This is a genomic window from Flavobacterium sinopsychrotolerans, from assembly GCF_900110375.1.
In the GTDB taxonomy this organism is placed as follows: domain Bacteria; phylum Bacteroidota; class Bacteroidia; order Flavobacteriales; family Flavobacteriaceae; genus Flavobacterium; species Flavobacterium sinopsychrotolerans.
Genome location: NZ_FODN01000012.1, coordinates 1 through 40,372, shown reverse-complemented (window position 1 = coordinate 40,372; position 40,372 = coordinate 1). Strand labels below are relative to the sequence as shown.

At 32.7% G+C, this 40,372-nt stretch carries 35 protein-coding genes; 2 read left to right on the top strand and 33 right to left on the bottom strand.

Annotated elements, in window-relative coordinates; translation table 11 throughout:
• Positions 1 to 945 precede the first annotated feature (945 nt).
• On the bottom strand, positions 946 to 1,806 hold the full coding sequence (locus tag BMX64_RS15210; protein ID WP_091174303.1) for a glycoside hydrolase family 25 protein: 861 nt from the start codon (positions 1,804 to 1,806) through the stop codon (positions 946 to 948).
• Positions 1,807 to 1,814: 8 nt separating this feature from the next.
• Positions 1,815 to 2,531 (bottom strand): CDP-alcohol phosphatidyltransferase family protein, encoded by a 717-nt coding sequence (locus BMX64_RS15205; protein ID WP_091174299.1) that lies wholly within the window; start codon positions 2,529 to 2,531, stop codon positions 1,815 to 1,817.
• Between the two features lie 365 nt (positions 2,532 to 2,896).
• Between BMX64_RS15205 and BMX64_RS15200 the strand changes: the two genes are divergently transcribed.
• Positions 2,897 to 3,967 carry a putative type IX sorting system protein PorV2 gene (locus BMX64_RS15200; RefSeq protein WP_449528459.1) on the top strand — a complete coding sequence of 357 codons (1,071 nt, stop codon included), beginning with the start codon at positions 2,897 to 2,899 and terminating at the stop codon, positions 3,965 to 3,967.
• Positions 3,968 to 4,193: 226 nt separating this feature from the next.
• Positions 4,194 to 5,333 (top strand): lipoprotein N-acyltransferase Lnb domain-containing protein, encoded by a 1,140-nt coding sequence (locus BMX64_RS15195; RefSeq protein WP_091174297.1) that lies wholly within the window; start codon positions 4,194 to 4,196, stop codon positions 5,331 to 5,333.
• Between the two features lie 238 nt (positions 5,334 to 5,571).
• Here the strand turns inward: BMX64_RS15195 and BMX64_RS15190 are convergent, their stop codons facing one another.
• From BMX64_RS15190 to BMX64_RS15040, 31 genes are all read right to left on the bottom strand, one after another.
• On the bottom strand, positions 5,572 to 6,966 hold the full coding sequence (locus BMX64_RS15190) for an exopolysaccharide biosynthesis polyprenyl glycosylphosphotransferase (protein WP_091174312.1): 1,395 nt from the start codon (positions 6,964 to 6,966) through the stop codon (positions 5,572 to 5,574).
• A 367-nt stretch (positions 6,967 to 7,333) separates the two neighbouring features.
• The gene (locus BMX64_RS15185) at positions 7,334 to 8,674 is read right to left on the bottom strand and encodes an O-antigen ligase family protein (RefSeq protein WP_091174293.1); all 1,341 of its coding nucleotides are present in this window, start codon (positions 8,672 to 8,674) and stop codon (positions 7,334 to 7,336) included.
• 1 nt (position 8,675) lies between these two features.
• Positions 8,676 to 9,749: a glycosyltransferase gene (locus tag BMX64_RS15180; RefSeq protein WP_091174288.1), complete on the bottom strand. Its 1,074-nt coding sequence runs from the start codon at positions 9,747 to 9,749 to the stop codon at positions 8,676 to 8,678.
• 2 nt (positions 9,750 to 9,751) lie between these two features.
• Positions 9,752 to 10,864: a glycosyltransferase family 4 protein gene (locus BMX64_RS15175; protein ID WP_091174285.1), complete on the bottom strand. Its 1,113-nt coding sequence runs from the start codon at positions 10,862 to 10,864 to the stop codon at positions 9,752 to 9,754.
• Positions 10,865 to 10,867: 3 nt separating this feature from the next.
• Entirely contained in the window at positions 10,868 to 11,878 is a 1,011-nt protein-coding gene (locus tag BMX64_RS15170) for a hypothetical protein (RefSeq protein WP_091174283.1), read from the bottom strand.
• Entirely contained in the window at positions 11,875 to 12,888 is a 1,014-nt protein-coding gene (locus BMX64_RS15165) for a glycosyltransferase family 2 protein (protein WP_091174278.1), read from the bottom strand. Before BMX64_RS15165 ends, BMX64_RS15170 begins: the two co-directional genes overlap by 4 nt.
• A gap of 6 nt (positions 12,889 to 12,894) precedes the next feature.
• Complete coding sequence (locus tag BMX64_RS15160) at positions 12,895 to 13,638, bottom strand: class I SAM-dependent methyltransferase (protein ID WP_091174274.1); 744 nt, start codon at positions 13,636 to 13,638, stop codon at positions 12,895 to 12,897.
• A complete protein-coding gene (locus BMX64_RS15155; protein WP_091174270.1) occupies positions 13,635 to 14,714 on the bottom strand; it encodes a lipid II:glycine glycyltransferase FemX in 1,080 nt (359 codons plus the stop codon). The genes BMX64_RS15160 and BMX64_RS15155 overlap by 4 nt, the downstream gene beginning before the upstream one ends.
• A complete protein-coding gene (locus BMX64_RS15150) occupies positions 14,714 to 16,258 on the bottom strand; it encodes a hypothetical protein (protein ID WP_091174267.1) in 1,545 nt (514 codons plus the stop codon). Before BMX64_RS15150 ends, BMX64_RS15155 begins: the two co-directional genes overlap by 1 nt.
• An 85-nt stretch (positions 16,259 to 16,343) precedes the next feature.
• Positions 16,344 to 17,885 carry a glycosyltransferase family 2 protein gene (locus BMX64_RS15145; protein WP_091174263.1) on the bottom strand — a complete coding sequence of 514 codons (1,542 nt, stop codon included), beginning with the start codon at positions 17,883 to 17,885 and terminating at the stop codon, positions 16,344 to 16,346.
• Positions 17,878 to 19,029 (bottom strand): glycosyltransferase family 4 protein, encoded by a 1,152-nt coding sequence (locus BMX64_RS15140; protein ID WP_091174260.1) that lies wholly within the window; start codon positions 19,027 to 19,029, stop codon positions 17,878 to 17,880. The genes BMX64_RS15145 and BMX64_RS15140 overlap by 8 nt, the downstream gene beginning before the upstream one ends.
• A gap of 7 nt (positions 19,030 to 19,036) precedes the next feature.
• Complete coding sequence (locus tag BMX64_RS15135) at positions 19,037 to 20,389, bottom strand: alpha-1,2-fucosyltransferase (RefSeq protein ID WP_091174253.1); 1,353 nt, start codon at positions 20,387 to 20,389, stop codon at positions 19,037 to 19,039.
• Positions 20,390 to 20,412: 23 nt separating this feature from the next.
• On the bottom strand, positions 20,413 to 21,288 hold the full coding sequence (locus BMX64_RS15130) for a hypothetical protein (protein WP_091174250.1): 876 nt from the start codon (positions 21,286 to 21,288) through the stop codon (positions 20,413 to 20,415).
• Between the two features lie 188 nt (positions 21,289 to 21,476).
• On the bottom strand, positions 21,477 to 21,815 hold the full coding sequence (locus tag BMX64_RS15125) for a GIY-YIG nuclease family protein (protein ID WP_091174245.1): 339 nt from the start codon (positions 21,813 to 21,815) through the stop codon (positions 21,477 to 21,479).
• Positions 21,816 to 22,030: 215 nt separating this feature from the next.
• The gene (locus BMX64_RS15120; RefSeq protein ID WP_091174242.1) at positions 22,031 to 23,464 is read right to left on the bottom strand and encodes an MBOAT family O-acyltransferase; all 1,434 of its coding nucleotides are present in this window, start codon (positions 23,462 to 23,464) and stop codon (positions 22,031 to 22,033) included.
• Positions 23,465 to 23,501: 37 nt separating this feature from the next.
• The gene (locus BMX64_RS15115; RefSeq protein WP_091174237.1) at positions 23,502 to 24,578 is read right to left on the bottom strand and encodes a glycosyltransferase family 4 protein; all 1,077 of its coding nucleotides are present in this window, start codon (positions 24,576 to 24,578) and stop codon (positions 23,502 to 23,504) included.
• On the bottom strand, positions 24,571 to 25,968 hold the full coding sequence (locus BMX64_RS15110) for a hypothetical protein (protein WP_091174233.1): 1,398 nt from the start codon (positions 25,966 to 25,968) through the stop codon (positions 24,571 to 24,573). The genes BMX64_RS15115 and BMX64_RS15110 overlap by 8 nt, the downstream gene beginning before the upstream one ends.
• A complete protein-coding gene (locus tag BMX64_RS15105; RefSeq protein WP_091174231.1) occupies positions 25,965 to 26,882 on the bottom strand; it encodes an alpha-1,2-fucosyltransferase in 918 nt (305 codons plus the stop codon). The genes BMX64_RS15110 and BMX64_RS15105 overlap by 4 nt, the downstream gene beginning before the upstream one ends.
• Positions 26,882 to 28,006, bottom strand: a complete 1,125-nt coding sequence (gene neuC, locus BMX64_RS15100) for a UDP-N-acetylglucosamine 2-epimerase (protein ID WP_091174227.1) — start codon at positions 28,004 to 28,006, stop codon at positions 26,882 to 26,884. Before neuC ends, BMX64_RS15105 begins: the two co-directional genes overlap by 1 nt.
• A gap of 222 nt (positions 28,007 to 28,228) precedes the next feature.
• Positions 28,229 to 29,269, bottom strand: coding sequence for an N-acetylneuraminate synthase family protein (locus BMX64_RS15095; protein WP_091174224.1), 1,041 nt, complete (start codon positions 29,267 to 29,269; stop codon positions 28,229 to 28,231).
• A gap of 141 nt (positions 29,270 to 29,410) precedes the next feature.
• Positions 29,411 to 30,088, bottom strand: coding sequence for an acylneuraminate cytidylyltransferase family protein (locus tag BMX64_RS15090; RefSeq protein ID WP_091174221.1), 678 nt, complete (start codon positions 30,086 to 30,088; stop codon positions 29,411 to 29,413).
• 19 nt (positions 30,089 to 30,107) lie between these two features.
• Positions 30,108 to 31,034 (bottom strand): glycosyltransferase family 2 protein, encoded by a 927-nt coding sequence (locus BMX64_RS15085; RefSeq protein ID WP_091174218.1) that lies wholly within the window; start codon positions 31,032 to 31,034, stop codon positions 30,108 to 30,110.
• Positions 31,035 to 31,037: 3 nt separating this feature from the next.
• The gene (locus BMX64_RS15080) at positions 31,038 to 32,045 is read right to left on the bottom strand and encodes a glycosyltransferase family A protein (protein ID WP_091174215.1); all 1,008 of its coding nucleotides are present in this window, start codon (positions 32,043 to 32,045) and stop codon (positions 31,038 to 31,040) included.
• A 3-nt stretch (positions 32,046 to 32,048) separates the two neighbouring features.
• Positions 32,049 to 32,831, bottom strand: coding sequence for a glycosyltransferase family 2 protein (locus BMX64_RS15075; protein WP_091174212.1), 783 nt, complete (start codon positions 32,829 to 32,831; stop codon positions 32,049 to 32,051).
• Positions 32,832 to 32,841: 10 nt separating this feature from the next.
• The gene (locus BMX64_RS15070) at positions 32,842 to 33,705 is read right to left on the bottom strand and encodes a glycosyltransferase family 2 protein (protein WP_091174210.1); all 864 of its coding nucleotides are present in this window, start codon (positions 33,703 to 33,705) and stop codon (positions 32,842 to 32,844) included.
• Between the two features lie 81 nt (positions 33,706 to 33,786).
• A complete protein-coding gene (locus BMX64_RS15065; RefSeq protein WP_091174207.1) occupies positions 33,787 to 34,695 on the bottom strand; it encodes a glycosyltransferase family 2 protein in 909 nt (302 codons plus the stop codon).
• Positions 34,696 to 35,583, bottom strand: a complete 888-nt coding sequence (locus BMX64_RS15060; protein WP_091174306.1) for a glycosyltransferase family 2 protein — start codon at positions 35,581 to 35,583, stop codon at positions 34,696 to 34,698. It abuts the gene before it with no gap.
• On the bottom strand, positions 35,576 to 36,634 hold the full coding sequence (locus BMX64_RS15055; RefSeq protein WP_091174203.1) for a glycosyltransferase family 4 protein: 1,059 nt from the start codon (positions 36,632 to 36,634) through the stop codon (positions 35,576 to 35,578). The genes BMX64_RS15060 and BMX64_RS15055 overlap by 8 nt, the downstream gene beginning before the upstream one ends.
• Positions 36,615 to 37,238 carry a class I SAM-dependent methyltransferase gene (locus tag BMX64_RS15050; RefSeq protein WP_091174198.1) on the bottom strand — a complete coding sequence of 208 codons (624 nt, stop codon included), beginning with the start codon at positions 37,236 to 37,238 and terminating at the stop codon, positions 36,615 to 36,617. The genes BMX64_RS15055 and BMX64_RS15050 overlap by 20 nt, the downstream gene beginning before the upstream one ends.
• Positions 37,239 to 37,246: 8 nt before the next feature.
• Positions 37,247 to 38,473: an ABC transporter ATP-binding protein gene (locus BMX64_RS15045; protein ID WP_091174194.1), complete on the bottom strand. Its 1,227-nt coding sequence runs from the start codon at positions 38,471 to 38,473 to the stop codon at positions 37,247 to 37,249.
• Positions 38,474 to 38,734: 261 nt separating this feature from the next.
• The gene (locus tag BMX64_RS15040) at positions 38,735 to 39,604 is read right to left on the bottom strand and encodes an ABC transporter permease (protein WP_091174192.1); all 870 of its coding nucleotides are present in this window, start codon (positions 39,602 to 39,604) and stop codon (positions 38,735 to 38,737) included.
• Between the last annotated feature and the right edge of the window lie 768 nt (positions 39,605 to 40,372).

The window sequence follows — 40,372 nt, the reverse complement described above, 5'->3', positions numbered from 1 at the left end:
CTTTGCGCGTTTTGCGGGGTGCAAATGTAACATCCGTTTTCTAATCTCACAAGCTTTTTTAATCTTTTTTTGAAAATAAATTTTCTACTTTGATTAACTTTACTTGCCAGTATTTAAAAGAACTTCTGCGTCATTGCGGGTGCAAAACTAGCACCTTTATTGCGTTATTCAAGCTTTTTTAAACCTTTTTTTTACCCTTTTCTTAACTTTTACTTTAACTCGCTGAAACCGTGAATTTTGAAAGTAAAAGTTTTTTACACAAAACAGCAGCCCAATTGCCGATAAACATCATTTCAATCCAAAATTACCTATTTCAATACCTTTGCACAACTTTAAAATACCCCTCTTTATTGACTAAAGCTTTCAAAATTCAATCTTTATTGATGTTTTAGCAGCTCTTCACTAAGCTCTACTCCTTCAAAATAGCCTAACTTGCCTGTATTCAAACAAAAAAACTACTCTGGATCAATAAAATGGTTTTATGTTATACCTTATATAGTAATAAACATCCCTTTTTCATTCTCTACCATATATAAGGTAACAAATAGGTCCTGACCTAAAAAAAAACGACACGGTATTAAAGCTTCAATTGATAGAATAAACAGTTGTTTCATTGATAAACGAACAATTCTTTTAATAAAGAAAAAAATGGTGAGAAAGAGAGTAAGTATAACCGAATCTAGGAATCATTGGAGAAGCTATAATTAATAGAATATTAAAGCGACCGTTCTTATATGTCAAATTACGGATGCAACTACAATAATTGGATTGCGAAACCAGGTTATTCACGCCTACGATAACATATCTAATGAAACCAGTTGAGCTATACTTAGTAAAAATATAAATAGATACAGTATCGATAGGCCACAAAAGCATTAAATACTACCATTTCTCAATTTGAATATTGAAACTCAAAAACTAAATACTAATACTGTTCGCTGAAAACTACTCCACAGTAATAAACCGCAACTGCTGCAAATCTCCATTATAAATATTCACATCGACATTTCCTTTAATACCAGGAATTGACGCCTTTTCGGTAAACTGCCAAAACAACCAATCTTCAGCTATTTCTTCCCTGTACAAATTATAATTGGCAATCCAAAAAAGATAATCGCTAAATTCTTCCTTTAAAAAATCATTATAATAGTGCTCACCGGTATAGATAATAGGTTTCACACCGTAATGGGATTCTACCGCCTGCAACCATCGTTTTAATCCTAATTTAAGATTGGCAATAGACTGATTTTTAGGAAGTTTTTCGATATCCAAAACGGGTGGTAAATCTCCTTTTTGAAGAGAAACGGTTTTAATAAAAAGTTCAGCTTGTTCCAATGAGTTTTCGTTCGGACGGTAATAATGATAGGCACCTCGAATCATTTCATTTTCTTTGGCGCCAAGCCAATTCCTTTTAAACTGATAATCTTTCCTATCCTTACCCACCGTAGCACGGATAAAAACATAATGTAAAGGGTATTTTTTTTCTAATGTATCAACATAAGACCAATTGATCTTACCTTGATATTCTGAAACATCGATGCCAATACTTTTTCCCTCATGTTTTTCTAAAACCTGAAAATTCCGAACATCTGAAATGCGTTTGGCATCTCGTTCTGCTCTGATAATTTTATCCGATTTAAAACCAAAATAATACGCTAAACCATTTCTATAATGCAAACCTACTGCAACTAGCAATACAATAAAAAAAGTAACAATCGAATAGCGTAAGAACTTCCCAGAGAAAACCGTTGCTTTCTTTTTAGGCTTACGAACTGCTGTTTTTCTTCGAACGGTTTGTTTTCTCATTCAAAAAACTACTTTTTAAGTACTTTATTATTCAGAACCGATAGTAAAACATACAACAGTATCAACAAAGGAATTCCTAAATAGTGAAAGAAAACCAACAACAAAAGGGAACAAATCAAAAAGACAACTTGAAGTGTATTTTCTTTGAAACTAAACTTCTTGATTTTCAAAGAGAATAATGGAATTTCAGCATTCAGCATGTAAGCGCTCAATAGCGTTACAGCCAATAAAAACCATGTATTAGTCAACAATTCAATTAGCATTAAAGAGTCGGTGTACTTCAAAACTAAGGGCAGACTTAAAATAAACAGCGCATTGGCTGGTGTTGGCAAACCAATGAAAGAATCCGTTTGGCGAGTATCAATATTAAAATTAGCCAAGCGGTAACAAGAACCCAAGGCAATGATAAAACCCAAATACGGGAAGAACTGCAAATGACCGGCCGCTGCGGTAGAGGAATGACTAATCATCATTTGAAACATCACTAAACCCGGAACCACACCGCTTGTTATCATATCTGCTAAAGAATCCAACTGCAATCCCAGTGGGCTGGAAACATTAAATAATCGGGCAAAAAAACCATCAAAAAAATCCAAAAATATACCCAGACAAACAAAATAAAAGGCCATTTCAAAATCTTCGTTAAAAGCAAATACCAACGCGATACAACCGCAAAAAAGATTAAGTAAAGTAATGAAATTCGGGATATGCTTTTTAATAGTCATCATAATAAAGTTTTAAGGAATCAAAGATGGCAAATTTAGCATTATAAGTCAATGAAAAATACGTTTTTAATAGCGATTTACAATAGAAACAGTCAACATCACCCGTTTTGACGGTACTTTTTCTATTCTCAAATTTATTATGTTGAATAAACTACGACAGTAAAGCATTCTATATGCAAAAAAAACAGCGAAAATCCGCTTCATTCGTATCATCCGCGTGCTATTTTAAACTTATAGTAAGAATCCATTAAAGCTAAACCGCACTACCAACACACTAAATTCAACAGTAAAATGAAATAACCTCAGTAAAAAATTATATTTTTGATAAAAATTAAACAGACGTTCCGTTTGTAAAAATGACTCCCTTGAAAAAAAGCTTTTTAATAGCAACACTTTTGGTAAGCACCTTGACATACAGTCAGGCCGTTAGGAAATATTCGAATGAGTTTATGAATATCGGCGTGGATGCGGCAGCATTGGGTATGTCAAATACTGTCGTGGCTTCCACCAATGATGTCAATTCAGGATATTGGAATCCTGCCGGTCTCATTCGTCTGGAAGACCATCAGGTCTCTTTTATGCATGCCAATTATTTTGCGAATATTGCCCAATACGATTATTTGGCCTATGCCAGTCCTATCGATGACCGCAGCGCTTGGGGAATTTCATTAATCCGTTTTGGGGTAGATGACATTTTGAATACTACAGAACTAATCGACAGCCAAGGCAATATTGACTACAACCGAATCAGTTTATTCTCAACTGCTGATTACGGTTTCACTTTCTCTTATGCGCGAAAATTACCGGTTCCTGGATTTCAATATGGCGTAAACGCAAAAATCATCCGACGCATTATTGGAAAATTTGCCAACTCTTGGGGATTTGGTTTTGATGCCGGAATCCAATTCGAAAAAAACAACTGGCAGTTTGGATTAATGCTCCGCGACATCACCACGACCTATAATGTGTGGAATATTGACGAGGACGAGTATCAAAAAATTGCGAATGCGATACCCGGAGAAAATCAGGAATTACCAGAAAGCACCGAAATTACAGCTCCAAAAGTACAACTTGGAATCGCCAAAAAGTTTATTATCCGGTATGATTACAGCATTCAGGCTGCAGTCAATGTAAACATGCGGTTTGCCAGAACCAATGATATAATTGCAACTGATTTTGTCAGTATCGATCCGGCTTTGGGTTTGGAATTTGGATATACTGATTTGGTTTTCGTTCGTGCCGGAGTGGGAAATTTTCAGAATGTACAGCAACTGGACAGTACAGAAAAAGTAGGTTTCCAACCCAATATTGGCTTGGGATTCAAATACAAAGGCATTCAGATTGATTATGCGTTGACCGATTTAGGCAATCAAAGTGCCGCTTTATACTCGAATATTTTTTCGATAAAAGTAGATTTGGGAATGTTTAGAAATTAATTTCGAAGAATATTCAGAATCAAATAGCGACATTGAATCTTTGGCAGTTTTTCCGAAGTTCATACCCAGTTGCAATAACCCGTTTCAATAACAACCCTTTCTGGTTTAACAAAAAACTATGTGCGTCTTTTTTCTTTGAGTATCTTTGTCAGACAAATTCAATCAATGGGATCGTGAATCAGTTCAATCTGTGTCATCCGTGTTCCATATTCTAACATTCTCTTAAATGCATACAGCTTCTTTTAAAAAAATAGCGCTACTACTATTCTTATTTCTAACGCTACACTTAAGTTTCGGACAAAACATCCAATTATCAAAAAATACTCACGTCAGCGTAATCACTTGTGGAACGGGCAATGAATCCTATTCGCTTTTTGGTCACACGGCCATTCGAGTGCAGGATACAGCCAGCGCCATTGATGTAGTCTATAATTATGGTGCTTTTGACTTCAATACTCCTAATTTTGTGATGAAATTCATAAAAGGAGACTTGCAATATTTTGCTGTAGCACACTCCTATCCTGATTTTATCAATCAATATCAATATGAAAAAAGATCCGTTTATGAGCAGGAACTGAATATTCCGGTCGATTTAAAACAGAAACTGTTTGACAACCTGAATACCTCTTTGGCTTCCGCTGACAGTCATTACACCTATAAATTCATTGACAAAAATTGCACCTCAATGGTGGTTGACATTATCAATAAAACACTCGACACGGTTGCCATTGTAAAAAATACCGATACTGATATCACCTATAGAACCATATTATACCCGTATTTTGACGGTCATTTTTATGAAAAATTAGGTACCAGCATTATCTTCGGTAAAAAAGTAGATCAATTGGGAACCAAAATATTTCTTCCGTTTGAATTGCAGAAAAGCCTAAAAAAAGTTTCTTTTCAAAACCAACCATTGGCACAGGAAAACAAAACCATAATAGAATTCAAAAATGAAGCTCCTTTCTCTTGGTGGAATAATCCCTACACGTACTTTATACTGCTTAGTTTCATCGTTTTTATAAACAAGAAAAGCATCGATTTGTTTTACCTCAGCATCATTGGTATACTTGGAATATTCTTTGCGTTTGTTGGGCTTTATTCCTCACATCTGGAATTAGGATACAACTACAACATACTACTTTTCAACCCCACTTTATTAGGATTACTCTATTTTTATTGGACAAAAAATAAAAAAGGAATTTACAATGTAGCGGTATTGAATATACTATCGGTAGTTATTTATTTCTTTTTAATAATCAACAAAGCGCATTTGGTGTTAGTACTACCATTAATAGTAACCAGTGGATTTATTTTAGTGAGACTGGCTATTCAAAACAAGAAACGCATTCCTATCATTATCTAAGGAACCGTTCTAATACTTTTATTAGAATTACTTTTGACAAGCAGTATTTTAACCGCTGATTCCCAATTTTTTTAAAGCATGAATTCGTGTAATTTGTCGCTAAAATAATTATTTCTTATTAGGCAGAAATAGTCCTAAAAATAGAAAGTCATTTTAAATTTAATCTGTGCAAATCTGGCAAAAAAGCAACAACACTGCTTTCCACAATAAATAATAATAATAATAATAATAATAATAGCTACTGTCCCCTATAAAACAATACGGTCGTTATCGTTTTGAAAGCAATGTTCAAATCCAGATAAATACTGCGGTGCTTGATGTAATACAAGTCATATTGCAGCTTGATTAAACTGTCATCAATCGTTTCCCCGTATGAATAATTGACTTGTGCCCAACCGGTAAGACCCGGTTTAATGATGTGCCTAGTTTCATAAAAAGGCATTATTTCAGCAATTTCTTTTACAAAAAAAGGACGTTCCGGACGTGGACCAATAACAGCCATATCACCTTTTAAAATATTAATAAACTGAGGAAATTCATCCATTCTGGTTTTGCGTAGAAATTTACCAAACACAGTCACTCTGGAATCATTTGTAGCGGTAAAAACAGCACCATCTGATTCGGCATTTTTCACCATCGTACGAAATTTCAAAATCTTAAAAATAGCACCATCTTTGCCCACACGTTGCTGTGAATAAAACAAACGTCCCTTGTTCCCTATCGCATTTCCAACCAAAATAAGCGGCAACAATAATAATCCTACCGCAAGACCCAACAAGGAAATCGTTATCTCAAAAACCCTAACTACCAATAAATACAATTTATTCTGATTGCTTCGGCTAAAAGGAAAAAAACGATAAAAATCTCGTGACATATATTGTACCGGAATACGCTGCGTTTTACTTTCATACACCTGCGTATATTCTCGAATGATATTACCGGACTCCAATAAATGCAGTAATTGTTGGTATAGCTCAGGGGTGATACCTTCTGTCTTTTGAGAGGCAATGACAATCTCAGATATACCATTTTCTTTTACAAAAGAAAACAAATCATCTCTTTTTATCAGTTTCACATAATGGTAATCCAAAACCGCATCTTCAGCAACATCAGTGTTAACAAATCCAACTATTTCATAATGCGGATCAATGTTTTCTAATCCTAAAATCAGCTCTTGAACTTGCTCTTTATCACATATCAATATGGCTTTCTGGACAAATCGATTGGATGCCAAAAACAGTACATAAAACATTCGCCATGAAAATAACGTCATAAAAACTACTAAAAAAAACAATACAACCTGAAGTCTGTTTGAGGGTAACTCAGGCGAGAAAAAAGGGGTAAAAAGATAAACAAAAACAGTTGTCGAAACCGTAAGGATCGTATTTTTTAAAACTAAAAACTGATTACTGGCGACTTGAAGATTGTACATTTCGAAAATCGTTGCAAAAAAAACAAGATAAACGACTAAGACAATGGTCCAGAAAGGGGTACTGACAGCTACTGTTAAGTATTCCTGATTAAAAATAGCACCAATAAAATACAAACCCAAAAGAACAAAAAACACATCAAAAAAGCGAAGAATGATTTTTCGCTCAGAAATTTCAAAATGTATTTTCCTTTTAGTAGACATGCTTTGTTTTTGGTATTTTGGCAATTTAGTGATTTTGTCTCCAAATAATTAGAGAGATGAAAAAAAATCAGATAAAATCCATACACGAAAGGATGGTAAGTTCATTGTTAAAGCTATTAACTAAACCACTATCGGCTGGAAAGTGCATAAATTTGGCTTGGCAGACTTGAAGTCTATTAGATTAAAGCTTTTAAATTGGTCGCAGTTCAGAAAGATTCATACAGATTAATCAATGACAATCTATTTAATCTGTGGCAAGAAATATTTCAAAAGCTAAAGCAGGATTCACTAAAGTGCACAGTTTTAACTATTCCTGTGACCAATAAATCACGATTACCACAAATAAAAAACTATTCTAATCAAAATACTATCCTTCTCTTTTTGGGAAACTTTCAAGTCGAATAATAAGCAACGACAAAGCATAGACAAACCCTGGTGCGGCGGTTCGCATAGCGGCATGATTAATGGTCAAAAACCAAAATGCTACAAAACACAGTAAGAAAACATTAAACTTATGTTCCAGATACAAAACAAAAGGGGTAATAATAAGAATCAATAATCCAAGTATTCCCAACATACCATGTTCGGCTAACATACGGGTAATTTCGTTGTGGGATGCCGCAGTCTCTCCTGTTTCGGATTGCCTGATTTCGATTACTTTCCCAACACCGGCACCAAAAAAAGGATGGTCTAAAAAAATATCAATTTCTTCATCTGCTAAATTCTCCCTGCCGGTAAACTGACTCGTTTTAACTCTTCCCGAAGCATCTTGATTCGCATACCGTTTATTGATAAGTCCCCCTGTTTGAAAAGAAGTATACATCCACACTCCTACAATTGCAAGAACAATTAGCACTAAACTATAATTCAATTTAACTCTTCCTTTGTCATTCGACTTAACATATAGAAATGCTAAAAGTATAAAAATCATTACTAAACCAGTAATCATTCCTCCTCTGGAAAAGGTGATAAAACCCCTATAACTAATGTTCAAGGCAAGGAATAGATTGATGATAACAAGCAATTTTGTTTTGGATGCTAACAATACCCGTGAGAAAAAAACAAACATACCAAGCCCTAAAGCGGTTGATACTTGATTGGGTCCAAAACCTCCTGAAGTTTGAAAATTAGATTCTGTTCCGGTAATTACATCTTTTATGATGGGTGTATAAACAGTCAAATAGACCATACAGGTAACAATAGGCAACCCCATAAAAAGCAAGATGCGATTCATCTGTTCTAAAGAAATACTACGCCTAAAAGTGTATATGGAAGCAATCCCTAAACACAAGGGTCCCGAAATATTAAAGGCTATCCTCGTTCTAATATTGGTATCCAGATCCAAAGCAAAAGTAGCAATGATAAGGCCGGGAATTAATAAAATTAAAAAAAGCCAATACGAAATGGCTCCCCTTGAAAACCCACTAAAATACATTCCCAGCAGCAAAAAGAACAGTACTCCATATTTAGATATTTCATAAAGGGGATTTCCACCGGTCATTCTCAAAAAAACCTCGCTTCCTACTACATAAGCTGCAACAAGAAGGGCTTCATTATTTTTATTGCTGCTTTTAATGACATAAATAGTTCCAAAAATAAAAATGGAATACCCGTATAGCTTAGCGGTAAATGGCAATGCATAGACCAAAAGTCCAATCAAGACATGAATAAGCAACAAACAGAGATAGGAGATTTCCTCTTTTTTCATTTTAAATAGTTTCTAACCAATTTAAATAGTGTTTTATAATGACATTCTCTGAATTTCCCTCAACTACACTGGCATACAAGGCATCTCCAAAATCAACTTTAAGAGCATCATTTTCTACTAAAGTTAGCAGTGCAGTATAAAACAGATCGACATTCTGGGCTGGAACAATAAAACCATTTTTACCGTTCTGGACCAAAGCAGCTATTTCTCCAACATTTGTAACTACTATAGGTTTCTTATGCCAGCCATATTCTAAAAGTGCAACAGGTAATCCTTCTGATTTTGAAGTAAGGACAGCAACTGTCGATTGATCCAAAATATTTTTTATATCTTGTTTCGAGCCGTAAAGAAACACATTTTTTTCTAAATCAAACGCAACAATTGAATCTCTGATTTCCTTGGAATAGTCATCTCCAAAATCTTTACCAATCAGATGAAAAGTCCACTCAGCGTTAAACACTTTTAATTTCTTAGCAACTCTTAATAAGGTAAAATGATCTTTCTGCTCTCTTAAATTAGCAACACAAACAATCCGCTTTCCTTCAATTCCCCTTAAAATTGTATGCTCGAAAACAGCATTCTCTTCCGAAGGGAAGTTAGGCAGATAAATGGCAGTTCTACTGTTGATCCGCTCATCAGCCCAGTCTTTTAATTTTTGGTTTACGGCAATTATTCCATTAAAAAACGGAAGGATTATTCGTAAAATACCTGATGGTCTTTTTGACAAAAACTCACTGTTTCCGTAATGGTCATGCCAAATTAACTTCAAAGAAGGCAACGTTAACTTTAGTAAAAAAGCAAGAAAAAAGGAAGAACTATGCGCATGAACTACCGTTACCTTATGCTGCAGAACATAATTTCTCAAGACAAAAAGAGCTTTAAAATCAATTGTTTTTTTCTTATTGAGATATAAATAGGATACTTTAGGATCAATCTGAGAATATAGCGCACCATCTTTTCTCGTCACTACTAAACCTGAAAATGTTATATACTTAGTCAATGCATTGGCATAATGAACCGCCATGCGCTCTGCTCCTCCTGGCTCTAAACTATCTATTAATTGAATAATTCTCATGATCAAAGGAGTTTTTCAATTTCATTTTCAAATGCATCTAAAGTATAGGTTCTGGACCAATCACTGCCCTTTTTAGACATCATTTGAAAACAACTTTCATCATCCAAAACCGTTTCCAATTGTCGGATATCATTTCCTAAATTCATTTCCAGCAAAATACCGCTATTCCCATTATCCAACATATACGGAACACAAGACACCGCTGTTGCCACTGGCACACAACCCCAAAACATGCCTTCGGCAATTGCTTTCGGCCAACCTTCGCTTTCAGATGGCAAAACCACAAAATGACTATTTTGATAGGCTTTTTTTATAATTTCCTGATTTTGATTCCCTTCCAATACAATTATTCCTTCTAATTTATGCTTCAAAATATAAGACTCCAATAGGGCTCGCTGAACTCCTTCTCCATAAATCCTTAACACAACATCGTATCCTTTTTGAAACAATTCTGCAACCAATTGAACAGCATACAGCGGATTTTTCCCTTTTACCAAAGTCCCCACAAAAACAAAAGTAACCGCGCCTTTTAATTCTTTTGGCAACAACGGCAATCTATCCTGATCCGGATAAGTTGCCGTAAAAAAAGACTTTATATTTTTAGTCTGATTGGGCCATGCTCCATACACTAAAACCTGCATATTTCTGGTCAGGAAGGAATTACTTAAAATCCATTTCTGCAATCGATAACTCCAGGGCTGTTTTGATTTTGGATCCCAATTGCCGGCATATTTGGCGGTTTTCGATATACTCGGATATAGCATTTGAACAAAACAACCCAACAAACCTATATTTCCTGGACATCGCAAATGAATGTGATCGGCGGCTTTCATGGCTTTAAAAATTTGCCACAATACAAAAGGCGTTTTAAAAACTGTCTTTAGTACACCGGACAAACCATTGCTATTGAAACTAGAAACTTCTCGAAAATCAATTTTTGGTGTTACATAAGAAGAATCAATTGCACTTTGTGTTGAATTATGTACTGGTGCTACAATTATTACCTCATCAACATGTTTTAACCAAATATTCATTTCGCGCACATACGGCGCATAAGCGTAGTATTTCTGCTGTTCAAAAATGTGAGGAACATGAGTGATGATGGCAAATTTCATTAGTTACGATATAACATTACTATCAACGATTGAAAGTATTCTTTTTATATAATTAGCTGGGTGCAAGTAGTCCCTACTCCAATTCAAATTATTACTTCCTATTTCAAGATATTTTTTATTCATCAGTAATTCTTCAATTTTACTTGGTAATTCTTCGTAAGAAGAGCGTGAAGTTAATTTTAAAAAATTTTCATTTTCATTAAAATTATTAAGACTAATTTTTAATGGAGTTGTGATAACGGCTTTTCCAAATAATAAATATTCTCCAATTTTCCATCCAGGAGTATCTTTTAATCCATCATCTGCAATTCCTATGTCACACTTTTTAAGAAAATTAAAATATCTATTAGTAGATGTGCTTTTTTTATCTATCAATAAATCTGGAGCTAATTTAGCAGACAAACGATCTGGAAACAAACCAACTTTTGCATTGTCAAAATTCTCTTTTACTATTCTACATGAGGCAATACGAAATTCATTTTGTAACCTCCGACACTCTTTTTCATCAGGATCAATATGATTGTCAGGATTCCACAGCCTAGTATAGAAAATAATCTTCCCGCCATTATCTTTAATTTCTCTTGGTAGTTTCCTAATATCCATAGCATTATGAGATGAATTTGTAAAAGTATTAAAATAATCAAGTGCACGAATTATTTCAATTCTATTCGCTTTATTTACCAAATCTTTAATGGTAAATTTAGTTAGCAAAACCAATGATTTATAAGAATAATTAACTTGAAAATTTAGTGGGTAAATATTATATTTTTCATCAATAAACCTTAGAGACCTTTTTAAATAGTAATCATATTTTTTAGGATCATCCAGAAATAAAACATCATCAGAATAGTCAAAATAAAAAGTTTCGCTATTGAAATAAAGTATAGCTCCATTCCATGAAACTTTAGGACTAATTTGAATATTAAATTCAACATTATATTCTTCACTAAAATAAAAACACGAAAAAATAAGCATATTGTGATGGGGAGTCCAATGATGAATTTCTAATCTCATAACTTTTCTTTCATATTTATTTTAGGCTTATTAAAAATCAAACTCAACCAACCTACTGTTCTACCAAAGGCTTCAGTAAAGGCTTCCTTCTGTTTTTTTGTTGTAAATATATTGCTCAATCGAATCAATGTCAAAAGTATCGTAATGGAATGCCACTTCATTTTAGCATCAAATGAAGGCTTCCTGTTTTTTGTTCTCCAAACATACCATCCATTACGCACTACCATTTTTCCATATTGATATTGATTAGGTCTTCCTGATGGATCATGATAATGATTCAACTGCACTTTTGTATTGATTACATTACTTCCAAATTGTAATGCCCTAATACTAAAATCAGCATCTTCATACAAACCATAACCTTCAAAATAAGAGGAAAAGTGGATGGAGTCAAAAACCTTTTTCCGAAAGGCAAACGACATCCCTATAAGTAAATCAACTTTATAGATTTTAGTATTCAAAGGAAACCCACAGGTTTTACCATGAGAATAATCAGGCATTCTTCCGGGTCCAAGATTGGATTGTAATCCTAAATAATTACGAACCACATTACGTTGACCTTCTTTGTATACAAATTCATCAAATTGAAAATAATGATATTTATTATAATATTTATTAGGTTCCGCCAAAATCCAATTATTTTCATTTATGGCGACTCCTCCAACACCTGAAATGGTTTCATTATCTGCAAATGTTTTGATAAGCTCTTCAAAATAACGTTGCTCTAAAACCGTATCGTCATCTAGAAAACATATAATTTCCATCGCGGTTCCAACACGGGCAATACCATAATTTCGTTGTTTAGTTAAACCACGATGTTCCGAAGAAACTCTAAAATAGTTTAAATTATCAAAATAATTTTGAGTTAGAATAATTTCCGTTTCATCATTGGTAGAACCATCCACAATTAAAATTTCATCAGGATATAAAGTTTGACCCTGTACCGATTGCAATAATCGCAACAACGGATTGGGGCGCATGTAGGTACAAATGATCAGAGTAAATCGCATATACTATTATTTGGTAGCTATGAAAATTAAATTATTATAACCCGTTTTTCGATTATAAGTCTGACCCTTTAAAGTATAAAATTCTTCTAATGAATAAACATCAATGTTTTTAAATCCAGCATCGAGTATATCTTTAGTCAATCCTTTCTTATCATAATAGTATCCTGGTACTTTGTAACCTTTGAATCCAGTATATCTATTTCCTGCTTTTTCACCTAAAATAAATGAAAATAAATTTCTAAGTTTAAAATAATACGTTTTAGCCAGTGTACCTTCCTGATTATGAACCGTCCCTATAAGGACTCCTTCGAATTTTAGCACTTCATAAGATTTGTTAAAAATGGCTTGGCGATCTGTTTTTTTAGCTACATAGGTAAGCATACTATTGAAAATAACTATTAAATCAAAAGCATTTTTCTCAATTTTAATATCTTTAGCATTTCCAACTATAGTCTGAGTAATCGCATCTATATTCCATAATTTTAGATTAAAATTACATTTCGTAATCATATTTTTTGAAATATCAGAAGCAGTAATATTTTTGGGAGCAAAATATTTTGCTGTTTCATTTATTTCTCGTCCTGTACCACATCCGAAAATTTTTATTTTTTCTATCAGTCTTGTTTCTTTTTGCCTTTCTTTAGCTTGTTCAAACATGAATATCTCAAAATCCGCAGCGATACTATTTTCCTGATCCTGAGTAGCAATAACGGTTTCTTTTTCCCAAAAATCTTTATTTTCTAATTTCATTTTTTAATTTTTATTGTACTCCCTAATTTGTTAAAATAACTTTTATTTTTAGCAACAACAATGTTTAACAATTTATATAAATTAAATACAAACGGATTTAATATCATAAAATGATGGGGTTCCTCAAAATAAATAGTTTTGGTATTGAATTTAGATTTAAATGCTATAACTCCTGGTGATCCCCCCATTGAAATATTATAACCAACATAACCAAGCCTCATCGAAATTTTAATAGCTTCCCAATGTATAAGATACCCTAGTTTTAAATCTGGTTTTTCTTTTGAAGTTCCCCCACTAATATAGGTTATATAATTTCCGCATTTCACAAAAAACCCAACACCTTTTATTTCACCATTTATTTTGGCTACTATAAAATAGCATTTATCAGTATTTAGCAATGATAAAAACGTTTTTTTAAAATCGGAATAAGAACGTACCGAATAATTTCCATTTTTCGCATTTTCTTCAATCAATTTGTAAGCTTTTTCACATTCATCATCCGATTTCGCAAAAGTTATTTCAGGACTGTTTTTGTACGCTAATTTAATATTTCTTCTTACTTGGACTGACATTTTTTCAATGAAATCATGAGGCGATAGCGAATCATAAAATGAAACCCAATTTATACCATAAGAACAATAAATATATTTGAATTTTTTACCACTAAATACTTCTGGAAAATCACTTGTTATCATAGAATGATTATAAACCTGTTTTTCTACAATTTTTTCTTGAGAGATGGGCAAACTAAATTGGGCATAACAACAATTATATTTTTTTGCCCTAATTTTTATTTGAGCTACCAATGAAGAAATTTGTCTCTCATAACCAGAAGTTACTACAGGACCATGTGGTATGATATAAAATTTAAAGAAAAGCTTTTTTGCTATTATGGCACCAAAACCCCCAATTACCTTATCCTTTTTAAGAACAATTAAAACTTCAAAATCAAAACCGTAGGATTCATATGATTTTAACCAATCTGAGTAAATCAAATGACTACCGTGATTCTCTGTTAACAAAAAAGCATCCCATCGGTCCAACCATTCTTGTTCTTTTGTGAAAAATAGTTTCATCAATTGATAGTTCTAAAAATTAATTCCGAGCTGTTTTTCACAAACACAACTCCATTTAAGTCAACATCTAAAACTACAGTATCAAAATTAGACCAATACTCAACTAATTCAGTAAGAGTTGGATTCCAAATTTCATTATTTATAATTTTTGCCCCTAAATAGGTAAAGTTGCCAGCCACAACAGCATCAATTGTATTGGGTGTGGCAAACATCCTACCTGTATGGTAGGACATAGGCACCGAAAAATAGGTATGCGCAATGAATATCCCTTTTTCCTGTATCAAATCATCAATGTTTTTTTTACTTAATGCTTTTTTAAAATCAACCATTTCAAGGGTTTGAAAAATATAAAACTCTTTTTCAAAAATACGATGTTTAAACAAAATCGGTTGATACTTGGCCAGTTTATACGGTTTTATTTTAGTGCGTTTCCAAAAAATAAAGACAGAAAGGATTGCAGCACTTAGTTTGAACGCATTCTTTAGTAATGGAAGTAAACTGCCCGCCTTTTTCTGAAAAAATAATTTTTTAAAATGAGTCGCAGTACTTTTATATTGCAATAGCAATACATCATCATTATAGTAATGAAATATAATATTCTTGATCATTAACTGCATCCTTTTTATAAAATGCAAATCTTTATTTCCAATCAAAAAACGCGACAAAGTAAAATGTTGAACATTGAGCTGGTTGATGACCCCAGAAGTCGCAGTACCAGAATCGATATAATTCCATAGCGTACGGATGTTTTTTTGTTCTAAAGTATCTTCATAGACCTTATTAGCTACTTTTCTGTTTTGAAAAAGAGACAAATTATAAGGTTGATAACCATGATCAATCCAGGTTTCCACATCGGCAAACGGTGGCAAAAAACTATAGAAATCATCAAAACTATCCTTTTCTGATTTTATCGATTGCGACAGTGAATGATAACACAATTCATGTCCGTCTTCCTTCCATTTAGTCAATTCTTCGGCATCATTCCGGAAGGACGCATTATCAGGTCGTTTGGAAAAATGATTTAAAAAAAAACCTTTGCTAATTTTTATCGCATTCTCCTTAAAAAAAGTCCGCTGTAATGAAACATTTTCTGCCGTATCAAAATCACAATGATCGGTAAAAACGGCTATCGCTGAAAAAGGAATTTTAGATCGGCTAATCTCTATCGCTTCATTTGAAGTAAATAATAACGCCGGATGCTCTTTAAAATTAAAATTTTGTTCGGCTTGGACAATTACTTTTTCATTTTTGCTCCCTAAATATTGCGCCATTGGTGAAGACATTTCCGGATTAAACCGCCAAAGTAAAACCCTCGCATTATTTTTGTTTACTTCCCAAATACCATTCGTAATATTGGCCTGAACAAAAAACCCATTACTCAATTGGATGATTTTGGGGGAATATTGATTAGCAACACAATCAACAGGACATCCTATCCAGGTATAATCGTGATTTCGGAATTTAGCAATAGGAATAGTAAAAACAATTTCGATATCGAATGAACTTGCTTTTTCTATATTAAATTTCGAAAAATCGATAACCATCTTATGATCCTGATTTTTATCAAAAACACAATGGCTAATTTCGGATGCTGTTAGTATTGAAATAGACTGGATCAAATGACTTAGTTTATTGAGTTCGTTTGCCTAATGCCATTAATTTCTTGGCATAAAACAGGGATTTTCTAAATTGGATATTTTTGTAGGGAATTCGAATGAATCGAAATAAAAAAAACATTTTTGTTCCTTTGAACAGGTAAAGAAAAAAATGCTTTTGCTTGTATTCTAATACTTGTTGAGGGGTATAATGTTTAACAATACCATACAAAACTGTGGGACTTGGCACAGGCCGAATCCATTTTACGGGAGCATCCAATTCCCAAGGTTGTGACTTGCGTTTTTTCCCTATAATCTTAGCCTGAGTTCCCCAAAACCGATATCCTCCTGTAGGGGGTTTAAGATGTAAATTTACCGAGAATGGGTTATGTAATACCGTAACTCCTATTTTTGATAATGACATTCCAAAATCGCTATCCTCTCCGTAACCCCCATCAAAATTAACATCGTTTCCTGCCAATTGCGTTACAAAGTCTCTTTTTACACAGGAATTGGCATTACTAAACATTTGTGCACAACCAGCTATCCATCTTTTATTCCCTAGGTGGTCTAGTTTTTTTTTCAAATCCTTTAAATCTTGCTTTTGATGATCCGCTCGAATGTCCAAGCCATTGCAGGCTCCACAATTATTAGTTTGTAAAAAACGAATGTGATTTTCTATAAAATCAGGTGGAATTCGGATATCATCATCCCCAAAAATAACATAATCACCCGTACATAAATCAATGCCTTCATTTCGTGCCCTACAGCTTCCTTTCGATTCCTGCCATTTTACAATTAATTCAAACGGGTATTTTTTCTGATGATACAAACCCTCGTCACGAAAAACTTCAGGAGTTCCATCAACTATAATTACTTGAGTAACAGAATAACTTTGTTGTTCTAAATCAGTTAGTAGTTGCAACGTATAATCTTGACGAAGCATAGTAGGAATAATATAACTCACCTTTGGATTGCCTTCTACGGATTTTAAAACTCTAGGCTTTACTATTGGTTTAACGATAAATTTTTTAAAAGTATTCTTTGCATAAAAAAAAGCATCCCATTCGTTCCATTTCCAAAAACCTTGTCTATAAATCATATATAGGGCATGCTCTACCTTGAAATTTTTTATAAAAAATGTATGGCGATCTCTAGCCGATATTTCTACCTTTTCAATTGTATTAATTTCAAATAAATTTTTTATATATAATGATACTGCACCTGAATTTCCTACCGCATTATAACCAAAATCCAGAGCTTGCATGTGAAGATTTTCATATTCCCTATCGAAACCGTTTACTTTTTCCCAAACCGATTTCCGTACCGCAAATGCATTGGGATTCACCCTCCAACTCACACACTCGGAAAGACCATCAAAATCATTTAAATACCAAAAAAAAGTAGCCGTTTGATAGACCAATTCTGGAAAAGCATTTTTATACCCTTGCTCAAATGAACTATGCCAAATATCACCTAAACCAATAGACAAATTATCTAATTTTTGTAAATTTGGATTGCCAGTATATAGAATTATTTCTCCTTTTGAATTTACAAATTCCTTAAAATTAATCATTATATTGAGCTATTATATCATTATAAAATTTTATGGATTGAATTGCAGTCACTTCAGTAGAAAATTTAGTAGCAATTGTTCTCCCTGCATTTATTTCAATCATTTTTCTTAATTCTTCATTTTCTAATAACATCACTATTCTTTTTGCAAAATCATCATGTTTATCCGGCTGCACTTTAAATCCATTTACACCTTCTTCAATAATTTCGTTACTCCAACCAATATTTGAAGCAACTATTGCTTTTTCAAGTGCCATGGCTTCAAGCCATGAAACAGGCATCGCCTCAGCATAAGATGGAAAAATACATACTGTAGCATTATTTATATGCTTTTTTATTTCCTGATAGGGAACACTCCCAAGGAAAGCAACTCTTTTTAAAGCTTCATCTGAAAAAAGACCCTCCATCATTTGCAATGTTGAGGCGTTACCCGATATTTTATCAGGCATATCTTTACCTATTAAAATCATTCTTGTCTTTGGTATTTTTTGTATCACTCTGTTAAAATAATGAGGTATTTCCAACACTCCCTTTTTCCTAATAATCCCTCCAAAATACAAAATGACTTGTGATTTTTCAACTGCTGGTTTGGGTTGAAAGTTTTTCAAATTAATACCATTAGGAATAACAACAATCTCTTTTTGAAGATTAAACACTTTATTTGTTAAGTCGCCTGTATATTGGCTAACAGAAATTATTCCATCGGCTTTCTCTAAGGCTCTCTTTTCATGAAATTTATTCTTCAATTTAACTTTTCTTCCATCTAAATGACAAAAATAAGTATCTGAACCATTTAACCTTATTACTAAAGGACATCTTGTTTTTATAAAGGAAGTAATCCCCTCCCAATCGGGTGCTTCAACGATATCCAAAGCATCGCAATCATTAACTCTCCTAATTACTGTTTCAATCTTTTTTCGGGTTAAAAACCAAGAAAGTCCTTTGAATTTTACGTTCTTAATTTTATAAATTTTTAGGTTATCTTCTATAAAGTTTTTATCTGTTTCTTGGCCATAAACAAAAACACTGACAGTATGGCCCAAGTTAACAAGTCCATCGCTTAAATTCTTTATACTTGTTCCTATTCCACCAACACTTTTGGAATCATGAAACGGAAAATGGGATGTAATAAAACCAATATGCATCTTATCTTTATTTTAGTTTTAATAGTCTCTTAGCTGCTCTTTTAATGCTCTTTATAAACAATTCTCTCTTCTTCTTTAAAAAATACTTGTTTCCAAATATGTTTTTTATCTTTCCTGCATGAGTAAAATGGATATTAAAATCTAAATGTTTCTCAATATCAAATTTTTCAATATTATTTAAAATTTTCACTTCATTTTTATTAAAAGAAATAAATACCATTTTTCTTTTATCCTTATGAAGACTCGCATTCATTATTTTTGTAAATATCCCAAAATCAAATTGTTTATTAAAAACAGTATAATCTAAAAATCTAGAAATAAAAATAAATTTTCCAAGTAAAAAATATACTGAATTTACTTTTTGCTTTTTTATATTATTTATGGATTCATAAATACAAAAAGGCGGAATAATACAATTGTTTATCAAAACCAAATTACTTTTAATTTCAATTTTATTCTCTTTTAATTGTGACCAATAAAACAATTCATTTTCATTGTCAAAAGAAAAATTAACTTTCAAGTAGTCTTCAATTATTTTATCCGGTTTTTTTAATGCAATAATGGTATTTTCTAAATATATTTTTTCTCCTAAATGATTGTATGCCTTCCAACGTTCTGGAAAATAATCTTTATCGTTAAATTCCTTGCTTTTTAGGCCATCAAAATTCTTAAATGGTCTTATTACTTTCGAATCATTTTTTTCTCCTAACCATGCCGTCCACCATGAAAAGGTAGAATTGCTTATTATAAAATCATCGCACAACGAACCGAGACAAAGCTGCTCTATTTCATTTAATCCCGTTCCAAAAAAAGCATTTTTTAAGAATGAAAAGTGAAATTTACAATACTTGATATCATCACTTAAAACAATCAGATTACAAGATTCCCAATCCGGGAAAAATTGAGCCAAACTATTTAAATAATAATTTATTGGTAATTGAAAATAATCAGGATGATTAACAAAATCGCCTCTCCTGATTGAAAGCAGAATGGTCCGCTTATTGAAAGTACCTTCATATAAAATTTTAAGCCGATTGATTAGAGCATCCGAAAATTCAAAATAATGTTTGGTTAATACACTGTCAAAGTATTTTTCTGTTTGAAACCATCCACCGGAAAGATCATAAGCTCCCGTTTCTAAATTCCACTGATGAAAATTATATTCTTTTTCTTCAACATTTATAAAACTTGAAAGGTCTAAGGTTAAAAGTGGTAATTTGTTTTTAAAATATTTCTGATATTTCCAATCTAAAAAAGCGAAATCCTGTTTATTTGCAACTGCTAGGCCAATAGTAGACGCAATTTGAAAAAGCTGATTCCCCAAATGTCCTTTCTTCCCTATCTTAGTGTATGTTAACATTTTACAAAATACTTTAACAGAAATTATTTATTAAAAAAATCTTTTATAATTCGCGCAGTAAACAATCGCGCACCTGTGTCATTCATGTGTCCGCACGACGAAAAATAGCGATCTTCTAACACCACGTTTTCATAATTGTGAATTTCAGGATATAGTTTTTTTACTTTATCAAAATAATCCAATCCTTTGGTATTGGAACACATCGGAGTCATAATTGCAATAAAATTAATATTATTGGCTGCACAAATTTGCTTGATTTCTTGATAATACTTATTGGGTATGGGTTTCAAAGCGCGTATATCATTTTTCATATTCCCCTTTTTATTCCCTAATGGATAATACCCTTGATGATCTAAATGAACTGTTTTCTTATGAATACTATTAAAAAACATTTCCCTAAATCCAATTTTGGAGTCAAAAGCAACATAGCGGTAGAAAGGGATATAATACAATTGATTGAAATTTTTCTCCTTAGAAAAATGCTCCTTAATAATATCCGATTGATGAATATAAGGCAGAAATTTGGCTGCTATTCCTTCTGCTTGATGTTCATTAGACAGATTCAAATCCGTTTCCAGTATCAGGTTTTTTATAACGTACTTCCGCTCTACCATCAGTTTCAGCAGTAGCGAAGCTTCAAATAAATGGGAACCGCTCATGCCAAAATTAAAGGTTTTCAATCCTTTTTCCTCAAACATCGGAGCAACAAAATGATTGTTCGCTCTGGAGGAACCTAAAATCACCACATCATATTTTCTGGCTTTAGAATTATAAATATAGTCTATTTTACCTCTGTTGGAAGAATTCAAATAAACAGCGGTATATATAAAGTCTAAGACAACAGCAATTAATACCGTTACGATTAGTGTTTTGAAAGCGAATACTATAAATTTTTTCATGCGTAACTTTATAATTATTGTTGTTTGTAAAATTGTAACAAAAGCATCATATTACAACTCGTACTGTCATGCCGAGCGCAGTCGAGACAGTTTAACTTTTAAATGAATCTCGACTGTTCTTGATTGGACAAAAATATAATATTTCAACTCGGGTGTCACGTCGAGCGCAGTCGAGACGCTTAGTCATACTATTCTTCAACTTCTTTGCCATCCCCATCTGGTTTGTACTTATGATGTGTTGCATTTCTACATTCTGATAAATTCTGTATTCGTTCAAAATTTCCATCAATTAATGCCTGTTTTTTTTCCATGCTCCATTTCTTTAATTTCTTTTCAAACTCAATAGCCTGATTAGGCTCCGTAAAATCCTGATAAAAAACTAATGAAACTGGTCTTCTGCTATGTGTATAAGCTTCTGTATATTTGCCCGCATTGTGCTCCATTACTCTTCTTTCAACATCAGAAGTTACCCCTACATAAAGGCTATCATCATTGCACTTAAGAATATATACATAGTAGAATTTCATAAACCCTTTTTAATTACCAATCTCGACTGCGCTCAATTTGACAATACCATTACAGCCTATCCTAAGCGCAGTCGAAGAACTCAAATCATTTTGTCACGTCGAGCGCAGTCTAGACGCCTCTTGTTTTCAGAATAATTTTGACAAAAGTATCTCCTTACCACAGTCATGACGTTTCTTCTTTTAAATTAATCTCGACTGCGCTTGATTTGGACAAATCAAAACTGAAAATAAATAAATTCCTTATAATCGGAATACGTTCCCAAAGCAACTACCGCCGCAATGCATAACGCTAATTTTAAACTACTGTATTTTCCTGAAATAGGCTCCACTTGTGTTCGGCTCTTCCATTCGACCAATACAAAGCCCAGAATCAAGAGTATTATTTCATAATTATAGCGTTCGTTTTCTAAGTATTGAGACTGAAAACTTTGATTGGTAAAAATCCGGCCAATATAATCAAAAGCTTCTCCTATCGATTTTGCTCGGAAGAATATCCAGGCTAAACAGGTCAAAAGAAAAGTGCTGATCATGCTTAAAAAAACTTTGAACGAATCAAAATTCCAATACAATTGCACCGTTTCCATATTAGAACGATTCTTCTTTAAAAGCAATAACGGTAAAAAATACAACGCATTGATAAACCCCCAAGCAATAAAAGTCCAGTTGGCCCCATGCCAAAATCCGCTCACCAGAAAAATGATAAAAGTATTGCGAATTTTCATACCCATACCGCCACTGCTTCCTCCTAATGGAATGTATAAATAATCCCGGAACCAGGACGAGAGTGAAATGTGCCAACGCCGCCAAAACTCAGCAATATCTCTGGAAAAATAAGGATAATTAAAATTACGCAGTAAATCAATTCCAAATAGTTTGGACATTCCCAAAGCCATATCGGAATAACCCGAAAAATCCCCATAAATCTGGAAAGCAAAATAAAAAGCACCCAACAGCAACGACAACGAATTCATAGATTCATAATTGTCAAAAATAGCATTGGCATAGGTGGCACAGGTATCAGCAATAACTACTTTCTTAACCAATCCCCATACAAACTGATACACCCCTTCTTTGGCTTTATCAAAATCAAACATGCGTTTTACTTTTACCTGAGGCAGTAAATGGGTTGCTCTTTCTATAGGTCCGGCAACCAGCAATGGAAAATAACTGACAAACAGCGAATAATCCACAAAGTTATATTCGGCTTTTATTCTTCTTAGATAAATATCAATCACATAGGACAATCCGTGAAACGTATAAAAGGAAATACCCACCGGCAGAATAACGTTAAGTAATAAAGGACTTGTTTGTAACCCGAGCCCATTCAATAATTCGGAAAAGGAATCCGCAAAAAAATTATAATATTTGAAGATGCCTAAGAAACCTAGATTTATGGTAATAGTGAACCAAAACCATAATTTTCGACCCATTGATGTCTTGGCTTTTTCAATGCGAATACCGGTATAGTAATCTAAAAACGTGGAAAAAACCAACAAGAATAAAAAACGCCAGTCCCAACAGGAATAGAAATAATAACTCGCTATAATGAGGACTGCATTTTGAGTGCTTTTAGTTTTATTAAAAACAAACCAATATAGTACAAATACAATAGGCAGAAATATAGCGAAAGATAGGGAATTGAAAAACATAGATTATTATAGCGGATTAACGGAGGTAAAATTAATGTTATTTCTTCAGTAGTAAAGCAAAATAATTAGCAACCATTTTCGTCAAAGACAAATTATCTAAGGTATCATTTAACGGACAATCATCTATTTTTAATTTATGAGTTAAAATATTTTGTAAAATTTCCTTTAATTCCAAAACATTGGCTTCTTCAAATAAAAAGCCATTTTCATTTTCAAGTACCAAACCTAAAACATTTCCTTGATTACGAGTTGTAATTACCGGTAAATTACTCATCAAACTTTCGACAACGGAATAACAAAAAGTTTCTCCATGTGAAGGATGAATCAAATAATCATAATTGCAATACATTTCATGCAGATTACAAATATTTCCTTTGAAATTAAAAAAATCATGTAGAGAAAGATCCTGAACCATTTTTTTTAATTCGCCCTCAAAATATCCTGCTCCGTAAATATCAATCGTAAAACTAAATGACCTTAAATCTTGAACCGCTAAAATTAAATCTTGAATTCCTTTTTCTTTCCTTAAATGGGATGCAACAATAAACTTATTATTAAAAGAAAATTTGCTTTTTTGTTTGAATTGCAAAACATCTAATCCATTCAAAATAACTATTGCTTTTCTCTTTATATGAGATCCAAAATCCATGATCATTAACTTTTTTGTAGAATCAGATACCCCTACAAAAACATCTATATGTCTGGAATATAAAATCCCTTTAACTCGTTTCGCTATTTTCTTTTTAAAAGAATAGCCGTTCAAAGGTCTTGGATTGTGGTCAACCACTATAATTTTGGCGTTTGATACTAATTTTATTTTATAAAAAAAAGGAGTGCACAATTCCACAAAATGAGTGATAATGTGAGAATAATCCGTTTTATTCGCTTTGCAAAAATCAAGAAAATAGTTTTCCACAGATTCATAATTACTATTAAAAACTGCTAGATTAGAATACTTCCCATGATCAGATTGATTAGGAAAAAACCAATCCACTTGAATCCCATTTTCTTCGCACTTTTGATCAAAATACCAAAAAAAGTAATCCATTCCACCCACTCTTTCAGGAAGCAGCTCATAATTACAAAGTACCGCTATTTTTCTTGACTCAGTCATTCCATTGAGATAAAGTTGCAACAATCCGCTTGCTGGTTCCTGATAAAGGCTCGCCTATTTGTAAATCAATCATCGTTGTTCTTTGTACTGTTCTTGATGTAGGATTAATCAAAGCCTCATTGATTTGTGCTATTAATTCAGTTGCATTTTTAGCAATAGTAACTGACTGGCTGTCTACTACTTTTTTAAAATGATCATATCCTAAAAATCGTTGGTCGTCATATAATCCATTGTTAGGATTCCCGAAAACAGTATTAATAACCGGTTTGTCAAACAACATAAAATCTAGACTCATAGTGGAACACATGTTGACATTCAAGTCTACATATTCCAACAACGAACGCAAATCTTTGATATCTTCTTCACTTGGGATACGTTGTGACCACCTTTCGGCATGATTTTCCCGAGTCAAAATCCATTTGGGATTGTTCCAGATGATTTCCGGAAACTCTTTCTTTATGCTTGCAAAGCGCTCCGGACTTTCTGCAGGAGAAGTCCGGACCAAAAACTGACACGGTAAACCAATTGCATTTTCACGAATCGCTTGGGCTATCGCTCGAATGACAAGGGCATCATTTTGACCAATACTGGCGTCAGCACAACTGAAACAAATCGTTTTTTTATGCCAGTCCAAATTAAACTTCGAATAGAAATCCTCTTTCTCCGTTTTGTATTTATCCATTACATAAGGCTCAAATTGAGGGGTACCCACCACCTTCACATTTTCCTTTTTCACATTAGGATAAAAATAGAGCAATTCAGTTTTCATCAAATCACTCCAAACCAAAAAATAATCAAAGGTACCCAACATCCTCCCCTTTGAAGCCAAATTATCCCAACTGAAAATAAAAGTACTAACCGGGATCTTATTTTTAATTCCAGCATATAAAAATGGTGCTAAATACGGTGGTCTTTGATGGGTAAAAAATAAATGAGAAGGTTTATCCTGATGAAGGAGATCCATATAGCCTTTCGTAATTTTATCATTGGAAAAAGACAAAAACTGCATCTTTTCGGCGAATAAGATACTACCGATTGAGTGTATAATACGAGTAAAAAAATACAATCCTTTTATCAATAAAGCACGAACAGAATTACTTTTAGGATATCCAGAAACGAGATTATCGTTCATTCCATAAAAAGTTTTGTACTGTTGCAAATGGGCTAATTCTTTCCATTTCCTGAAAAACCAGGTCCATTTCCCCTCTACAAATAGAGGCAACTCTCTAATTTCAACATTTGCACCATTAAAACTACTGTAGCAACTTTTGGCCAAACCAGAATAGATAATAATTTCTTCAAACTGTTTAGATGCTTCTGTAACAAAGTCACTCATAACAAAGTTCCTAAAACCTACTCCGTCGGTGATTACTATGCCTAGTTTTTTCATTTATAACCAATAATTTTTTTAATTGAATTCTTAATAGATTTAGTAATTTTTCTCTTATTACTTTTAAAAAAATAAGAAATTTTAGTACATCCTATATTAAAAGGACCATAAATTTTCAGCTTTAAATAATCATTAGAAAGTCTGTACTTTTTTTCATCATGCTGAATCCAACGATTTGGATAAAAGTCCGATTCATTATAATATTTTAAATATTCACCATCAAAAACATGAATAGGTCTAATAATTTTAGAATTTTTCTTTTCTCCTAACCATGCCATCCACCACGAAAAAGTTGAGTTACTAATAATGTAATTATCAAATTTACTTCCCAAACACATTTGTTCAATCGGACTTAAATTTTCTAAGAAATAAGCATTTGGCAAAAATGAAAAATGATTTTTACAGTAGTTGATGTTGTCGCTTGCAAAAATGATATTGTACTGATTTAAATTTTCAAAATGAGTTAATAATGCCGTTAAATAATATTTGTATGTTAATTGAAAAAAGTTCGGATTGTTTACAAAATCACCTCGTCTAACAGTAACTAAAATAGTTTTTTGAGTAAAAAGATGTTTTTGTTTTTCCAAAAGGTTTTCTTCAAATTCTGTTTTAAATTTAAATACATTTTTTATGTTTGAATTAGAAAAATAACTTTCTGTTTGTAACCATCCGTTTAAATCATAATTTTCGTGAGCAACTTCCCAATTATAGTAATTAAATTTATTTTCTCTTATTGATATCCAATCATCTATATTGGAACAGGTATTGAAATTGAATTCAAAATAATCAGCATAATCCCAAAACGGAAAACAATATTCTTGATTGTTTTTTTCTGCAATACCAATAGTTGAAGCAATTTGAAACAATTGATTCCCTAAATTACCTTTTTTTCCAAGATTTAAAAATGTAATCATTAAATAAAGTCTTTAAATTGTTTTTGATGATTCATTTTCCAAAAAATCTCTTTCTGAAGACATGCTAAAAACAATTCGGCACTATTGCCTTCCCCAAAATCAACATGGGATTGAACCACTTGATGAGAATCAATACCATTTAAAGCCTCTGAAATATTTTTTTTATTATAATCCACATTGATTATAGCTGCATCAACGGTTCTATTTCGTTGACGAGTACCAATATTAATAATAGGGATTCCATAGTAAGGTGCTTCCTTTATTCCGGCACTGCTATTTCCGATAATAAATTGACAATTTTTTAATAATGTCAAAAAATATTCAAATCGTAAAGAAGGAATAATTCGAAATCGAGAGTTCCCTTTTAACTGTTCATAGGCACTTAAAACCAATCGACTTCCTAAATCATTGTTGGGATAAACCACTACATAATTGTGAGTATCTTCTAATAATGCCGTTACAAATTGAATAGCATGCTGCTCCATCTGGTCAATTTCTGTAGTAACTGGATGAAACATAACAATAGCAAACACATCAAAATCTATTTGATAGTAACTTTTTGCCACAGCTAGTTCCGGTAATGTATCAGAGAACATTACGTCAACATCTGGCGAACCAATAGTAAAAATAGATTCTTTAACCTCTCCCATTTGCAACAACCGTTTGGCCGCATCAGTATTAGAAACAAAATGAATATGACTCAATTTACTCACACTATGCCGAATCAATTCATCTACCGTTCCGGAGAGTTCACCGCCTTCAATATGGGCAACCAAAATATTATTTAAGGAGCCCACAATAGCACCCGCCAAAGTTTCAACCCGGTCTCCATGAACCACAATCAAATCAGGGTTTACTTCTTTGCAATAGCTTGACAAGCCTTCAATGGTTTTAGCCAAAGTTAAATCCATCGTGGTTTCATGCGTATGATTCTCAAAAGTAGAAACATTCTTAAAATGACACCGTTCAATTTCTATCAGGGTGTATCCATAGGTTTCTTGCAAATGCATACCGGTTACAAATACAAATACTTCAAAATCATCCTGATCTTCAAGGATGGTAATCAGTGATTTTATTTTACCAAAATCAGCTCGGGTTCCCGTCAGGAATACTATTTTTTTCATTATAATGCTATTATATCGAGCGCAGTCGAGATATTTTTAGTAATCCGTATTATTTATTAATGTGTATCCGTTGGGTGCAATTATCCAGAACGTCAGTTCCAGTGTTTTTTTGTGTAGTAAAACGAAACAAAAAATGTATCGAGAACCATTTTTAATAGTAAGTACCCCCAATGGGCTAATGAGCTTTAATTTTTATTCAAACAAAATAGGATAAAGTCACCACTAAGCAAAATCGATCCAATCTAATTGTTCGTCATTAGCGATAGTTCGGGTTGCCACTTTACCGATTAAATCATTAAAATGTTCTGCTAGAATTTTTCCGGTTCCAGGACGTTTCACCCAAATATTTTCTTTGGTAAGCACGTCTCCTTTTTGTATTGGTTTAATCGCACAAACGGTCGCAAAAGCAAAATCTATAGTTACCTGTTCTTCTAAAGCGGGTTCCTTGACTCCACCGCGCATTTGCCACATTTCATTGGAACTTAGTAGTAATTCATTTGTAGTTTGTTCATCCATACTGCACACGATATCGGGACCCGTCCGCTGCATGTGGTCTGTAAAATGGCGTTCCAGAATACTGGCACCCAAAGCGACAGCACCTAAACACGCCTTATTATTCAACGTATGATCCGATAAACCAAAAACTTTATCCGGAAAAGCGTGATGCATTTCCATCATGGCTCCAAATCGAACCAAATGAATCGGTGTGGGATATAAATTAGTAGTATGCAATACTGCAACAGGGACTTTATGTTTATCAAAAATAGCAATGGCTTTGCGAATACTTGCAATGGTGTTCATCCCGGTACTCAATAGTACAGGTTTTCCAAAAGAAGCAATGTGCTCTAATAATGGGTAGTTATTACATTCGCCGGATCCTATTTTATAGGCGGGTACATCGAATTCCTCCAACCGATCAGCCGCGGCACGAGAAAAAGGAGTTGATATGAAGAGCATGCCTTTACTTTCTACATACTTTTTTAAGTCCAATTCGTCAGCTTCGTTCAAGGAACAACGTTCCATAATTTCGTAAATAGAAACATCGGCATTACCCGGAATTACTTTTTTGGCAGCTCCACACATTTCGTCTGCTACAATATGGGTTTGGTGCTTCACCACCTCAACACCTGCTCTTTTTGCGGCATCAACCATTTCTTTGGCCACTTGCAAAGAGCCTTCGTGATTAATGCCTATTTCAGCAATAACTAAGGGTGGATAATCAGGACCTATTTTTCTTCCGGCAATTTCTATATATGGGTTCATGGTTTTCTGTTGTGAGTTATCTATTTTATCTTGTAATTTAGCCTGTCTTCAGCAATCACCGAAAGACTCGAAAGGACAACTATATTGCATTTTGTCTTGTCTAGCGCAATCGAGACACGTTCTCTTACTGGTTGCTTTATGTCATGTCGAGCGCGGTCGAGACACTTTTTCAATTAAATACTCCGCATACTCCATATCTTCTTTCGTATCAATATCTACGTGAGCAAAAATATGATTTACCAGGTATGGAAATGCATTTTTTGTAATTATTTTATTTTCAAGAATGGACTTTGCCTTTGTAATATACAACAATCCGTTTTCAAAATAAAGCGGTTCTAAATCCTGACTGCGTTGCCCAATTTCGTAATTGAACGGAACAAAGGTTCCAGATGTGATTTTTCCGAATTTCTGATGGTTTTGAGTAACGGTAAACAAACTATCGACTTTTTCATTTTGGAATTTTTCAAGGCAATCTTTCAATAAATTTGGCGGGCGCAACGGATTGGTGGGCTGCAACAATATGACATTTTCAACTTCAAAACCTATATTTCCTAGAACATGCTGAACAGCAGTAAGGGTAGGCTCCAAATCTCCTGAAAGATGATCTGGTCTATCAATGACTTTAGCCCCGTAAGCTAATGCTATTGCTTTTATAGTGGGATCATCTGTAGAAACATAAATGGCATCAATAAAGGCACTATTCGCAACTGCATACTGTATCGAATGTACCAATAAAGGCAATCCTCCAAACAATTGAATGTTCTTTTCCGGAATCCGTTTTGATCCTCCTCGTGCAGGAATGATGGCTATGTTTTTCATATGCAACTCATCTTATGATTTAAAGTGTGGCTTCTTCTTCTGGTTTCCAATACAATCGTGTTTCTGGGAGTTTTTGGTATGCTTCATACTCAGCACCCGTCAAACGATTCCTGTTGTTTATTATTTTTGGAAGTGCGAACAACAAATCCATCAGTGCTAATAAAAGTCCTTTCAGTGCTTTCCAATCTCCCTTAAAAACTTTTAATTGCAATTGCATCCAAATGGAATACGCCATTTTTTTTGGAATAAGCGGAAGTGGTAAAAATAAGAAATACAAATTCCATCCAGAACATAATGAACGTCTTAAACGAAGACTATAATCCGTATTATCTTTTCTTGCTTTCAAATCAACGCGATGATGAACCAAAAGTTCCGGTAAATAATCAATTGCCCAATTCTTTTTGAATAATTGATACGAGGCAAAATCCTCCTCCCCATAAAAAACAAACCACTCCGGATAATTTGGAATAGCTCTCCAAGCTGACATTCTCCATACATGAGCACAACCAACAAAACTTTTCATACGGATAGACAAATCACTCGAAAATATGCTACTAGGATTTTGTTTAGACCAAAATACTCTAAATCCCAACAATCCAACTTTAGGATTTTTATCAAAATAATTAGCAATCAATTCTAATGGTTGCTCTGTTACAAAATGAGCGTCATCATCTAGTGAAATGGCAAAATCAGCCCTTGTCTCATTCAACATTTTGTTTCTGCAATACAAATATCCTTTAGAATAGGGATTTCTTTCGAGTTTTACCTCTGGGAAATTTTCTTTTACAAACTCATACGTCCCATCGGTAGAACCGTCATCAAAAATAACACATTCAACATCGGTTTTTTCAATTAAATATTGAATTTTATGTAAGGTATAAACCAAATCCTCTAGACGATTTTTGGTTGTAATCAATATTGAAAACTTCTTAGAGACTACTTGCATGTATTAATATTTTTCAATTATTGCTTTTGGTAATTTTTTCCATTTCAAAAACAATTTCACCAAAAGCTTACTTGAAATAAATTTGACAAACAATCTGTTTTTCATCCAATATAAAATAGGATGCACCCTCTTTTTATTTTCAAAATTATAATGGACTACTTCTTGTTTAGTTTTTAGAACAACAAGTGTTCCCATCCAATCTTCAAGAGTATTCCCCATATGGTAGGCATAATTATCCTGAGTAGTAACCCTCCAATAATCTTTTTTTAAAGGCAAAGAATCTAGATAACCTTCACTATTTCCTCCCATTTTATAGCCAATGTACGTAATGATAGTTTCGAAAATATCTTTTTTATAAGTCGCTACAAAATGTCCTGAACCAATCAAAACATTCAATTCAGAATTAATTTCTAATGCCAAATTATAGGCTAAATAATCTTGATTGTAATTCCTGTCCCAACCAATACTATCATAAAAACGAATTAAAGCAGCTTTGTTTTTTACAGGTACAAATCGAAGTTCTGAATTAAATAAGGTGTCAAATAACACATTCCCACAATTACTTTCATACATTTTGAACTGAGGCACAATACCCACGACTCCTGCTTTAGGAACCTCCTTAAACACTTTCATGGTTTCCATTTGCCAATTGGGTAAGAACAAAACATCTGCATCTGAAATCGTAACCAGTTCAATGTCATTCCCTGCCAATCCTTTTAGGATGGCATTGAGTTTACCTATATTCTCTGTATGAACAAGTTCCTGTATTTTGTTTTCCTTCAAAAGTAAATCTAGATAATGGGAAACCAACTTTTCACTTCCATTATTGACAATAGTGACAAAAGTTTTTTGATGAATGGTGTTGAATAATGACTCTAAACACAATTTTAAAATAGTAAAACTATCCTTAAAATAACCTTCCTGATTAGGAATATAAACTGGAATTACCACCTGATGATGATAGGTTCCTTCAAGAATTTGGTCTTTATATGGGTTATAGCCTACTCGCATAGATTAAAATCTGTTGGGTTTATTTGTTAAAAATTTAATCATAAAAAAGAACCTTTTAAATATGTAAAAAATTTCGATAAAACAATTTAGAGTTGTTTTAAAACCTGAGTGTAAAAAGCCTTTAAAAGATTTAAATATTGTAAAATTACTATGGTGTAGTTGATAACTTCCAATAACTTCGTTTTTAAACCTAAAGAAATTTTGTGCCTTTGTTCTATTTATCTGATAGCAAAAAATTGAAGGAACAAACTCTATTTTATAACCTTCTGCAACAACTCTTTTGGTCCATTCTTTATCTTCGAAAGTAGTAATATCAGATTTAAATGGATGTTTTTGCCAAACTTTCTTATTAAATGCTGAACATGCAAAAATTAGCCCTGCCTTATTGTAATCGTCACTACTTGAAATATTATTTATATAGCCTGAATAATCATTAATATTATGCAAACATCGTAAACCCGCAAGTTCATCTTCTCGTCCTTTAAATTTTTCTTTTATCAATTTAAAAAAATCATGGCTCACAGGAAATGAATGTGCACTAAAAATAATAACAATATTATTTTTAGCAGTTTCAGCAGCTAGATTTGCACTAGCTCCATAACTAAACTTTTCTACCGTGATAAATTTGGCTTTATATTTTTCAGAGATAAGTTTACTGTCATCTGTAGATAGGTTATCTAAAACAATTACTTCATCAAAATCCCCTTTATACCTTTCAGATAAATTACGAAGTAAAAACTCTAAAGCTTTATCCTGATTTTTATTTCTTATTACTACTGATATCATATTTGAGAGATTAATATAGTAGAAAATTAATAAAACTTAAATTAAGCTTACCTTTTCTATACCAATAAAATAGAATTTTTTTCCGTTGAAAATAAGTGTATTCTTTCAAAATTTCATTTAATCGATAAACATACTGCTCTTTTGCCTTTTGCAATTGTATTAAATCCTCCTTCTGGTACATCTTAATACCCAAATAATAACTGTAAGAAAAATTAATATTTAATTCTTTTGAATAATTAAATAGGAACTTAGAATATAATTCTGGATGTTTATGCATAATATAAGCAATTAATTTATATCTCTTTTTACTATCGATGCCTTTCATTCTAGACAGAGGTTTAGATCTATAATATAAACAGGCAGTATCTATTTTTTTTGCATACCCGCCATGTTTCAACATACTAACCCAAAACTCCCAATCTTCATAACCTTCAACCATTTTCTCATCATAACCTTGTGCTTTCTCCCAGTCTTTTTTACGAAAAAGCCCAGAGCAATGAATCATGTTACTAAATATTAAATAATCAAAATCAAAATTTGCCAATTTTAATGCTCCACTTGACGCTCCAAAATTTTCAACAATTCCATAAACAACTTTTGCTTTATCATCATTCAAAAGAATTTCTAAGCATTTTTCTATATAATTCGTTTGTAATTTGTCATCGGCATCGAGTGGTAAAATATAATCTGCTATAGATTTTTTTACAGCAAAATTTCTAGCATTTGAAACACCTTTATTTACCTTTTTAAAATATTTTATCCTTCGATCTTTAGAACAACATTTTTTAGCCACTTCATCTGTATCATCATTTGACCCGTCGTTTACAATAATACATTCCCAATTAGTATGCGTTTGTAAGAGTAAGGAATTAATTGCGTCTTCAAGGAATTATCCTTGATTGTAACATGGTACTATTACAGAAACTAGTGGTATTTGCATAATTTAACTGTTTTATTAAATCTTTAGTTTATTTAACGAAATTTTTAAACTACGAAAGACAGATAAAAGAAAGTTACAATATTGATGAAAATCATTATTTTTAAAACAAATAATAGAAATTTTAAAAAAATAATTTATTTTCTTTTTATCATTTAGGTAGGACTTGGATATTCTACTGAATAATTCTCTCTTTTGCTTTTCGCTAAATAAATTACTTTTTTTAGATAATAAAAAATAATAAAAATCAAAAGTTGACTTCGTTTTCAATTCTAAATTAAAATCATTTCCTGAAATACTTTTATTTGAAATTCTGATACAAATTTTCGCAGTATTTACTGAAAAAATATTTTTAAAATTAGAGAATTCCAATACAGCTAAAATATCCGAGTACCATCCTAATGAAAAATTTTTAAATCCAATTTTCAGCACTTGCTCTTTTTTAAAAGCATATTCACTCAAAGAACTTCTTGTTTTTCTAAATAAAAAATCAACTGAATTTTCAATTCTTGGATGATAATAAGTTTCAGAAATAAATTTACCCTCATCATCTATTTTCTGCGTCGAAAACCGAACTACATTGATTCCCTCCTCTTCTATTTCTAACAAATTTGCATAAAAAGCCTCCACTACATTTTCCCCTAACACATCATCATCTCCCAAAATCATTATCCATTCTTCATTACTTGATAATGCAATACAGCGTTCCCATTGTTGAGTAAGTGAAGTCCCTCCAAGATTTTCTTCAAAACGATGATATTCAAAATCAAACTTTCGTTGGTACTTTTCTAACAAATCATTTGGACTCTCAGGACTGGCATCATCACCAATATAAACTTTAAATCGCTGATTGGTTTGAACTGCTAACGAATCTAATGTAGCTTCAAAGAAAGTGAATTTATAATATGGGATTATTATTGCTAACATTTATTTTAAAAAACGTACTAATAATTGTATACTTTTAATTTTCTTAAATCTTTCTAAAATCTTAAATCCATTCGAATTTTGATAATTTATAATATACTTTTTTAGTACAACTAACTCTTTCATTTTTTTGTTTAATACAAATATCAAATAATCATTATAAACTTTTTCAGGAACTAACTTTTGCAAACTAAGAATTGCTTTAAAATAATTATCTTCCATAATTTCAACCTCTTTAGTCATACTATCAGAATGAATACGATATAAAACGAGTGGCTTATCTATAAAAACACAATGCGCATGATTCTTAAAGAATGTTAACCACATAATCCAATCTTCTTTAGCTTTGAGCTCAATAGAAAATCTAAAATTTTGAAACAACTTAGTATCAAAAAAACCACAATGAATAGGGATATTAAATTTATAATCCCACCCAAAAATCATTTCCTCAAAAGTAAAATACTCTTTTCTTAACTCACAAAATGGAATACTAGATACATTTTTATCAATAGTAAACATTCTAAAGTTAGAAATTATGATTTTGCAAGTATCACTGTTTATATTATTACATTCAATTAATGATGATTCAAGCTTTTTAAAATCCAAAAAATCATCTGAATCTAAAAACTGTATATAATCACCTTTTGCAATATTTAAACCCACATTCCTAGCACTACTCAAACCACCATTTTCTTGAAAAGCATATTTAAAACGAGAGTCTTTCTCAACCCATTTATTAGCAACTTCCTTCGTATTATCTGGGCTACCGTCATTAACAATTATGCATTCCCAATTGGCATAGGTTTGTTCTAAAACCGATTGTAGGGCTTCATCTAAGTATTGGGCTTGGTTGTAACAAGGAACGATGATGGAAACTTTAGGATTATTCATAAAACAATTCTTGATACTTGGCATTAAAATTTTCTAATGCAAAATTCATTTTTGCATGTTCTCTTGCATTTAAAGATAAACTAAAATACAATTCTTTATTATCAATAAGCTTTATAATCTTTTCAGCAGCAAATTCTATAAATTTTACAGGTTCAATTGGAGCTAAAAATCCATTTTTACCATCTATTAAATGTTCGGATATACTGCCAACATTACTAGAAATCACAGGAATTCCCAATTCCATAGCCTCCATAATTACTAAAGGAAATCCTTCACGGCTTGAAGTAACAACTAATATTGAAATATTTGAAAATTGTTTCCGGATCAACTCTTCATTATTACAATTTTCAAAGTATGTAACATTTGGAAATTCTTTTTTATAATTTCCAAAATTATCTCCTATAGCCTTAGCTTTTATTCCAAGTTCTTTTATAAGTTCAAAAAATAATTCAGGTCGTTTTTCAGGAGAATTCCTTCCCACAAAACCGATTGTAAAATTAGAGAATCTAGATTCTATTTGACAACTATCAAAATCATAAATTTTTATTCCATTCGATATTATTCTGAATCTATTCAAAAAAGAATCATTAATACCATTCTCTTTATATAAAATTTTATAATCTTCAAATGTTCTATTATTAATTACGACTCTTTTATTCAGTAAATTAATATATGGCAAAGAAGAAATTTCCATTCCATTCTCTGGAAAAGAGAAAGCATGTGTCAAATCTATAGCTATAATTTTACTTTTTAGTTTAGTAATAAAATTATAAAAAAGACTACTGTTACTTCCAAAAAAGACAATGGGTAAAAAAGAGGAAATAATTTGAAGAAAACGAAACGCAAATTTTCTTCTTTTGGCATTTGTTATTAGAAAACAATATGCGTTTTCTTTAAATTCCTTTGAAATTTTATACGTATTTGAATAATCAAAAAAAACAATCGGTTTCCATTTTAATGATTTAATAATATTAAGATGTACACGCTCTGCTCCACCTATATGGTGATGAGGAATAAAAATGAAAATTAATTTAAATTTTTCTAGCTTCACAACATATCATTTTATCTTCTTCAAGAAGCTTAACATTATCAACTTTTAAAGTAGAATATTTCTCAATTTGATTCCTCAAAGTATAAGGACTGTACCAACAATTATGGTCAGGATGAACCACTTCTACAAAATAATCATCACCATAAAAGTTTCTAGATAAATGCTCTTTTGAAAAACAATTTGGGGCTGTGATTATAAAAATTTTCGCTTTTATTTTTGACAATCCTTCTAAAAATGTTTTAACATTATCCACATGTTCAATTGTCTCAGGAACCAAACACACATCATATTCTATATCAGACATTTCTGAAAAATCAGAAAAAAAATCTTGATTGACATATTTTTTCAAATTATCAATTCCTACTTTATCAATATCAAAACCATGCAAAACCTTTGTACATTTTGAAAGTTTAATATGTAGATTATTGTTGGGGTCAAAAATTGGCCAATCAGTACAACCAAAATGCAACACTGTCTTATTAGAACAAAGATCCTCGAAATAAGCAAGTCTATTTTGAATTGCAGTAGTCTCAACTCTTTGAACCCAATAATTATCAAATTCTAGATATTTTGCTTTTTTTTCTTTCTTAAAAATATTTTTCATATTTCTTTTTAATTTATATTAAATTTCCATTCTAAATTTGGAGTAACACTACCAATATATGAAGTATTAACGTATTTAATATCTACCATTGATTTGATTTCAAACATAACACATTCCAATGCTTCAAAATGATTCTCTTTACTGTCTCCAAACCAGATAGACATCGTATAAGCTCCGTCGACTAATCTTGGATTTATAATTTTAGCTTCTATTTCACCTATTTTAAAATTTTTTTCTATATCTATTTCTAAATTATGAATTACAGGATTACCACCTAGAATTGGATTCCCAAATTCATTGTATATAATAAATCCAAAATTTGGAATATCTATTTTTTCATTGGAATTATATTTTGCCTTAATAATTAAGTGTTCATTCTCCTGTTCCACATTTACCTCTAAAATTGGGGCATTTAAAAAAGTAGCTTTATTATATATGTTATAAACTTTTAAATATTCAGAAACTGCCTCATCAATCCCCCCCTCAAACACCACTTTCCCATGCTCAAGCACAATCCCCCTAGTACACAAACTCTTTACCGCCGCCATATTATGACTCACAAACAACACCGTTCTACCGCCTTGTCTTGAAATATCCTGCATTTTTCCCAAAGCTTTCTTCTGAAACTCAGCATCGCCCACAGCCAAAACCTCATCAATGATAAGAATTTCAGGTTCTAAAAATGCCGCTACGGCAAAAGCCAATCGCACCGTCATTCCGGAACTGTATCGTTTTACCGGCGTGTCAATATAGCGTTCACATCCCGAAAAATCAATGATTTCATCAAGTTTTGCAGCAATCTCTTTCTTGGTCATTCCCAGAATGGCACCGTTCAAGAAAATGTTTTCCCGTCCCGTCAACTCTGGATGAAAACCCGTCCCCACTTCAAGCAAAGAAGCAATCCTACCTCTTGATTTAATACTTCCCGTGGTAGGTGCTGCCACTTTCGACAGAATTTTAAGCAAAGTCGATTTTCCAGCCCCGTTTTTTCCTATAATACCAATGACTTCTCCGCGCTCCACTTCAAAGTTAATATCCTGCAAAGCCCAGACATAATCACTATCACCTTTGGTACTACGATCATTCGTATCGCCTATTTTAAGGTAGGGATCCTCTTTCCCTCTCAATTTATGCCACCATCGGTTCAAATCATGACTGATGGTACCAGTACCTACCTGCCCCAAACGGTATTGTTTAGAGATATTTTCAGCTTTTAATATAATGTCTTTACCCATAGTGCAATTTCTCCTCCCGCCCCCCTCAAAAGGAGTAGGGGCCGGTACTTAATAGAAATGTTTTTTATCTACTTTTTCTTTTTTAAATTTTATTATTGAAGTTATCTGAATCATATCCTTAACCACAATAATCATTTAATAATTTAATACCCAACCTTCTCTAGCGTCTCCTCCGAAGGAAGGATACGCTAGTACTATAACTTTTCTGAGTCAAATTCCATCTCGTCTGCCCCTCCTTGGCCGGGGGCCGGGGGGAGGAATCTAAACCGTATCTATAAATGTTTTTTCTGTTTTGTTAAAAATCAGCAATCCTATAAAAAAAACGGCTATCGCTACAACACCAACATATATAAAGGAACCAACCGAAAAACTTCCGGTGTTCAACAACATATATCGGGATATTTCAATAACATATGCCATTGGATTATAATCAATAATCCACGAATAATCAGGCATCTTTTCTTGTATCAATGCCAATGGGTAATTGACTGCCGAAATATACATCAGCAACTGTATCCCAAAAGTAACTAAATACGTCAAGTCCCTGTATTTAGTGACCATGGAAGAAATAATCATTCCAAGACCCAATCCCAACAACCCCATCAAGACTACTAAAACCGGAAAAAAAAGGAGCGTAAAATTGGGCGATAAGGACTCCCCCGATACTATAAAATAAATATAAAAGGCTATAAAAATAAGCAACTGCAATCCAAACTTAATCAGGTTGGAGAGCACTATAGATAATGGCATGATGATTCTTGGAAAATAAACTTTCCCAAACAACCCGGCATTGGCTTTAAAAGTATCCGAAGTAGCCAACAAACAGGAGGAAAAATAATTCCAAACAGTAATACTGGCCAAATTAAACAAAAATGGCGGAACACTACCAGTAGCAATTCCTGCAACAGTATTGAAGATAATCGTAAAAATAACCGACGTAAACAGCGGCTGGATAAAATACCAGAGCGGACCTAAAACGGTTTGTTTGTAAACCGTTACAATATCTCTTTTAACAAAAAGCAGCAACAAGTCCCTATACTGCCAAACCTCATTAAGATTCAGTGAAAAGAATTTGTTTTTAGGCGTTATTTCAAACAACCAGGGCGTAGCGCCATTTTCTGAATTATTCATTGTTTTAGGATGCTTATGTACAAAGCGGGACATCGCAAGCCGACATTCATTTTCTTTATACAACGGTGGTATTATCAGGCAAATATAACCATTTGCTCTAGAATTAACCCATTGGGTGTAATTATTAAAAACGGCAGCTCAAATACTTTTTTTAGCATGAACGAAAAAGAAAACAAATTCCTAACCATTTTAATTACACCCAACGGGTTAATAATAATAATAATTCCGTTAACGCTTTTCACACCACTCTTACCCCGCCCTTAAATAAAAAGCATAGAAAAACAACGAGAAAGTAAAGTGGCAGCAGTCCGCGAGTTGAGGACTAAGGACGAACGGCTCGGGCTGCGGAATGTTTGAAATTAAAAGGAGGACTGCCAGTGGCTGTCAGGTAAATAAATAAAACCGTTTTTAAGCTTTTGATTTTCAGGCTTTATTTTTTGTTTCTTTTGCATCAAGGCAAATCGAAGATTCAGCGAACACCACTTATAATAAAAGTTAAGTGAGCTAAAAGAAAAGATTGTTCTTCATATAAAGTAGAAGTATCAATAAATAAACATACAGTCAACCCATGAATACTTTTTGTTTCTTTTGAAATCGAGGTTTCACGAACCACAAAAAAGTATTAACTCGTGAGTAATCAAGACAAAAGAAAAGATTCAGCAAACACAATTTATAATAAAAGTTAAGTCCGCTAAAAGAAAAGATTGCTCTTCAGAAATAATAATAATAATAATAATAATAATACCAATAAACGTTAATTCAACCCCT

What these genes read in the sequence shown, in the direction of transcription:
- BMX64_RS15210 (WP_091174303.1), bottom strand. Translation starts at nt 1,806, where the DNA reads ATGAGAAAACAAACCGTTCGAAGAAAAACAGCAGTTCGTAAGCCTAAA.
- BMX64_RS15205 (WP_091174299.1), bottom strand. Translation starts at nt 2,531, where the DNA reads ATGACTATTAAAAAGCATATCCCGAATTTCATTACTTTACTTAATCTT.
- BMX64_RS15195 (WP_091174297.1), top strand. Translation starts at nt 4,194, where the DNA reads ATGCATACAGCTTCTTTTAAAAAAATAGCGCTACTACTATTCTTATTT.
- BMX64_RS15190 (WP_091174312.1), bottom strand. Translation starts at nt 6,966, where the DNA reads ATGTCTACTAAAAGGAAAATACATTTTGAAATTTCTGAGCGAAAAATC.
- BMX64_RS15185 (WP_091174293.1), bottom strand. Translation starts at nt 8,674, where the DNA reads ATGAAAAAAGAGGAAATCTCCTATCTCTGTTTGTTGCTTATTCATGTC.
- BMX64_RS15180 (WP_091174288.1), bottom strand. Translation starts at nt 9,749, where the DNA reads ATGAGAATTATTCAATTAATAGATAGTTTAGAGCCAGGAGGAGCAGAG.
- BMX64_RS15175 (WP_091174285.1), bottom strand. Translation starts at nt 10,864, where the DNA reads ATGAAATTTGCCATCATCACTCATGTTCCTCACATTTTTGAACAGCAG.
- BMX64_RS15170 (WP_091174283.1), bottom strand. Translation starts at nt 11,878, where the DNA reads ATGAGATTAGAAATTCATCATTGGACTCCCCATCACAATATGCTTATT.
- BMX64_RS15165 (WP_091174278.1), bottom strand. Translation starts at nt 12,888, where the DNA reads ATGCGATTTACTCTGATCATTTGTACCTACATGCGCCCCAATCCGTTG.
- BMX64_RS15160 (WP_091174274.1), bottom strand. Translation starts at nt 13,638, where the DNA reads ATGAAATTAGAAAATAAAGATTTTTGGGAAAAAGAAACCGTTATTGCT.
- BMX64_RS15155 (WP_091174270.1), bottom strand. Translation starts at nt 14,714, where the DNA reads ATGAAACTATTTTTCACAAAAGAACAAGAATGGTTGGACCGATGGGAT.
- BMX64_RS15150 (WP_091174267.1), bottom strand. Translation starts at nt 16,258, where the DNA reads ATGGTTATCGATTTTTCGAAATTTAATATAGAAAAAGCAAGTTCATTC.
- BMX64_RS15145 (WP_091174263.1), bottom strand. Translation starts at nt 17,885, where the DNA reads ATGATTAATTTTAAGGAATTTGTAAATTCAAAAGGAGAAATAATTCTA.
- BMX64_RS15140 (WP_091174260.1), bottom strand. Translation starts at nt 19,029, where the DNA reads ATGCATATTGGTTTTATTACATCCCATTTTCCGTTTCATGATTCCAAA.
- BMX64_RS15135 (WP_091174253.1), bottom strand. Translation starts at nt 20,389, where the DNA reads ATGTTAACATACACTAAGATAGGGAAGAAAGGACATTTGGGGAATCAG.
- BMX64_RS15130 (WP_091174250.1), bottom strand. Translation starts at nt 21,288, where the DNA reads ATGAAAAAATTTATAGTATTCGCTTTCAAAACACTAATCGTAACGGTA.
- BMX64_RS15125 (WP_091174245.1), bottom strand. Translation starts at nt 21,815, where the DNA reads ATGAAATTCTACTATGTATATATTCTTAAGTGCAATGATGATAGCCTT.
- BMX64_RS15120 (WP_091174242.1), bottom strand. Translation starts at nt 23,464, where the DNA reads ATGTTTTTCAATTCCCTATCTTTCGCTATATTTCTGCCTATTGTATTT.
- BMX64_RS15115 (WP_091174237.1), bottom strand. Translation starts at nt 24,578, where the DNA reads ATGACTGAGTCAAGAAAAATAGCGGTACTTTGTAATTATGAGCTGCTT.
- BMX64_RS15110 (WP_091174233.1), bottom strand. Translation starts at nt 25,968, where the DNA reads ATGAAAAAACTAGGCATAGTAATCACCGACGGAGTAGGTTTTAGGAAC.
- BMX64_RS15105 (WP_091174231.1), bottom strand. Translation starts at nt 26,882, where the DNA reads ATGATTACATTTTTAAATCTTGGAAAAAAAGGTAATTTAGGGAATCAA.
- neuC (WP_091174227.1), bottom strand. Translation starts at nt 28,006, where the DNA reads ATGAAAAAAATAGTATTCCTGACGGGAACCCGAGCTGATTTTGGTAAA.
- BMX64_RS15095 (WP_091174224.1), bottom strand. Translation starts at nt 29,269, where the DNA reads ATGAACCCATATATAGAAATTGCCGGAAGAAAAATAGGTCCTGATTAT.
- BMX64_RS15090 (WP_091174221.1), bottom strand. Translation starts at nt 30,088, where the DNA reads ATGAAAAACATAGCCATCATTCCTGCACGAGGAGGATCAAAACGGATT.
- BMX64_RS15085 (WP_091174218.1), bottom strand. Translation starts at nt 31,034, where the DNA reads ATGCAAGTAGTCTCTAAGAAGTTTTCAATATTGATTACAACCAAAAAT.
- BMX64_RS15080 (WP_091174215.1), bottom strand. Translation starts at nt 32,045, where the DNA reads ATGCGAGTAGGCTATAACCCATATAAAGACCAAATTCTTGAAGGAACC.
- BMX64_RS15075 (WP_091174212.1), bottom strand. Translation starts at nt 32,831, where the DNA reads ATGATATCAGTAGTAATAAGAAATAAAAATCAGGATAAAGCTTTAGAG.
- BMX64_RS15065 (WP_091174207.1), bottom strand. Translation starts at nt 34,695, where the DNA reads ATGTTAGCAATAATAATCCCATATTATAAATTCACTTTCTTTGAAGCT.
- BMX64_RS15060 (WP_091174306.1), bottom strand. Translation starts at nt 35,583, where the DNA reads ATGAATAATCCTAAAGTTTCCATCATCGTTCCTTGTTACAACCAAGCC.
- BMX64_RS15050 (WP_091174198.1), bottom strand. Translation starts at nt 37,238, where the DNA reads ATGAAAAATATTTTTAAGAAAGAAAAAAAAGCAAAATATCTAGAATTT.
- BMX64_RS15045 (WP_091174194.1), bottom strand. Translation starts at nt 38,473, where the DNA reads ATGGGTAAAGACATTATATTAAAAGCTGAAAATATCTCTAAACAATAC.
- BMX64_RS15040 (WP_091174192.1), bottom strand. Translation starts at nt 39,604, where the DNA reads ATGAATAATTCAGAAAATGGCGCTACGCCCTGGTTGTTTGAAATAACG.